Below are 42,732 nucleotides of genomic sequence, written 5' to 3'. Positions count from 1 at the left end.
GGCCAGGAAGATGCAGCCCGCGATGAACAGCACGATCGCGATCAGCACCGCATCCTTGGTCGTCTCGATCTCCGTGTTCACCGCTTCCGCGATGCCCACCTGGCCGCCCGCCACCAGGAGCTTCGCCCCGTTCGGCAGCGCCGGCATCGAGGCGATGAAGTCGCGCGCCAGGGAGGTCACGGATTTCACCGTCGACCCGGTCTTGTCGTCCAGCGAGACGATGATGTTGCCGATCTTCCAGGTCTCGTCCGTATAGGCCTTGAAGTCGCCCGGCTCGCCCTTCGACGAGAACAGGTAGACGTTGAACGCCACCTCGTCGACCGTCTCCGGCACGATGGCATAGGACGGATCGCCCTCGTAGAGCACCTGGTTCACCGCCTGCACCATCGGCACCATCGACAGCGCATGGCGCGCCTTCGGCTCGTGCTGCCAGATATAACGCGACAGTTCCTCGATCGCGGCATAGGTCGCGGGCTGGATCATGGTCTCGTCCGGGCCCTCGACATAGACCATCATGGTGTCCGTGCCGACGCCGGCGAAGCGCTCGTTGATCAGCGCATTGTCCTGGTTGTAGCGCGCGTCCGGCCACAGGATCGGGCTGCCCACCGCATCGCCGATGACGACGAAGCGCGCCCCGAACACGCCCACCGCCAGGCAGGCCACGGTGACCGCGATCACCACCCGGGGGTAGCGGTCGAAGCGGGCGTATTTCCAGACCGTCTCCACCCAGGTGGTGCGGGCGCGGAAGCGCTTCGGCCGCGGCATCAGGCACAGCAGCGAGGCCGTGAAGATCAGCGCCGGCGCGATCGCCAGCAGCCAGGCACCGCAGATGATGCCCAGCGCCTGCAGCGAGGGCACGCCGATCATGACGAGGACGAAGAAGCCGCCCGCCGCCGCCACGATCGCCGTCAGGCTGGGCACGAAGACCTGGGCCAGGCCGCCGACCACCGCGTCGCCCATGGCGACACCGGGCTGGAGCCGCTCGAACACCCGCGACATGAACTGCACGCAGTGCGACAGCACGATGGCGAAGACGAAGACCGGCAGGATGATCAGCAGCGGATCGAGATTATAGCCGACCAGCGCCATGGCGCCGGTGCCCCACAGCGTCCCCACCCCCGCGGTCAGCATCGGGATCAGCACGCCCATCCACGAGCGGAAGTAGACGTAGAGGATGAGACCGGAGAAGACCAGGGAGATCGCGACCAGCAGCAAGGTGGCGCCCAGGTCGTTGTAGATGGTGCCGAGCAGGATCGGCCGCCCGACCATATGGACCTTGATGCCGTTGGCCGCTTCCTGCGCCCCCAGCCCCTCGATGAAGGTGACCAGGGTGGCGTAATCGGTCTCGTCCTTGAAGTCGGCGATGATCATCCCCGCCTTCTCGTCGTTCGAGACCAGCAGGCCGCGGTACTGCGCCTTCACCGCCGCCTGGAAGTTGGCCCATTCTGTTTCCGTGCGCGGCAGGTCCGGCCAGGCGATGGCATTGATGTCGATCCGCCCGGCCGAGCCCACGATCGCCTTGGTCTTCCGCAGGGTCAGCGCCTGCACCAGGTGGCGCTGCACCGAGGGGTGGAAGAAGATCTCGTCCGCCACCCGCTTGTAGGCGGTCATGAACTTCTCGTTGTAGACCGTGCCCTCGGTGTTCTCGACCATGATCAGGGTCGTGTTCGCCCCCCCGAACTGCGCCCCGAACTTCGCCATCAGCTCCACGTTCGGGTGATGCACCGGCAGCATCGCCTCCAGCACCACCTTCAGCGACAGCTGCGAAAACGACATGTAGCCCAGAAACGCCGTCACCAGCACCATCGAGCCCGCGATCAACGCCGAACGACGGCGCACAAAACCGGCTATCCTCGTCGCAATCATTGCGGCACCCGATCGGTTTCAGTGAGGGATTGGATGGCGAACGGCCCGGTGGCCGCCGGCAGGAACGGCCCTTCCGGCCGGTCGGCGCGCAGCACGACCCCGCCCTGGCCGACGGCGACCGCCTGCCCGCCCCGGCCGATGGCGACGCCGCCGATCCAGGCATAGCCGAGCGGAAATTCGGGCGCGACCGCCGCCGGGGCCAGCTTGGCGCCCGTCACCGTGAACAGCACGCCGTTGCCGCCGACCAGGCCGGTCCCCCCGTCCGCCGAGAGGGCGACGGCAAGGAGATGCTGCACGCCCCCGGTCTCGACCGGCGAGACTTGCCAGGTTCCGGCACCGTCGAGGCCGAGGGACAGCAGGGTGCCGTTGAGGCCGACCGCATAGCCCCGGTCCTTGACGATGGCGAGATCGAGCAGGGTGGGATAGACCTGTTCGGTGATCACCCGCCAGGTCGCGCCCGCATCCTCGGTCGCGGCGATCACGCCGAATTCGCCGGCCGCGACCGCGCGCCGCGCGTCCAGCGCCACCACGGCACCGAGACGGGGCAGGTCGCGGCCCTTGTAATCCGACAGGGCCTGGGTGGCCCAGCTGCGGCCGCCGTCGGCGGTGTGCAGGATCACGCCGTTGTGGCCGACGGCCCAGCCGCTGGCGTCGTCGGCGAAATCGATGGCGCGGAGATAGAGCCCCTCTTCCCGGTGGACCGTCTGCCAGCGCCGGCCGCCGTCGTCGGACGCCAGGATCCGGCCGCGGTGGCTGACCGCGAAAGCCCGGCCGCCGTCGAGCCATGTCACCCGGCGCAGCAGATCGGCGGTGCCGCTCTCCCCGGCGGTCCAGGCCTGGCCGCCGTCGGCCGAGAGCTTGACCGCACCGTGATAGCCGGTGGCGATGGCCGCACCATCCGCCGCCAGCGCGATGCCGAACAGATTGTCGGGATAGTCCCGCACCGGCGCCGGCCCGGCATGGGCCGGCACGGCCAGGGCGCAGGCCAGAACCGCCGGCCCCCACCATCGGGGGGCTCGTCGCGAGGCCTTGGACAAAAATAGGCTGATGCGGGCAAGCCCAAGGCTTTCCGCCAACGTTATGCCGGGTCGCATACCGCTTGTACCCCCCTTTATACGTGACGCCTTTGGGCGCCTGTGTTCTTGAACCGATCGGCCGGTTAATCCATTATGGATTGTAGGGACCATCGGTTGGGTATCATCAGTCTGTACCGGCCGACGACCGGTCCGCCGGTTTCGACTGATCTTCCCCGTGTCTTTGTGGGAATTAGTTTATCGGCCGACCGTTCATTCAGAAGCCGCCAGAATTAGAAAAGACATATTCCAACGGAGAATGAATGAAGCGGGGAGACTTCCCCCAACGTCTCGCCATCACCCCGCCCCCTGCGCAGTAGCCGATCCCCCGATCGCTGCTGCCCCGATCGTTGCTACCCCGATCGCACTACAATGAGAAAAGAGAAAAATGGCTCGCCCGCGCTCAGAAAATTACGACGAGAAAAGACAGAGCATACTCGAAGAGTCTGCGCACCTGATCGCATCGGTCGGGTTTGACAAGACGTCGATTGCCATGATCGCAAAGCAATGCGGTATCAGCAAGGCGTTGATCTATCACTATTACAGCGAGAAGGCCGAGATCCTTTACGACCTTTTGCATCAGCACGTCGATGGATTGAAAGTATTGGTCAAGGGTATCATGGACAGCGGCGACAGCGACGAGGGCAAATTCCTCCGGCTCGTCGACTCCCTGATGAAGACCTATGTCCGCAATCGGGAGAAGCACATCATCCTGATGCGGGAAACCAATGCGCTGAACGGGGAGCAGCAGCAATCGCTGCGCAAGGCCCAGAGCGACATGGTCCACGACATGGCGACCCTGGTCTCGCGACTGCACCGTACCGAAGCGCTGCATCACCCGAAGCTCAGCACCGCCGTCGGCCTGATCCTGCTGGGCAGCTTGAACTGGACCTATACCTGGTTCGGCGAAGACGGCCCCATGACCTCGGGCCAGTTCGCCGCCCTGGTGAGCGAGATCTTCCTGAACGGCGTGCGCAGCCCCGGCCTTGACCGGCTCGCGGATCTTCCGCCGTCCGCCTGACCGGTGCCGTTGAATTCATTGACCGATCGGACATATAATTAACCCCGAGGCATCAACCGGGGGAAATCAATGTCCGAACACCATGTCGTCACTGAGATGCCGCAACCGGGTGTCAGGCTGATTCGCCTGAACCGGCCCGAGCGGCGCAACGCCCTGTCGACTGCTGTGCTCGCCGCCGTCGCGGCGGCGCTGACGGCGGCGGACCAGGACGGCGACATCCGCTGCCTCGTGCTGACCGGCGGCCCCGAGGTCTTCGCCGCCGGCGCCGATATCGACGAACTGGCGGAGAAGGATGCCCGCGGCGGGCTCGATGATGCGCGGGTCCGCCACTGGACCGCCATCCGCGGCATCCGCAAGCCGATCGTCGCCGCGGTCAACGGCTGGTGCCTGGGCGCGGGCAATGAATTGCTGATGTGCTGCGATTTGGCGGTGGCGGGGCGCGACGCCCGCTTCGGGCAGCCCGAACTGAACCTCGGCATCATCCCGGGCGCCGGCGGCACTTCCCTTCTGCCGCGCTTGATCGGCCGGGCGCGGGCCATGCGCCTCGTCCTTCTCGGCGATGCGCTCGATGCCGAGGAGGCGAAGGCCGCGGGCCTGATCACCGATGTGGTCGAGCCGGACGAGGTCCTGCCCGCGGCCCTGGCCCTGGCCCGGCGGCTGGCCGATCGCGCACCCCTGGCCATCGCCGAGGCCAAGCTCAGCATCAATGCCGCCCTGGAGACGCCCCTGACCCTGCACCATGTCCTGGAACGCCAGGCCTTTTCCATCACCCTCGGCAGCGCGGACAAGCGGGAGGGCGTCGCCGCCTTCCGCGAGAAGCGCGCGGCCCAATGGCAGGGGCGATAGGCCGGCGCTCCTCAGGCCGGCAGGCTTTCATAGACGCCGAGGGTCGCCAGCGTGCCGCCGTCGACCGGGATGTCGATGCCGGTGACGGCCGAGGCGGCGTCGGAGGCGAGGAAGGCCACGGCGGCCGCCACCTCGCCGATCTCGACCAGCCGGCGCATGGGCACGCGGGCGAAGCGATGCAGCATGTAGTCCAGCTGTTCGGGGCTGAGGAAGTCCTCGACCATCCTGGTGCGCACCCAGCCGGGGCTGACCGTGTTCACCCGGATGCCGAAGGGGGCGAGCGCGGTCGCCGCATCCCGGGTCAGGCCGACGATCCCGGCCTTGGAGGCGACATAGGACGCCTGGGGCCCGTCGTAGCCTTGAGCGTCGATCGAGGCGATGTTGACGATGGCACCGCCGCCATGCGCCTTCATCCGCCGGGCGGCGCGCTGCATGACCAGGAAGGTGCCGGTCAGGTTGGTGCCGATCACCCGGTCCCAGCTTTCCATCGTGATGTCGAGGAAATGCGCGTCCTCGACGATCCCGGCATTGTTCACCGCGATGTCGAGCCGGCCGTGGGCGCCATAGGCGGCATCGAGCACCGCTTCCACCGAGGCGGGATCGGACACGGTGCCCGCCACAGCGAGGGCGCTGCCGCCGGCCTGCACGATCTCTTCCGCCAGGGTGTTCACCTCGCCCGGCGTGCGGCTGACCAGCACCAGGCGGGCACCGAGGTTCGCCAGGTGGCTGGCGATGCCCCGGCCGATCCCCCGGCCGGCCCCGGTGACCAGCGCGACCTTGCCGTTCAGCATGTCACGCGCCCTTGCCTTTGCCGGAGAGGCGTTGGCGAAGGGCACTGAGCGCCTCCTCGATCTCGTGCCCGCCCATGAAGCCGTCGGGCCGGAAGCACATGACGCCGACGATGACGACCCCGAGCATCAGCCCCGACAGACCCAGCATTTCCGGCAATTGCACGCCGAAGATCACCAGCCCGCCCTCGACCACGCGGATGAGTTCGAGCAGCACGGTCAGGAGCGCCACCCCGACCATGGCCCCGGTCACCGAGCGCATGCCGCCGACGATGGCCATGGCCAGGGTCAGGAAGGCGGTGTGGAAATAGAAGGCGCGGGCGTTGATCGTGCCGGCATAAAGCGCATAGAGCGCGCCTGCGCAGCCGACCACCGCCGAGCCCAGCACCCAGGCGACAAGGCGCAGCCGCTTCACGTCGACGCCCATGGCTTCCGCCGCCAGGGGATCGGTGGCGCTGGCGCGCAGCTGCACCCCGGCGCGCGAGCCCTTGAACATCCTGGCGACCACCAGCACCGCCATGGTGGCGACGATGATGAGACCGAGGCCGACCACCTTCGGAATGCCGAAGAACGCCTGGGCACCGCGGAAGAGATCGGTCCAGGTGACCAGGATGCCCTGCACGATCACCAGGATCGAGATGGTGAGGATGGTTGCGGCGATGCCGGCCAGGCGCACCAGGACGAGGCCGGTGACGAGGCCGACCAGCGTGGTCAGGCCGATCGAGAAGACGAAGGCGTAAAGCGCCCCGACCTCGACCCCGGCAAGGCCGAAGGGCGCGTTCGGGATCATGCTGGCCTTGATCATGACCGGCGTCGCGAAGATCGCGGTGAAATAGGCGCCCAGGGCCATGAAGCCGGCATGGCCGATGTTCACCACATTGGCGTTGCCCATGAAGATCTGGAGGCCGACCACCGCGATCAGGTTGATGAAGGCGGTCGCGGTCAGGCGCACGATGAAGGGACTGCCGAAGGCCATGACCACGAGGCCGATGGCCGCCGCCAGCACCGCGAGATAGAAGGAACCGCGCAGGTTCGCCAGAAACCGCGGGTCGAGACCGGCGCCCTCGCGCCGGCCGGTGGCAAAGGCGATGGTATTCATGCGGTCTTGTCTCCCAGTTCGACCCGGCGGCCGAGAATGCCCTGCGGCCGGAACACGAGGATGGCGCCGACGATCAGGAACACCGAGGCATCGCGCAGACCCGCCAGCCGGTCCGGCAGGGCGACGATGAGCGCGACCTCGACGAAGCCGAGCAGCAGGCCCCCGACCACCGCCCCCGGCAGGCTGCCGAAACCGCCGAGCACGCAGGCGACGAAGGCCTTGAGCACCGGCAACAGCCCCATGAAGGGATCGATGGCGCCGCGGCGCGCGATGAAGAAGATCGCCGCGATCGAGGCGAGCAGGCCCGAAATGGCGAAGGCGGTGGCGATCACCCGGTTGGCCCGCATGCCCATCAGCCGCACCGTGGTGAAATCCAGCGCCGCCGCCCGCATGGCGAGGCCGATCCGCGTCCCCCTCAGGAACCAGACGAGACCGACGATGGCGACGCTGGTCACCCCGACCTCGAGGAATTGCAGGATGGTGAAATTGAAATCGCCGATCGGCACCGGCTCGTTCAGCACCGACAGTGCCGGCACCGCCTTCGGCCGCGGCGAGACCATCAGCAGGAACAGGTTCTGCAGGATGATGCCGACGCCGAAGGCGGTCAGCAGCCCGGTGGTGGGTGGCGCGTTCCGCACCGAGCGGAAAGCCACCCGTTCCAGAACCAGCGCCACCAGCACCACGGTGGCGACGGCGAAGAGCACCAGGAGCCAGGGGTTGTCCATCCCCATGGCGGCCATGGCGAACATGGCATAGCCGGCGACGCCGATGAATTCGCCATGGGCGAAATTGACCAGGCCCATGACGCTGAAGACGATGGCGAGGCCGAGCGCCAGCAGCGAATATTGCGCCCCGATGCTGAAGCCGTTCAGGGCCTGTTCGATCAGATAGTCCATCGCGGTCTCCCCGGGATCAGGCGACGAGTTCGCCGATATAGGCCTGCATCAGCGCGCCCTTGTCCTGCAGGCGCGCGGCCGGCCCGGCATAGCGCAACTCGCCGGTGCTGAGGACATAGGCGCGGTCGGCGAAGCGCAGCACCTCATGGGCGTTCTGCTCGACCAGGAGGATGGTGAGGTCGCGGTCGCGCAGGCTGCGGATCAGCCGGAAGATCTGGCCGACGATGCGCGGCGCAAGCCCGAGCGAGGGTTCGTCCAGCATCAGGAGCGCCGGCCGGGACATCAGCGCGCGGGCGATCGCCAGCATCTGCTGCTCGCCGCCGGACAGGCTGCCGCCGTTCTGGTCCCGCCGTTCGGCCAGGATCGGGAACAGGTCGAAGCACATCTCGATGTCGGCCTGCATCGCCGGGCCCTTCCGCCGGGTCGCGGCGCCGAGTTCGAGGTTTTCGAGCACGGTGAGATTGGAGAAGACCTTGCGCCCCTCGGGCGTCAGGGTCAGGCCCCGGCGCACGCGGTTCTCGGTGTCGAGCTTGCGCAGGTCCTCGCCCTTGAAACGGATGCTGCCGGCGGCCAGGGGCCGGAGCCCCATGGCGGCGGACAGCAGCGAAGTCTTGCCCGCCCCGTTCGGCCCGAGCAGGGCGACGATCTCGCCCCGCGCCACGGTCAGCGAGACGCCGCGCACGGCGCTGACCGGGCCGTAGTTGATGGCGACGCCGTCGAATTCCAGCATCGGCGTCACTTCTTGAAGTGCGGCACGTCGGCCGGCACAGTGGCCGAGACGAGATAGGTCTTGCCGTCCTTGAAGCCCATGACCGGCACTTCCTTCACCGGGTAATGCCAGGGGTTGTCGAAGGAGATGGTCGGCGCGGTGATGATCTCGAACGGGCCCTTGGTATAGATCGCGTCCAGCATGGCTTTCGGATCGGTCGAGCCCGCGGCCTTGGCCGCCCCGACCAGCAGCTTGATCACATCGCCGCCGAGGCCGAAGAAGGCGCCGTTGATCTCGTAACCGCGCTTGGCGCATTCGGCCTGGAAGCCGGCCAGGGCGCCGCCCGGCGTGGCGAAGCCGTGGGCGGCGAAGAAGACCTTGCCGTCGACATTGGCGGCGCCGCCCGCGACGCTGGCCAGGGTCACGTCGTCGAAACCGTCGGAGCCGAGCACCATGGTGTCGAGCCCCGCCGCGCGCAGCTGGCGGATGAGCACGCCGACATCCGGGTTGATCGACGAGATGTGGACCGCGTCCGGCACCGGGTTCATGGTCTTCAGCTTCGAGATGAAGGGCGACCAGTCGGTGATGCCGAAGCCGGGATATTCGATGGTGCCGGTGACCTTGCCGCCCAGCTTCTCGAACACGTCGCCGAACCAGCCGGGCAGGGCCCGGGTCCAGGTCCCCGCCGCATCGGAGACGAAGAGCACCGCGGTGCGCGCCCCCTGGTCGTAGGCGACCTTGGCCGTGGCCGCGGCATTGAAGGGATCGGGAACCGCCGTCGTCACGAAATTCCCGAGCCCGGTCGCGAACATCTCGACCTGGGTGTTCATGGCCGAGAAGGTGATCGCATTGTAACCTTCGGCGAGCTGGGCGATGGGGATCAGGCTGTCGGAGGCGGGCGTGCCGGACACCGCGACGGCGCCGTCGTCCAGCATCTGCTGGGCCAGCGCGATCGCCAGCTGCGGCTCGCTCTTGCTGTCCTTCACGGTCAGCTCGATCTTGAACTCGCCCGCCTCGTTGACCAGTTCCGCCATGCAGCGCAGGCCGTGGGCGGCGGTATAGGGCGCCCAATCGCCCGAGATCGATTCCGGCGCCCCGATCTTGATCGTTTCCGCCGCCGACGCCGGCAGGGCGAGACCGGCGAGGCAAAGGCCGAGCCACATCGTGCAGTCATTACGCTTCATCGCTACGCTCCTGTTGGTCCGGGGGGTGGGCTCAGGCCGTTTCGTCATCGCCGCCGCCGCCGATGTAGACTTCGATCACGCGGGGGTCTTCCAGCACCGCCTCGGGCGTGCCGATGGTCAGGATCTCGCCCATGTGCAGCACGGCGACCCGCTCGCACACCCGGCGGATGAAGCGCAGGTCGTGCTCGATCACCAGCACGCCGCAGCCGAAGTCCTCGCGGATCTGCTGGATGAGGTCGACCAATTGTTCGGATTCGACGTCGTTCATGCCCGCCGCCGGCTCGTCGAGCAGCAGGTAGTCGGGCGCCAGCGCCAGCGCGCGGGCGATCTCCAGGCGCCGCTGCAAGCCGTAGGGCAGCGTCGTCGCCAGGCGCCCGGCCAGCGCCGACAGGCCCATGCGCGACAGCAGGGCGTCGATTTCGTGCAGTTCGTTCGTCTCGCGGTGGCGGGCGGCCGTGGTCTCTGCCACTTCCACATTCTGGCGCACGGTCAGATGGGCGAACAGGCGGATGTTCTGGAAGGTGCGGCCGACGCCGGCCCGGGCGCATTGCGGCACCCCGAGGCCGGCAAGCGAACGGCCGTTCATGGTAACCGATCCCGTGTCGGGGCGCAGCGTGCCGGTGATCAGGTTGATCAGCGTGCTCTTGCCGGCGCCGTTCGGGCCGATGAGGCCGAGGATCTCGCCGGCGGCGCAGCGCAGCGTAACCCCGCGCACGGCATAGACGCCGCCGAAGCGCTTCGACAGGCCGACGATGTCGAGGCAGCGGGCGGGCGCCGCCTCGGCCCCGGGCGCATTCCGCACCGGTATCGGGCCCGGCACCGGGTCGGCGGCGATCGGCATGGCATTCATCGGACGGCTTCCCCTTCCCTCGCTGGTCGACGCCTGAAGCGTGAAGCCCGGGGGAGGGAGGCCGCAATCCACCTTCCGGTGGAAGCGGCGCCGGGAGCGCCGGCCCGGCCTGTAATTCACTTAATTACAAACGGAAACGCGCCCCTGCCTGATTTTTCGGCAGGCCCGACCGCTCAGGCCAATTTCATCTGGGCGAGAAAGGCGATGATCGCCGCCCGATTCTCAACGCCCAGCTTGTTCAGGATATTGATGACATAGGTTTTCACGGTGGCGACGCCGATGCCCATGATCTGGGCAACAGCCAGATTCGATGCCCCGTTCTTGAGCAGATCCACCACCTGGATCTCGCGCGGGGTGAGGCCGAAGCGGCTGGCCAGCATCATGTCCTGGCGGGCGCGCCGCACCCGCGGGTGCAGTTTCAAGGTGAACTCCAGATAGTCCCGCATCGCGCCCCAGTTGAAGAAACGGTCGGCGAAACTGTCCTCCGCCGGGCCGTTCAGGACCGCGAGCAGGGCGAAGGCGTCACCGTCGAGGCGGAAGATGAAATCCACTTCGTCGTGGATGCCGTAGCGTTGCAGGAACTGGTCGTGCATCCGGTTGCTGGCCTCCGGCCGGCAGGTCCGCTCGGTGGCCAGGAAGGCAACGTCGCGCGTGCCGCCCACGATCTCGTAAACGTTAAGCGGATCATGAACATAACGGCCGTCGAGATAATCGTCCATCATGCAGGGCGGAATGCCGGTGGTCTGGTATTGGGCGATGCGCTGGTTGGGGTCGAGCCAGCAGAAGATCGTCGCCGGGGCATGCAGGGACGAGGCGGCGAAGCGCAGGGTCTCGTCGATCATCGCGGTAGACAGGCAATCCTCGACCATCTGCATGGGACAAGTTCCTTCACCAATACGCCGGCACCGAAATCCTTGCGCCCGGCCCTGGGGCCCGGCCCGCGTCTCCCCCTGTCTTTCCCCCCCTGTCTTTCACCGTGCTTGTTGCAAACTGGACCAGTTGGAAAATGCAATCCATGTGCCAAATCATCGTCACATCCGATCACCGGCCATAAAAAACCCGGCCTCGGAGACCGAGGCCGGGCAGGCCGAAGGGCGGCGGGGCGGATCCTTCAGGTCAGGCTTGCACTGTCGTCGAGGGCCATCTCGAATTCGGGCAGGGTCATGCCGCCGTCGACCGCGAGCGCGTGTCCGGTGACATAGGACGCCTCGTCGCTGGCCAGGAAGAGGACGCCGTTGGCGACCTCGTCCACCGTGCCGAAGCGTTTGGGCGGCAGGGCGGCGGTGATGCGGTCGAGAAAGGCTTCGGGCAGTTCCGCCAGGCCCTCGGTCATGATCGCGCCCGGGATCACCGCATTCACCGTGATGCCGTAGCGGGCGCATTCGATCGCCGCCGTGCGCATGAAGCCCAATTGCCCCGCCTTGGAGGCACCGTAATGGGCCCAGCCGGGATAGCCGGTACTGGGCCCCGTGGTCGACGAGGTGATGATGATCCGCCCCCGGCCCCGCCCCTTCATGGCGCCGATGGCGGCGGCGGTGGAGAGAAAGGTGCTGCGCAGGTTGGTGGCGATGACATGGTCGAAATCCTCGACCGTCATCTCCTCGATCCGGGCTGCCGGATAGATCCCGGCATTGGCGCAGAGCACGTCGAGGCCGTCGTAAAGCTCCACCGCCGCCTCCACCATCGCCTTGTTGCCCTCTGGTGTCGAGACGTCGGCGGCGAAGCCCGCCGCGGTGCCGCCGGCGGCGGCGACCTCGGCCGCCACCGCCCCGGCCTCCGCCCCGTTGCGCGACACCACCAGCACCCGGGCCCCGGCGGCGCCGAAGCCCCGCACGATGCCCCGGCCGATCCCCTTGGTGCCGCCGGTGACGATCACGCTCTTGCCGCGGAGAGACGCCAGCATCGCCGCCTCCCGCTCAGGCCGCGACCGCGGTCGCGGTGATTTCCAGCAATTGGTCCGGGTGCACGAAGGCGCGCACCTCGACCGTGGTCGAGGACGGCCGGTGCTCGCCGACCCAGGGCCCCAGGATGCCCGGCATCACTTCCATGAAGGCCTTGATGTCGGTCGTGTAGAAGGTCCAGGTCGCGAGCTTGCTGCGGTCGAGCCCGTCCGCCTTCAGGCAGGCGTCGATCACGTCGAGGATATAGTTGAACTGGGCGGTCATGTCGTCCTTGCCCACCAGTTCGAGGCTGTCCAGCGTGCCCTTCAGGGGGGCGACGCCGGCATAATAATAAGTGTCGCCGGCCTTCACCGACTGGCGGAAGGCGAAGGCGTCGAAGATATCGGCGCCGAGATAGCCGACATCGGGATTGGTGCGGATGATCATGGCGTTTCCCCGGGCTCAGGCGGCGGTGCTATCGCGGAAGAGCTTGTCCGCGTCCATCGCCTCGGACGCCTTCCTCTTGATGATGTCGGTATTCAGCACCCGGCGCTCCTGCGGCGGGTGCAGCACGGTCATCGGGTCCTCGAAATCGCCGACGTAACCCATGGCGAAACAGCCCATCTGGTAGCCCATGACCTTCAGCAGGTCCTCGGGCAGGGTGCGGGCGATCTCGAGCGGCGTCGTTAGATACTGGTTCTCCTCCTGGCGCACCCAGCCGACGGCATAGGTGATGTTGATCGCCTGGCGGAGGCGGTCGGACTTGTTCTCGCCCGCGCCGTGATAGACCTTGCCGGTATAGAACAGGGCGGAGCCCCGGGTCATTTCCGCCGGGATACTGTCCTCGATCGCATATTCCCGGTCGTCGAGCAGGTGGCTGCCCGGCACCACGCGGGTGGCGCCCATGTCCTCGGTGTAATCGGTCATGGCCCAGAGCAGGTTGCACTGGACCTCGTAGTCCCTGGGGAAGGGGAAGAAGTCCCAGGCCACCTGGTCGCGGTGGATCGGCTGCGCCTTGGAACCGGGGAAGACACTGATGATCTGGGTCAGGTGCAATTGGAAGGTGGTCGCCTTTTCCAGGAACTTGCCGGCGGTGCCGATCGCGGTCGGGTTCATGATCAGTTCGCGGGCGGCGGGCGAGCGGGCGATCATGGCGCCGGTGCGCTTGGTCAGCTTGCCGACGAAACCGTCGTCGCCGTAGAGCGAATGATCGACATAGGGGCCCATTTCCGCATCGATCCGGTCCATCAATTCGGCCGGCACCAGATCGTCGACGATGCAGTAGCCGTGCTCGCGCAGTGCGGCGGAGATTTCCTCGGGCGTTGCCGTGTTCGGCAGGTGGACAGCTTTCGGCGTCATGTTCCCTCTTCCTTCAGGCTGGGGCGATGGCGAAAGCCTCGGCCAGGGAGGGCGGCGGCGACAATCCACCTTCCGGTGGACCGGCGGCGTCACGGCTCGCGCAGGCCCTCGTCCAGGCCCTTCAGGATGGGGTCGAGGATGTAATCGATCAGGCGGCGGTCACCGACCAGGATCTCGGCGGTACCGGTCATGCCGGGGCGGAGCGGGTCGGCCCCGGGCAGGCCGCGCATCGTCTCGGTATCGACATCGATCAGGGCGCGGTAATAGGTCCCGGCGCCGGCCGGGGCATCGGGCCGGGTGACCGCATCGCTGGAGACCATGCGCAAGGTCCCGCGGGCGACGCCGTGGCGCTGGAACGGATAGGCGTCGAGCTTGATCCGCGCGCCGTCGCCGAGACGCAGACGGCCGACGTCGGCGGGATCGATCCAGACCTCGGCCTCGAGGGGGACCCCGGTCGGGACCAGGGTGAACAGCGGCTCCGCCGCCTGGATCACCGAGCCGACGGAACGATGGGCGATTTCAAGCACCACCGCATCCGCCGGCGCGGTCAGGGAGACCAGGGCGTTCCGCCGCTCGGCCTTGCTCAATTCCTCGACCACCGCGTCGAGTTCGCGGCGCGCGGCGGCCAGCGCCTCGCCCAATTGCTGGCGCTGGCCGGCCATATAGGCGTCGCGCTCGGCGGCGAGGCCCTCCTGCCGGAACAGCAGTTCCGCCACTTCGTTGACCGAGAGCGTCAACTGCCGCTCGATGGTCAGGCGCTCGGACTGGGCCTGAAGGCGGAGCAGCCGCGAGCCGTGCTGGTTTTCCGCCAGCTTCGCATACATGCGCTCGATTTCCTGCTGCACCGACAGGTGTTCGCGCAGCACCGTCTCGTCGCGGCGGCGGGTTTCGATCGCCGCCTTCAGCTGCGCTTCCTGGCCGTCGAAGGCGGCGATGCGGGCCAGCCGTTCCGCCTGCCAGCGGTCGTGGATCGCCTGTTCGATGGCGACGGCGCCGGTCGGATCGCCGCCCTCGGGCACGAAGGGGGTTTCCTGGAATTCCGCCGTCAGCCGGGCGAGACGCGCCTCGAGCGCCGCCTTCTGCCGGCTCAGGCGCTGGACGTCGGCGGCGGTGAAAGTGGCGTCCAAGGTCGCCAGCACCTGCCCGCGGCGGACCCGTTCCCCCGCCTCGACCGCGATATCGTGGACGATGGCGGTCTCCAGCGGCTGGACGACGATCAGCGGCGTCGTGGTCACGATGCGCCCCGTCGCCCCGACGACGACGTCGAGCCGGGCGACGAAACTCCACAGCAAAGTGACGAAGAGCAGGCCGATCAGCCCCCACCAGACGGCGATGAGCAGGCCGTGCGGCCCCTGGTGTTCGAGCCGCGCCGCCGGCGTGCCATAGGCGAGCGCGGGCGGCGGTTCGGGCGCCAGGGTCTCGAACGCCTGCACCAGGCGGTCGCGCAGCCGGACGGCGGCGGCGGCAAGGCGCGCGATCATGCCGATTGCCCCTGCCAGAGCTGGCGATAGATATCGCAGCGTTCAAGCAGGACGGCATGGCGGGCGACATCGACGATCCGCCCGTCGTCGATGACGACGATGAGGTCGGCATCCGCCAGGGTCGACAGCCGGTGCGAGACGATGAGCACGCTGCGCCCCTCCGCCATCCGGCGCATGTTGGCGCGCACGCTCGCCTCGCTTTCGGGATCGAGGGCGCTGGTCGCCTCGTCGAACAGCAGGATCGGCGGGGCGCGCAGCAGGGCGCGGGCGATGGCGATGCGCTGGCGCTGGCCGCCGGAAAGATTGCTGCCGCCCTCTTCCAGCACCGTGTCCAGCCCCTGGGGCAGGCGCTGGATGAAATCGGCGGCGCCGGCCAATTCGGCCGCGGCGATCACGTCCTCGACCGGGGCCTCGGGCCGGGTCATGGCGATATTGTCGCGGACCGTGCCCCGGAACAGGAAATTCTCCTGCAGCACGGTGCCGATGTTCTGGCGCAGATGCGCGAGGTCGATGGCGCGGACATCGACGCCGTCGATCCGCAGCACGCCTTCCTCGGCGGCATGAAAGCCCTGGATCAGCCGGGTCAGCGTGGTCTTGCCCGAGCCGGAGCGGCCGACGATGCCGACCACCGCCCCCGCCGGCAGGCTGAGGCTGACCCGGTCCAGGGCCGGCCGCAGCACGCCCGGATAGCGGAAGGTGACGGCATCGAATTCGATATGGCCGCGCATCGGCGGCCGCGCCCCGGACTGCCCCGCGCGCCGTTCGGGCGGGGCATTCATCACCTCGCCCAGCATGCGGACGGACAGCAGGGTCTCCTGGAATTCGCTGATCAGCCCCGTCAGCTGCGACAGCGGGCCGAGAACCCGGCCCGCCAGCATCTGGAAGGCGACCAGGGCGCCGACCGACATGCCCCCGTCGAAGACCAGCAGGGCGCCGATGGCGATGATCGCCACCTGCATCAGTTTCTCGATCAGCCCGGTGCCGACCCCGACCGAGGCCGAAAGACTGGCCACGCCGCGGCGCAAGGCCGCAGTCTCGGCCGAGAGATCGGACCAGTCGCGGGCAAGGCGCGGCTCCAGCGCCAAAGCCTTGGCCGTGGCCATGCCGCCGATGGTTTCGACCAGCAGGGCCTGGCGGCGCCCGTCCGCGGCATAAAGGCGGGACAGCCGCGCCCGGAACACCGGCATGACCAGGAACAGCACGAGGCCGATCGCCGCCGCGAAGCCGAGCACCACCAGCGTCAGCCAGAAGCTGTAGAGGAACAGCAAGGGCAGCAGCACCACGAGCACGGTGACGTCGATCAGCGTGGCGAACAGGCGGCCGGTCAGGAATTCGCGGATCTTCTCGGCCTGGGCGAGATGCTTGACCAGGATCCCGGTCGGCAGGCGGTCGAAGAAGGTCAGGGGCAGGCCGACCAGGTGGCCGAACAGTTTCAGGCTCAGCCGAAGGTCGATCCGGGTCGTCGCATGGATCAGCAATTGCCGGCGGATGAAGGTGAAGAAGGCTTCGAACAGCAGGGCGCCGACGACGCCGATGGTCAGCACCGCCAGGGTCGAGGACACGGCGTGGACCAGGACTTTGTCGATGATGAGCTGGAAATAGACCGGCACCGCCAGCCCCAGAAGGTGCAGCAGCAGGGCCGCCATCGCCACCTGGGTCAGCAGGGCGCGCTCGCGCAGGATCGCCGGCAGGAACCAGGACAGGCCGAAGCCCGCCTCCGCCTCGTCCGTCGCCGCCCCGGGGCGCAGCAGCAGCAGGGTGCCGCCGTAATGATCGGCGAAGGACGCGCCCTCGATCACCAGGGGCGCGCCGGTGGTGGCCAGGGGATCGATGATGGTGACGCGGCCGTCCGCCCGGCAGCGCAACAGGACCACCGCCTGCCCGTTCGCCAGGAAGGCGAGGCAGGGAAAGCCCGCCGCCCAGGCGCCGAGGTCGGCGGCGGCGACCGCGCGGATTTCCGCCTCGAAGCCGACGCCGGCGGCCGCCGCCGCCATGGCCTCGGGCGTGCCCGCGGTGCGGTCGCCGGTGACAGCATGAAGGATGCCCTCGGCATCGAGGTCGCGCCGGTGATGGCGCGCGACGACGGCCAGCGCCCGCCAGGCGCTGTGCGGCGGTTCAATGCGCATGCCTGGCGCCCCCGGCCGGCGGCGCCTTTTTACGTGCCGTCATCCCGTTCAGGCCATCAGGGCGCCGCGCGTGGTCCAATCGGCGAACTGGGTGCCCAATTGCGTGGTCAGCTGGCGCTCGGTGCCGGCCATGGTCCAGGTGTCGACCTGGGCGTTGATGGCATTGTGCCAGAGCAGGTCGTCGCGGCCGTCGCCCGAATAGTCATCGACGCCGACGATGCGCCACTTCGCCCCCCGGCTGGCGTAATCGGCGCTGGCCACCGCCGTGCCCCGGTCCAGCAGCACCACCGAGAAACTGCCATCCGCCTTGCCGGCGACGATGTCGGCCATGCCGTCGCCGTTGAAATCGCCGGTCGCCAGCACCGTCTGGCCCGCGCCCAGCGCCTCGACGGCGGTGTCCGAGACCACGGTGCGGCCGTTCATCCGCCACAGGTGATGGCTGCTGTTCGCCTTGTCCTGCCACAGCAGGTCGTCGGTGCCATCGCCGTCGAAATCGCCGACGCCGACGATCTGCCAGCCGGCCGGGGCCTGTTTCGACAGGCTGGCCGAAGCGGCATCGCCGCTGCCCTTGTCCTGCCAGGCGTGGACCGTGCCGTCGGCGCCGCGCCACAGGATGTTCTCGGTGCCGTCGCCGTCGATATCGGCCAGGGCCAGGGCCTGAAGGCCGCTGGCATTGCCCAGATTGCGGGCGGCGGCGAAACTGCCGCCGGTTTCGCCGGTGCGCACGCTGACCTTGCCCGTGCCGTCGCGGAACAGCAGGTCGGCGAGGCCGTCGCCGTCGATGTCGCCGAAGGCGAGCGGGGTGGGCGTGCCCTTGCCGCCGTCGCTGACCGCGGTCTTGGCGACCTTGCCGTCCGCCTCGGACCAGAGCTGGATCTTGTTGCCGGAACCGGTCCAGACGATTTCCGCCTTGCCGTCGCCGGTCAGATCGGTGGCCGGCACCGCGATCTCGGGCTCGGTGTCGCCGCCGACGTAATCGATCAGCAGCCGGGGCGCGCCATCGCCGGTGGCGGCGAAGCCCCAGGCATCCTCGCCGTCGAGGTGATAGCGCTCCATCCCCCATTGGCCGGAGGATTGCGGCGCGGTCAGGACCCAGCCGTTGTTGCCTTCCCCGCCCTCGACCCAGGCCCGCACGCTTTGGGTCACGTCGACATAGACCTTGTTGCCGACGGTGCGGCCCGGCGCCGCCGTGCCGTCCCAGTCGACCAGGAAGCCGTAAGGATAGTCGCCGACATAGGGGCTGTCGTCGGTGACCGGGATCACCCCCTGGTCGACCGCCGCCTGGCCGTCGAAATAGCGCCAGTCGGGGGCCACGGCGACGGCCTCGTCGCCGGGCTGCACGCCGTCGCCGCCGAAGCCGGCCCAGGTGGCGCCGGCGCCCCAGCCCTGCGCCATGCGGTAGAGATGGGCGCCGTCGCCGCCGTCCGTGGTCTCGAAGACGAGGACGGCGGACAGAATGCGGGCGTCCGCCGGCAGGCGGTCGATCTCGCCGAAGCGCAGCAGGACCTGGGATTCGCTGTTGGCCGCGGGATCGCGGAAGACGGTGGCGCCGTCGGTCAGGGTGGCGGCGCCGTTGCTGGACAGTTCCACCACCTCGGCATCGCCGAGCACGAGCGTCCGGCTGTCCGGGCGGGCGAAGCTGGTGAAGCGGGTCGGATCGTCGAAATCGATGTTCTCGAAGGCGAAGCGGCTGTTCTCGTCCATCTCTTCCGGATTGCCGGGAACGGCGGAGAGGGTGCGATAGGCGATGATGTCGTTGCCGTCGCGGAATTCGAACTCGATCTGCCGGAAATAGCCGTCACCGCCATAGGGGCGGAACTGATAGTCGGACAGGACTTCGATCACGGGCTGGCCGGCGCTGTTGATGCCGGTGCGGGTGATCTCGCCGGCATTGTCCTGGCCGGCGCCGATGCGGGAATAATGCCCGTTGTTGATCATGAAGACCTGGGGATTGTCCTTCACCAGGTAATCGAACAGGAACTGGCCGTTCTCCAGGTCGCGGCCGCCGATGTCGGGGCCGTAGTCCGTGATCGAGATGCCGTCGCCCTCGTCGGTGATGTTGGCGTGGGTCGAGATGATCGTGGGCATGCCCTTGTAGGTATCGATCACCTGCTGCGCCCACGGCAGCGACATCTTCAGGTTCTTCTTCTCGAGGGCGATGTGCAGGAACGTCTTGTCGCCCATCTGGATGAACTGATAGCTCGACATGCCGTTCGGCGAGGTGCCGCCGTACCATTCGGCGTCCTGCGCGCGGAAGCGGTCCTGGCCGAAGAATTCCAGGTAGTTCGGGCTGAACGCCTGAAGCGGGTCGGTATCGGTGACGGAGACCTGGGACTGGGCATAGAAGTCGTGGTTGCCCGGCAGCACGCTGTAGGCGACCTTGCCGTCGAGGATCGACATCGCCTCGTCCGCGATCTGATACTGCTTGACCGAGCGGGCGCTGTCGGCGACGTCACCGAGCTGGCTGACGAAAACGATGTTCTCGCTGTCGATATGATCGGCGATCCACTGGGTCTGGAGCTTGACCATGTCCGGGCTGCCCAGGGGCATCACCGCCAGCGGGCCGTTGGTGTAATATTGCGTGTCCGGCAGCAGGATGACGGAATATTTCCGCGCCGGATCGGTCAGCGGCTTTTCCGCCGGCGCCGGGACATAGGGCGTCCCCGCCAGATTGTCGGGAATGAAGTCGAGCACCGAGCCGAGATAGCCGGCATCGCCGCCGCCGAGCGGGCGGCCCAGGTAATAAATGTCGCCGAGCGGCGCCAGCAGGTTGCTCAGCTGGTGATTGAGGCTGTCGTGGCGCCCGCTGAGCCGCAGCACGTCGGAGGTGATGAAGCCGAGCACCGGCACCGCCGCCAGATAGTCGAGGCTGCTGAGCAGGTCGTCGAGCAGGCCGCCGGCGCCGAGCAGCCCGCTCGGCCGCAGGATCAGTTCGGGCGAGGGAAGCGGGATGATCTCGCTGCCGCGGGTGCCGACATCCTCGACGAAGGCAACGAAAGCATCGACGCCGGTCGGCGCCGGCACCGGCTGGGGCACGCGCGCCGAAGTCGCGGCGACCGCCTCCGTCGCCCGGGTGGCCGAGAGCGACGAGATCAGGTTCGAGGGCGAGAACAGCGAGCCGAGAGCAGAGATAAGCGACATGACGCACCAGACAGCAGCGGGTACAATGGCGGGACCATAGCCGCCGCCCGTGACAGTGCCTTGACACTGCTTTGACAGACGACCAGAAACCGTCGCCCGTCCGCGCAATTCGCAATTTGTTTACCGAACCGTCAACGAATTGAAACCGCCTCTGGGCAGGGTCCCCCGCAGGACATTTCTGCACCGGAGAGCCTTCATGCTCAGGACGTCCCTTCTTGCGGCCGCCGTCGTCGCGCTTGGTACCACCACCGCCTTCGCCCAGACCGACATCACCTGGTGGCACGGCATGGGCGGCCGGAACGGCGAGGTGATCAACGAACTGTCTCAGAAGTTCAACGATCAGCAGCAGGCCTGCCGCCTGACCCCGATCTCGAAAGGCACCTACGAGGAGGCGCTGGCCTCCGGCATCGCCGCCTTCCGCTCGGGCGAGCAGCCGGACATCCTGCAGGTGTTCGACGCCGGCGCCGCCACCATCATCGCCGCCAAGGGTGCCACCGTCGCCGCCGAAGACTTGCTGACGGCCGCGGGCAAGCCCTTCAACCGCGAGGATTTCATCCCCGGCGTCCGCAATTTCTTTGCCGATAGCAGCGGCAAGTTCATCGGCATGCCGTTCAATTCCTCGGCGCCGATCATGTATATCAACGTCGAGGCCTTCGAGAAGGCCAAGGTCGAGCCGCCGAAGACCTGGGAAGACTTCGAGGCGATCGCGCCGGCGCTGAAGGCGGCGGGTTACATCCCGCTGACCGCCTCGCAGTTGACCTGGCAGTTCGTCGAGAACTTCAAGTCGCGCAACAACCGGCAGTTCGCCACCAACAACAACGGCTACGACGCCGTCGCCGGCACCGAGATCATCCTGACCGACGACGCCACGGTGATGATGTTCGACAAGCTGAAGGCCTGGGCCGACCAGGGGCTCTATGCCTTCTACGGCGCCGGCTGGGCCGACAACCAGAAGCCGTTCGAAGAGGGCAAGGTGGCCATGTGGGTCGGCTCCTCGGGCAGCTTCGGCGGCCTGAAGAAGACCGCGGCCATGCCCTTCTCCGCCGTCTTCCTGCCCTATTGGGCCGGGCTCGGCCAGGGCACGCAGAGCTTCATCGGCGGCGCCGCGCTCTTCGCCATGGCGGGCAAGTCCAAGGAACAGAATGCCTGCACGGCCGAATTCTTCAGCTTCCTGACCTCGCCCGTGATCCAGAAGTTCTACCACCAGGCGACCGGCTATGTGCCGATCACCACCGCCGCCTACGAACTGGCCAAGGCCGAGGGCTATTACACCCAGACCCCGGTCGCCGAAGTGGGCGTGAAGCAGCTGATGCTGGCGGGCGGCGACTGGTCCAAGGGCTACCGCATGGGGTTCTATCCCCAGATCCGCTCGGTGATGGAACGCGAATTCAACCGCATCTTCTCCGGCCAGGTCTCGCCCAAGGATGCGCTCGCGATCATCCAGAAGGAAGCCAACGACCTGCTGGCGAAATTCGCCAGGACCGCGGGCTGACGCGCGACGAAACCCTGCGGGTCCCGGGGGCGGCCGTCCCCGGGACCCGTTCTCTCGAGGCCATCCGATGACGGCATCCCGATCCCGATCCCGCGCGCGCGCGGCCCCCGCCAAGGCGGTGCAGTTCGATCGCCCGCTGACACCCTGGCTGTTCCTCGCGCCGCAGCTGGCGATCGTGGCGATCTTCTTCTACTGGCCGTCGCTCCAGGCGGTGACCTCGTCCTTCTATCTCGAAGATCCCTTCGGCTTCGGCGCGAGCTTCGTCGGCCTCGACAATTACCGCGACGCGCTCGGCTCGGCGGAATATCTGCGGATCGCCGGCTTCACCGCGGTTTTCGCCCTGGTCGTCACCGCCCTGTCGCTCGGCCTCGGCCTGCTGCTCGCGGTGAAGGCGGACAGGGTGATCCGCGGCAGCGCCGCCTATAAGACCGTGCTGATCGCCGTCTATGCCATCGCGCCACCGGTCGTCGGCCTCATCGGCATGATGCTGTTCGACATGCACATCGGCCCCTTCACCGCGCTCGCCGCCCTGTTCGGCCACGAGATGAAGGTCGGCATCGATTACGGCGATACGGTGATCGCCCTCGTTACCGTCGCGGTCTGGAAGCAGATCCCCTATAATTTCATCTTCTTCCTGTCGGGCCTGCAATCGGTGCCGACCGCGGTGCGCGAGGCCGCCCTGATCGACGCCGCCTCGGGCTGGCGCCGCTTCCGCGACATCACCCTGCCCCTGCTGGCGCCGACCGCCTTCTTCCTTCTCGTCATCAACATCACCTACGCCCTGTTCGACACTTTCGGCATCATCGACGTGATGGTGAAGGACAAGCCGGCGAACAACCCGATCACCCTGGTCTACAAAGTCTATCTCGACGGCTTCAAGGGCAACGACATCGGCGGTTCCTCGGCCCAGTCGGTCATCCTGATGCTGGTGGTGGCGGCCCTGACCGTGGCCCAGTTCCGCCTGATCGAACGCCGCGTGCATTACGGGTGAGGCGATGCAGAAGCTCAAGCCCTTCGACCACCTGATCCTGATCCTGGGCGCCCTGTTCCTGGTAACGCCCGTGGTCATGGCCTTCATGTCCTCGACCCATTCGGCAGCCGAGATCCACATGCACGGCCTCTTCCTCAGCCCGGGCGCCGAGGGGCTCGCCACCTACGGCAAGGTGCTGACCCAGAAGGGCGGCTTCACCGGCGAGGTGACGGGGGCGCGGATGGTGATGAATTCGCTGATCCTCGGCCTCGGCTTCGCTGTCGGCAAGGTGGTGCTGTCGATGATGGCGGCCTATGCCCTGGTCTATTTCCGCAGCCGCTTCGCGACGCCGGTGTTCTGGCTGATCTTCACCACCCTGCTGCTGCCGCTCGAAGTGCGCATCATGCCGTCCTATCAGGTGATGAGTTCGCTGTCGGCGCTCAATACCTACTGGGGGCTGATCGTGCCCCTGCTGGCCTCGGCCACGGGGACCTTCTATTTCCGCCAGTTCTTCAAATCCGTGCCCGACGAATTGCTGGAAGCGGCGCGGATCGACGGCGCGGGGCCGGTGAAATTCTTCCTCGACATCCTGGTGCCCCTGTCGCGGCCGATGATGGCGGCGATCTTCGTCATCATGTTCGTCTATGGCTGGAACCAGTACCTCTGGCCGATGCTGATGACCACCGACGAGCATTTCTTCACCCTGATGCGCGGGATCAAGAGCATCCTCCAGGTCTGGGTCGGCAGCCAGATTCCCGATTACAACGAAGCCTTCGCCCTGGCGGTGCTGGCGATGGTGCCGCCGCTGCTGGTGGTCGTCGTCCTGCAAAGCCTGTTCATCAAGGGCCTGACCGAAAGCGACAAGTAATGGCCGAGATCTCCCTCCGGAACCTGGGCAAGACCTATGCCGGCGGCATTCAGGCCGTCGCGGACGTGAACCTGGCGGTGGCGGACGGCGAATTCGTCGTCCTGGTCGGGCCGTCGGGCTGCGGCAAGTCGACCTTGCTGCGCATGGTCGCGGGGCTGGAGGAGATCAGCGCCGGCGAGATCGCCATCGGCGGGCGCGTCGTGAACCGGCTGGAGCCGGCGGCCCGCGACATCGCCATGGTGTTCCAGAACTACGCGCTCTATCCCCATATGACGGTGCGCGAGAACATGGCCTACGGCCTGAAGAACCGGGGCTTTCCGCGCGACGAGATCGCCCGCCGGGTCGAGGCGGCGGCGCATCTGCTGGAACTCCAGCCCTATCTCGACCGCAAGCCCCGGGCACTGTCCGGCGGCCAGCGCCAGCGCGTCGCCATGGGCCGCGCCATCGTGCGCCAGCCCGCGGCCTTCCTGTTCGACGAGCCACTGTCCAACCTCGATGCCAAGCTCCGCGTCACCATGCGGGGCGAGATCCGGAAATTGCAGCGGCGCCTGGGCACGACCTCGCTCTACGTCACCCACGACCAGCTCGAGGCGATGACCCTGGCCGACCGGCTGGTGGTCCTGAAGGGCGGCCGGATCGAACAGGTCGGCAGCCCGCTCGACGTCTATCACCGCCCGGCCTCGACCTTCGTCGCCGGCTTCATCGGCGCCCCGGCCATGAACCTGCTCGCCGCCCGCATCGAGGCCGGCCGCCTGATCCTCGCCGGGGTCGAGATCGGCCGGGCCGACCGGCCGGACGGTGCCGTAACCCTGGGCGTCCGGGCCGAGGATATCGGCCTCGTCCCGCCGGGGCAGGGGGTGGCGATGACCTTGGACTATATCGAGGAACTGGGGGCGGGGCGCATCGTCCACGGCCTCGTCGACGGGCAGCCGCTCTGCCTCAGCCTGCCGGCGGACCGTGCCCTGCCCGCCGACCTGGCCGTCCGCGCCCGCGCCCGGGCCCTGCATCTGTTCGACGCCGCCGGCGGGGCGCGCCTGGCCGAAAGCGTGGCCGAGCCGGAACAGGTGCCGGCGTGATCTTCGCCGTCACCCCCGAACTGCCGGTCCCCGGGCAGGAAGCCCGCGCCCGCCTGCGCGACCTGCCGCGGACCGCCGCTGCCCATGACGCGGTGCTGCCGCATTATCCGGCGCTGGCCCTGGTCGAGACCGGCGGCACGGCCGGCGCGGCCGCCCTCGCCCTGCCGCTTCGGGTCGCGGCCTGGAACCTGGAACGCTGCCTGTTCCCGGCGGAGACGGCCGGCGCGCTGGCGGGCATCGACGTCGCGCTGCTGTCCGAGATGGACGACGGCATGGCGCGCAGCGGCCAGCGGCACCCGACGGCCGAGATCGCCCAGGCCCTCGGCATGGCCTATGCCTATGGCGTCGAATTCCTCGAGCTCGGCCTCGGCTCGCCGATCGAACAGGGCTTCTGCCGCGACGGCTTCAACAGCCGGGGCTTCCACGGCAATGCGCTTGCGGCGCGCAGCCCGCTGGTCCGGCCCTTCATGCTGCGCCTGCCGGGCCGGCGGCAATGGTTCATGGACGAGGAACAGCCGCGGCTGGGCGAGCGCATGGCGATCGGCGCCACCGTCGCCACTGCCGCCGGCCCCGTCGTCTTCGTCTCGACCCATCTCGAAAGCGCCTGCCCCGAGAGCCATCGGGCGGCCCAGATACAGGCCCTGATCGCGGCCCTGGACCTGCATTTCCCGGCCCTGCCGGTCCTGATCGGCGGCGATCTCAACACCGGCAACCACGCGGGCGGCAACTGGCGGGCGGAAAGCCTGTTCGGAATCGCGCGGGCGGCCGGCTTCTCGATCCACGGCGGCCCGGCCGAAGCGCCCACCACGCGGCCGAGCCTGATCACCCGCTTTCCCGAACGGGCCATGAAGCTGGACTGGTTCCTGGCCCGGCGCCTGCGCCTGGGCGCGACCACGATCCATCCCGCCCTCGACGCCCAAGGCCGGCCGCTGTCCGACCACGAACGCCTCGAAACCACCGTCGAAGCCCTGGAGATCCCCCCGCCGCCGGCCGGGTGAACCGCCGGGACGGTGCATGCTACATCGGAACTGTACTTTTAGCCAGGTCTGGCCCCCGCGGTCCGGCCGACTATAAGATCATGCCGGCCCGGCCTTGCTGGCGCCGGTGACCTGAGCCCCTGACCTTCCTCCAGATTTGGGCAGAGTCCGTCAATCATGGAGAGACGGACAATGCGCCCCTCGCGGTTCACTTGAGGACAGATCATCGGGATGCTGTAGGAGCAGGAGGCTGGTACAAGGACGGCGGACGTGTGCCGCAAGCACGGCATCTCGGCAGCGACCTTCTACAAGTTCAAGGCGAAGTTCGGTGGCATGAACGTGTCCGATGCCCGTCGCCTAAAGGCTCTGAAGGACGAGATAACCGCGCCAGAGCGACCATGACCAGGCGTCCGACGGGCCAGGGACAACGCCGTTGCGCGTGTAGTCGCCGGTCAGCGACGCCCGGGTCATGATCATCCGGCGGCCGGGATCCGCAGCCGGACGCGCGGCACCGATACCATTCGCGACCATGCGGGTAACGAAGGCTTCGCGGCCCGTGTTCCGATACAGACGGGCGAAGGCGCTGGTGACGACCCCCTTGAGGTTTCGCCACCCTGGTCGTGGCAGGCGGCCGAATTCGGCCAATGCGTCCATGACCTCTGCCGTATAGAGATCGACCACCAGCGTGCGACCGGCCTTGAGGCAGGCACGGTAGAGGGTGACGGCGCGATCGATGTTCTGCGCCAACCCCGCCGCCGCGCGGGCCCCAGAACGCCTTGTCGGCGGACATGATGTAGCCTCCCTTCCCGGGCTCGATATGCGCGGCAACCTGCCCCTTGCAGTAGATGTCGGCCTTGTCGCTGCGGATCTCCAGGGTCAGGCCGCGATCCCGCTGGACCACATCCAGAAGCGGGGCCAATGTGCCGGATTTCAGGGCATCCATGAACTGACGGCTCAGCAGACGGACCATCGGAGACTCCTGACAAGACCGTGACGAGCCTCACGCCGTCAAAGCCACTTGCCGGTGCGAGGCGTTTTTCACTGCTTTAGGTAGCAATTATTGCGACGGGTATGCCAGTCAATGACGAATGTCACTGATCGTCAGTATACCGTTCGTCGACAGGCGGATGACCTCTGCGGGTATGGATATCAAGGCCCGCCTCGCCCGAAACTTCCGACGCCTGCGCCAAACCAAGTGCTGGTCCCAGGAGCACTGTGCCTTCGAGGCTGGCCTCCACCGGACCTATGTCAGCGACCTCGAACGCGAAACCCCAGAATCGCAATCATCGACAAGTTCGCCCGGGCCCTCCAGGTGACGGCAGAGGCATTGCTGGACTGACGCTCAGGCGGCTCCGCGCGCCCAGATTGTTAATGATTGATAGATAAAACCCCTGCTATTATCGCGCGCATTGAAATGAGCGCTGTCACGTCTTGACGGGAAGCGGAGGGAGGGAAAAGCCGTGGCCTTTCGGTTCGTGCACACAGCGGACATTCACCTCGACTCGCCTCTCCGGTCGCTGGCGCTGCGGGATCCCACCGTTGCAGAACGGGTCGGTGTCGCCACCCGGGAGGCGTTTTCCCGAACCATCGATCTCTGCCTCGACGAAAGAGTCGACGCTTTTCTAATCGTCGGCGACCTCTATGATGGCAGTCAGGTCTCGATGAAGACCGCGCAATTCCTGGCGCAGCAACTGCGGCGGCTCGACGCCGCAGGGATCAGGACCTTTATCGTCCGGGGTAACCACGACGCTATCTCACGCATTACGCGGGAACTCGAACTGCCGAAGACGGTCACTGTCTTCGAGGGGCGGGCTTCCAGCCATGTGATCGAGACGGGCGGCTTGCCCGTCGTGATCCACGGCCTCAGCTTTTCCAAACCCCATGCGCCGGACAGCCTGCTCAGCCGCTTTCCCGCGGCGCAGCCGGGCGCCGTCAACATCGGCATGTTGCATACCAGCCTGAATGGCAGTCCCGTGCATGACGTCTATTCGCCCTGCTCCGTCGCCGACCTTCAGGCGACAGGTTACGACTATTGGGCGCTCGGCCATATCCACATCCGTGCCGTGCATCTCGGCCGCGGCGTGGTTGTCATGCCCGGTATGCCACAGGGCCGCAATATCGGCGAGGCCGGGCCGAAATCTATCACGCTGGCGCAAATCACCGACGACGGTGCCATCACCCTGGAGGAGCGGTCGGTCCGGACGGTCCGTTTCGAGCGGCTCGACATCGATGTAGACGGCGTCAGCGAGTGGTCGGACCTCATCGCGGTGCTGGATGCCGGCATCCGCGCCGCCGAGAGGGAGGATCCGACAGAACATCTCGTCCTTCGCCCCCGCCTGGTCGGAAAGACCCCCCTCGGCTGGCGCATACCGCGCGATCTCGACCGGATCCGAGCTGAAGCCGAATTGACCGCCGAAGCCCTGGGGACAACCTGGATCGACAAAGTCGAGAATGACACGGTGGTCGGCGATCGTTCGGCGTCTGACGACCTGCCGGCCGAACTGGCGGCGCTGATCCAGGACGAATTGACCGACGCCCCGGCGACACTGGCGGAGGCGGATGAGGTTATCGGCGGGCTTCTGAAGAGCCTGCCCCCGGAATTGCGCGACATGCTAGGTGACAGTCAGGCGGCATTGGCTGAACAGCGCAACAGTCTGATGCGAGCCGGTGTCGCCACGGTCCTCGCCCTTCTGTCCGGCCGGGAGAATGGCTGATGCGCCTCAACCGGCTAGACCTGATACGTTACGGCAAGTTCACCGACGCCAGCCTCGCCTTCCATCGCCCGGCGCCAGGCAGTCCGGACCTTCACCTGATATACGGCCCCAACGAGGCCGGCAAATCGACGGCCCTCTCGGCCTGGCTGGACCTGCTGTTCGGCATCCCCCAGCGCACCCGTCATGATTTCCTCCATGACGGGCCAACCATGCGGATCGGCGCCAGTATCGAGATCGACGGTCACTCGCTGGAGTTGGCGCGGGTAAAGAAACAATCCGGTTCGCTGCAGGATGCGCATGGCGGCCTGTTGCCTGAAGCCGTGCTGCAATCCGGCCTCGGCGGCATCGGGCGCGACGCCTATGAAGCCATGTTCTCACTGGATGACGATACACTCGAGCGCGGCGGTGACAGTATCCTGGCCAGCAAAGGCGACCTCGGCGAAATGCTGTTCGCCGCCAGTGCCGGCTTGACCGGCCTCAGCGGCAAGCTGGATGCGCTTCGCGAGCAGGCCAGCAGCTTTCACCGCCCCGGCGGGCGCAAAGGCCCGATCACTGACGCCAAGGCCCGCCTGGCCGAACTGGACGCCAGGCGCAAGGTAGTAGACACCCAGGCCGCCGCCTATGGCCGTCTGCTGTCCGACCTGCAGGAAGCGGAGGATGCCTGGCGCCAAGCCTCCGCCACACACGACGATTACTCGCGCGAACTGGCGCGAGTGGGAAGGCTGCTGGCGATCCTTCCGCTGCGGACGAGGCTTCAGCGTCTCCAAGAGGAACTGGCGCCCCTAGCCACGGTCGCCGACGCACCAGCCTCCTGGGATGCAGAGCTGAACCGATTGCTTGAAGGCCAGACCGTTGCCCGAACCCGCGAAGAAGGGCTGACGACGACCATCGCCCGCTTTACCGAGGCGCTCGACGCCCTGGCCCCCGATCCCGCAATCCTGGCTGCCGAAGAACGGATCGCGGCGGCCGACCTGCTGCGTTCCGCTTACGACGAAGCGGTTAGGGACTTGCCCAACCGGGAACTCCAGGCGACGGAGGAAGAACACAAGATCCGCGCCCTGCTGGAAACGCTCTGCCGCCCGGGCAGCGATCCCCGCGGCTTGCTCCTGGATGCCGCGACGATCGAGAAATTCCGCGACTTGATTGCCCGACGCTCCGGCATAGAGGCGCAGCTCAACGCCACCCAGACTGAGGCCCGGAAGGCAACACTCGTCGTCAAGCAGTGCGAGGCGAGATTGGCCGGCACAGTGCCGATCGGCGATACCGCGGTCCTGGCCAGTCTGCTGTTCCGCATCAAGCAACGCGATCCCGGCGACGCCTTGCGTCGCGCCGAACGCGATATGCAAGCGGCGGAAGGTACACTGACCGAAAAAATGGCCGCGCTGGTGCCGTGGGCCGGAACGCCAGAGGAACTCGAAAGAATGCCAGTTCCCGCCGGCTGGCAGATCGAAGGCTGGGTTAGCCGGGCGGAGACTGCCCGCAGCGATCGGGTCGACGCCCGGCGCCAGGAGCAGGCGCTGCGGGAAGCTGTGGAACATCAGGCCGTTATGCTGGCCGAAACGCCCCGCTCCACGGCCATCAGCCTGGACGATGCGGCAACGGCGCGGGCGGCACGCGAAAAGCTGTGGGCAGTGCATCGCCGAGACCTCGGCGCAGAGACAGCCGATGCCTTCGAGGTCGCACTCAGGCGTGATGACCAAGTGTTGGCGCTGATCGCCGAGGCCCAGGCTGAGGCCAAAGTCGATGCTGTGGCACGCGCCAATCTGGCGGCCCAGCGTCAGGAACTGGCGACGGCCGAAGCAACCCTCGCCCGGGCCGAGGCCACGGCCGCAGCGATCGATCATGAAATCCGGGCCGCCACCGACGTGCTCGGCCTGCCCGGCCACACGCTGCCGGAACTGCGGGGCTGGCTCGAAGCGCGGCTCGGTGCGATGGCCGCCCTTTCGGCTTGGCGTCAGGCAACGAGGGGCCGCGATGTCGCCCTGCGCGATATCGACGAAGACAGCACCACGCTGCGCCAGGCCCTTGCCGCACCGGAAACTCCCCTTCACGAGCTGAGTTTCGACCGGTTGGTGGCGGAGGCCCAGGCCCGCATCGACCAGAGTACCCTGGTCGCCAACCTGCGGGAGGCACTGCGCGAGGCGCGCGAGGCGGCGGACGAACGGAACGAGGCGCTGGCCGAAGCCCACAAGATTGATACCGGCTGGCAGGCAGCCTGGACGGAATGCTACGCGCCCACCTGGCTGGCCTCCACCGGCGCCGATGCCGCTGCCATGACCGGCATTCTCGCCTGCATCGATAAGCTGGCTATTACGGTGGCCAATTTCGACAGCCTAACCCACCGCGTCACAGCAATGAGGGAAAACCGCGACGCCTTTCTCGGCGCCTTGTCGGCGATCGCCACTGAACTCGGGTCGGGTGGCGACGCGCCGTCTTGGCGCGACATCTCGGGACGCCTACGCCAAGCCGAAAAAATCAGGGATGAGCGAGCAAAGGCGGACACGGAACTGGAGGCAGCCCGCCGGGACCTCGCCGTTGTCGCGGATGAGATAGAAAACCTGGACCGCAGGCTGGCGGCGATGGCCGGTCATTTCGGGCTCGACGATACTGCCGTATTGGCGAAGGCTCTTGCCGATAGCCGTAAGGCAGCAAGCCTGCGGCATGAGATCGCTGCCTGCGAAAAGGACATCGCCGAAGCCTCGTCGGACGGCGAGACGACGGAGGCGATCGAAGCCGCCGAAGCAGGCGGGCGTGAAGAGCTGGAGATTAGGAAGGTGAAACTCGGACTGGAGGTCGGCCAATTGCAGCAGGACCTCCAGCAACGCTACGCCACCGTCTCTGCGCTGCGCAGCCAGATCGAGGCCGTTGGCGGCGACGACAAGGTCGCCACGATCGAAGCAGAGCGAAGCAATCTCCTGCTGTCGCTCGAAGAGGATGCGCGGCAACACCTCGCCCTGCGCCTTGGCATCCTGCTGGTCGACAAGGGGCTGCATCGATACCGCGACCAGCATCGCAGCGGCATGCTGGAGCGCGCCTCTCAAGCCTTCAGCACCCTGAGCCGAGGCGCCTATGCACGCCTCGCCGCCCAGCCCGATGGCACGCGTGAAGTCCTGGTCGCCGTGACCGAGAGCCACGGTGCCAAAATGGCGCAAGAATTGTCCAAGGGCACCCGCTTCCAGCTCTATCTCGCATTGCGCATTGCCGGCTATCACGAGCTGGCGCGCAGCCGTCCGCCGGTGCCGTTCATCGCCGACGACATCATGGAAACCTTCGACGATGACCGCTCGGCTGAAGCCTTCACGCTGCTCGGCGAGATGGCCCGGACCGGTCAAGTCATCTACCTGACCCATCACCGCCATTTGTGCGACATCGCTCGAAAAATCTGCCCCGAAGCCCAGATCCACGTGCTCGATGCCTGATCGAGGGAACAATGGAAAGTCAATCCACTGATAGTCCCACGAGTGCCGACACCGCCGAGACTGCGACGGGGCCGCAACTCGTCCTGACCGCCATGGTGGTGCAGCGGGTTAATTTCGCATCGGCTCAGAACGGCGTCGGCGTCCTGAAGACGATCAGCCTGCGAAATGGAGGCGACACGCCGATCGAAGGGATTTCGGTCGTCCTGTCCTGCCAGCCGCCGGTGCTGCGGCCGAGGGAATGGCGGGTCGACCGGATCGCGCCAAGCACCGAGGTGCCGCTCCGCGACTTGGCGACGCCGCTCGACATGGCGCTGCTGTACGGCCTGAACGAAGCCGAGATCGGCACGCTCGATCTGACTGTCAGACAGGGAAACGAGACGATCCTGCATGAAGAACGGCGGATCGAGTTACTGGCGCGGGACGAATGGGGTGGCCTGCCGGAGATGGACGAAATCCTGGCCGCCTTCGTTTCCCCCAATGACCCGGTTGTCGCTGGCGTTCTGAAGGAGGCGTCCCGCCTGCTGGAACGGGGCGGGTTCAGCGGGTCGCTGGACGGCTATCAATCGGGTGATCCTGGCCGGGTCTGGATGTTGGCCGGGGCGATCTGGTCGGCGGTCACCGGCATGGGTCTCGCTTATGCCGTCCCGCCCGCCTCCTTCGAGACAGTCGGCCAGAAAGTCCGCGATCCAGGGCGGATTGCGGCCGAGGGGTTAGCGACCTGCCTCGACACCGCCTTGCTGATGGCCGGCGCCCTGGAGGCCGCCGGCCTCAATGCCGCAGTGCTGTTCTCGCAGGGGCACGCCTGGGCAGGGGTGTGGCTGGTCAAGCGCGACTTCGGGCGCATGGTCGAACCCGATGTCATCGCCCTTCGCAAAGCCGTCGTCGCCCGGGAATTCGTTCCCTTCGAGACAACCCTGCTGACCCGCCGGCCGGCAATCGGTTTCGACGAGGCGGTAGATGCTGGGAAGGCCCACCTCGCCGAGGAACGAGAAGCTGATTTCCTCAAAGCGATCGATATCAGCCGGGCGCGCGCCGCCCGTATCCGCCCGCTCGCCAGCCACCGCGGCCGGCAAGTAGCCGATGCGGTGCTCGCCGAAGATGCCAGGGCGCCGGCCGCGCTGCCCCGCCCGATCGATTTCGACCTCCTTCCCGGGGATCGGATTGAGGAGGAGCCGACCACGCCGCTCGGCCGGATCGAACGCTGGCAGCGCAAGCTGCTCGACCTCTCGCTCGGCAACCGGCTGCTCAATTTTCGCGAGACGCGCCAGACCGTTCCGCTGATCTGCCCCGAAGTGGCGGGGCTCGAAGACGCATTGGCCGACGGGCAGTCGTTCCGTCTGCTGGCGCTGGCTGACGAAGGCCATTTTGCCGGACGGGACCTGTTGACCGCGGACGCGCGCCGGCAGGAGGACATCCTGGCGCGCGATGCGATGGAGCGGCGCCAGATCGCATGCCCGTTGACGGGCAATGAAATGAACAACCGCCTGATCGAGCTCTACCGGAAGGCTAGGAGCGACGCACAGGAGGGCGGCACCAATACGCTGTTCCTGGCAGCCGGTTTCCTGCGCTGGAAGCGCAATGCCTCCGACCTGCGGGACTATCGAGCCCCCCTGTTGCTGATCCCGGTCAAGCTCGAGCGAAGCTCCGCCCGATCGGACTTCCGGCTCACCCATCACGAGGACGACATTCGGGTGAATTCCACCTTGCTGGAATTCTTGAAGCGCCACTTCGAGCTGAAGCTTCCCGAGCTCGAGGGCGAGCTGCCGCGTGACCAATCTGGCATCGACATCCCGCGCATCTTCGAGACCGTCAGGCACCGGGTCAGGGACGCCGCCGGTTTCGAAGTGGTCGACAATGCCGCCTTGTCGACCTTCTCCTTCGCCAAATATCTAATGTGGAAAGACCTGGTCGACCGGACCGACAGCCTGCGCCATAGCCGCCTGGTTCGCCACCTTGTCGACTGCCCGACCGAAGTATTTCCGGGGTCCAGCACGCCGATGCCGGTCCCAGAGGACATCGACCGCCGGCTGTCACCGGGCGACCTGTTGACGCCGCTTCCCGCCGACAGCTCCCAACTCGCCGCGGTCGTCGCCGCCGGCGATGGGCGGGATTTCGTGCTGATCGGCCCGCCCGGCACCGGCAAGAGCCAGACCATCGCCAATATCATTGCCGATCAGCTCGGACGCGGCAAAACCGTGCTCTTTGTGGCGGAAAAGATGGCGGCGCTCGATGTCGTTCATCGCCGGCTGGAAGCACATGGATTGGGCGACGCCTGCCTCGAACTTCATTCAAGCAAGGCCGATCGCAAGAATGTGCTGGCCCAACTCGGCCGCTCATGGGATCGCGTCGCCGAAAGCAAGGCTTCGGACTGGGTGCGGGTTTCTGACGACCTCCGCCTGACCCGTGACCAGCTCAATGCCTACGTCGCAGCACTGCATCACCCCGGGACCCAGGGCTTCAGCGTCTTCGACGCGATCGGGCGGACCGCCGCTGTCGGGCTAACGCCCTTCGCCTTGAGTTTCCGGACCAAGGACTGCCACAACGCTGCGGGTTACCAGCGACTGCGAGACCTGTCGGCCGAAGTCGGACGACGCCACCGGATCGTCGGGGCCAAGATCGAAGATGCAGCTCTTGCACTTGTCGGCTCGGAGGAATGGTCCTTCGCCTGGGAGGACGAATTCCTTCGAGCCGCTGCCGTACTGCATAGGGATATCCTGGCGGCAAAGGCGACTGCAGCGCCGGTCGGCGACGCCTTCGGCCTGAACACGGCAACGCTAGAGGCGCCGGAACTTCAGACGGTTCTCGACCGGTTGGCGAAGCAGCTTCGAGAACAAGACAACCTGCAACCCATGGCGGGGCACGACCTGACCGTCTTGGGCGCCGCGATCGCGCCGTTCCGAACAGCGCTGGCTGAATATGGCACATCCCTGCGCAGCATCACCGCCGTCTATCCGGCCGGCGAAATCGCTACCATGCCGCTGGAGCGCCTGGAACTTGAATGGCGGGAGGCTCAGACAAAGGCTTGGCCCTTTGCGGCGCTGGGCCGCCGCCGGATCACCAAACTGCTCCAGACCTATGCCGTCGAGGGTCAGGCCGATCCCTCGACCGACATCGTTGGCTTGCGGCGAATGGTGCAGGCGGAAAGGGACATGGCTGCCTCGCCGCTTGCAGTACTCCCCCAATTTGCCGGCAAGGACACGAATCTCGCGACCATCGCCCGCTTGGTACTCCAGGCGGTTCAGTTCACCGAGGTTGAGGCGGCCATCATCGGTTGCGGCATTGCCGAAGACGCCTGGCGCAGGCTACGCCCGCGGCTGACGATGGCGGGTGGCGGCCCGATCGCAGACGTCCTCGCCCGCTATCTCGAGGCCGAGAAGACGGTGGCGGCGAGTTCGTCTGCCTTCGTTGCCGTCGGTGGCTGTCTTCCCGCCGATATGACGCGGGATGCGCTCTGCGACGCGCTGGCAGGCTTGCCGGGTGCGCGAGGCGCGTTTTCTGATTGGACAAAATGGCAGGCGAGCCGGAACGCCGCTCTCGCCGCCGGTATCGAACCACTGGTCAGGGCATTGGAGTCGGGCGCTATCGTTCCAGATGCCGCCGCGGCCTTCGAGGCTGCCTACATGGCCTGGTGGCTTCGCCTGGCCATGGACGCCAGCAAGGAATTACGGAGCTTCGCCTATTGGGAGCACGAGGCCCTGGTCGAGCGTTTCCGGAAGCTCGACGAAGCGGCGGCTGAAATCGCCTCGCGGGAAGTAATGCGGTGCATCGTGCCGAGCCTGCCGGCCCGGGACACCGCGCCCCGGAATTCGGAACTGGGGGCCTTGCGGCACCAGCTCGGCCTGCAGCGACCATCCATGCCGATCCGCGCGCTGATCGGTCAGATGCCGAACAGTTTCAGCGTGCTGGCGCCCTGCGTGCTGATGTCGCCTTTGTCGGTCGCACAATATCTGCCGCCAGGCCAGTCCCAGTTCGATCTCGTGATCTTCGACGAAGCGTCGCAGATCACCACCTGGGATGCCATCGGTGCCATCGCGCGAGGACGGCAGGCAATCGTCGTGGGGGATCCGAGGCAGCTCCCGCCGACCAATTTCTTCGGTCGCACCGATGAAGACGGCGACGACCTTCCCGAATACGAGAAGGACATGCCGTCGATCCTGGACGAGGTTGTCGCCGCTGGCGTTCCGACCCGCCAGCTCAACTGGCACTACCGGAGCCGCGACGAGACCCTGATCGCCTTCTCCAACCATTTCTATTATGGCAATCATCTGGTGACGTTTCCGGCTTCGGACGGAACGGGAAGCGCCGTCGCCTTCCACCAGATCGACGGCACCTACGCCCGTGGCAAGGGCCGGGTGAACGAGGCCGAGGCGAAAGCCGTCGTCGCCATGATCGCCGGACGGCTGAACAGTTGGTTGGCCCTGCCGGAAGCGAAGCGGCCAACCCTGGGCGTGATTACGTTCAATGCTCCCCAGCAGAGTCTCATCCTCGACCTGCTGGATGAGGAACGCCGCAAACAGCCGGCCTTCGAATGGTTCTTCGCCGACGATCGCGAAGAGCCCCTGATCGTGAAGAATCTCGAGAACATCCAGGGTGACGAGCGGGACGTCATGCTCTTCTCGATCACCTTCGGCCCCGATCTCGCCGGCAAGCTGCCGATGAATTTCGGTGCGATCAACGGCGACGGCGGCGAAAAACGGCTGAATGTCGCCGTCACCCGGGCGCGGAGCGAGCTTCATGTCTTTGCCTCCGTCCGCGCGGACCAGATCGACCTGTCGCGAACGGCTGCGCGCGGAGTCGCCGACCTCAAGGCCTTCCTCGATTTTGCCGAACGCGGCCCCATCGCCTTGCCGGCGCGGGATCGCGGCTCGCTCGGCCCGGTCGAGAGTCCATTCGAAGAGGCGGTCGCAGCGGCACTGAGTACTCGCGGCTGGGATGTGCGTACCCAGATCGGTGTCTCGGATTTCCGGATCGATCTCGGTATCGTTCATCCCGATTTCGCCGGCCGCTGGCTGGCAGGCGTTGAATGCGATGGTGCGCGTTACCACCGCTCGGCGACGGCCCGGGACCGCGACAAGCTCCGGCAGGCCGTGCTGGAGCGCCTCGGCTGGACCATCCTGCGTCTCTGGTCGACTGACTGGTTCCGCAACGGCGCCGCAGTCGCCGATCGGCTCGACCAGTCACTTCGCGACATTCTGTCCCGCGATCGAGACGCCCGGGCGCGGGAAGAGGCAGAGCTTGCGAAAGTGGCTTCGGCCCCGGCGCCCGAGAAGCCGCCCGCCCAAGTACCGGACCCTCCACCTGATGTCGCCGAGACCACAGATGATACGACGGACGACCCGCAGTCAGCGATCGATGACGGTCCAGAGACTCCCAGTGCCGCGGTCGGCACGCCTTCAAACGCTATTGCCGGCGAGGCATCCACGCGATCCGACGCATTACTGGACCCCGCGCGCTTTTTCGATCCGGACTATGATTCCGCTCTGCGCACATTGATTGCAACGACGATCGCACAATCTGGTCCCATGCCCCTCTCTGTCCTGGCACGCCGTGTCGCCCAGGCGCATGGCTGGCAGCGAACCGGCCATCGGATCCAAGCAAGGGTGCTCGACAATCTATCTGGCGTCGAGCAACACGACGAATTCGGCACGACATTCGTTTGGGCTATCGGTAGTTACACATTCAGGCGTCCCTTTGGCACCACCGCCGACCGGCCCATCCGCGAGATTTCACGCAGCGAAATCGCCGCCCTCCACGACCAACACGCCCCCCATATAGACGCCGCCCCGGACCCGACCCTCGAACTTGCCCGACTGGCCGGCGTCGCCCGATTGAGCGCCGATGCGCGCGCATATCTGGAACAATGCATCGGATGGCGAATCGAAAGTGAAGGCCGGTAGTATTTTCTGAGTAACCGAGAGCTTTCCGCTCTCAACAGAATGGCAGCGCTGCGCCCATACCGGTAATCGACGGTATTTTTGAAATCTTCAAAGCTGTTGCCTTTTCACCGCTCATGCCCGGCCTCATCAAATACCTCCGTCACGGGAGACAGCAAATAGTCGATGACCCGGCGCGTTTCGGTCTTGATTTCGGCGCGAACCGTCATGCCCGGCTCAAGGTGAAGCGGACGGCCGTTCACGTACAGTTCGGGTTTTGTCAGCATTATCCGTGCAATGAAAAAGAGGCCTGAGACTGAGGGAATGCCGGAAGGCGTCTGGGTCGCTTGCCCTGAGGCCGCCGTGGCCGGATCCTGGAGGCTCTGTGCATCTCGGATGGTAACGGCTTCACTGGAAAGGGAGGTGACTGTGCCGGAGAAGGTGCCATAGCGGGTAAAGGGGAATGCATCTGCCTTGATGACGACAGGGTCGCCCTCTTTCACGAAGCCTATATCCGAGGAGGGAATCAGTGCCTCGACGACGAGTTCGGACCCGTCTGGCACGATCACCATCACGGCCTGCGCCGGCGATATTACCTGGCGGACTGATGTCGCAGCGAGCTGCTGTATCGTGCCGGAGACTGGCGCGCGAAGTGTCAGGTGGTTCAGCCGGTCCCGTTGCTTGACGATTTCCGGATCGAGTTGCTCCACCTGTCGTTCGGCCGCTTCGATACCCTTCGATTGATCGGCAAGATAGGACGCGATTGCCTGGGCTTCCTGCTGTCTCAGGTTCTTGAGCGTCGCCTCGATCTCGGCAATTTGGGGAGCCGTGTCGGCCAGTTCCACCTCGGCCCGCACGCGAGCCTCGGTCGCTGTCAGGACCTGCGCCTTCGATCCCGCTGCGGACGTGGCGAGCGCCTCCGCCATATCGACCCGCTCGGCAAGGATTTCGACCAGCTTTGCCCTTTCTATCCTGACTGCGACGAAGCGCGCGCGCTTAGCTTCCGCCTCCTCGCTGGCGGCAGCGTTGGCGGCAAGTGTCGTCATCAAGGCCCGATGCTCGGTTGCAAGGGCGTTTGTTTCCCGGCTCACCACGTCACCCCGAATCTCGGTCGTAAAGGCGACGGCCGGCAAGGCTCGATCGCCGGCGATGAGCGCGGCATAGGCCGCTTTGCGGCGCTGGATTTCGGCGAGCCACGAAGCGCGTCCGGCAAGCGCCGCATCAAGCGCCGAACGGACGGCCACATCGTCCAGCGTCACCAATATTTCGCCGGCCACGACCCTTTGCCCGTTGGCAACCCGGATGGTGGCAATGCGCCCGCCCTCCAACGGCTGGACGACGGCAGGTGGTACAGTGGCACGCACCCGGCCCGCCGCATTGGTGAAGGCGTCAAGTGAGGAGATCCAGGCCCAGCCGAGCGCAGTCGCAACCGCCGCGACGATGATCCCGATCAGTATCGGCACCACATGATGTACCGGGCGAACCGCGATTTCGATCGCCGCCGGCAGGAATTCGGCATATTCGCGGTTGCTGCGCACCGCCCGCAATGCCGGATTTTCCCGTGGCGATTCGCGCCTCGGCGGCTCACCCTTATGGGGCATTATCGGGCTCATGTCACTCATGGCTGGGCCCCGAGGTCGCAGACCTGCTCGTTCTGGTGTTTCAGCATGCGGGCGAAGAAGCCAGCGCCGCTTGCCCTCAGTTCTGCCGGCCGGCCGTCCTCGGCGACACGGCCTTTTTCCAGCGTTATGATCCGGTCGCAACGCGTTACTGCGGCGAGCCGGTGGGCGATGACGATGACGGTGCGCCCGCGTGCAATCTCTCGCATGTTTCGTTGGATCGCCTCTTCACTCTCGTAATCGAGCGCGGAGGTTGCCTCATCGAGAATGAGGATGCGCGGGTTGCCGGCAAGTGCGCGGGCAATGGCAATGCGCTGGCGCTGGCCACCGGAAAGATTGGCGCCGCGTTCTTCGAGCACGGTGTCATAACCTTGCGGGAGTTGCCCGATGAACTCATGGGCGCCGGCAAGTTGCGCCGCCCGCATCACCTGTGCCCGACTCATGGCCGGATGGGCCAAGGCGATGTTGTCGTGTATCGAGCGGTTGAACAGGAAGTTCTCCTGCAGGACGACCCCGATCTGACGCCTGAGCCATGTGGGATCGACCTGCGAAATATCGAGGCCGTCGATCAGCACCTGTCCCCGCTCGGGTATATAGAGCCGCTGAACCAGCTTGGAGAGAGTGGACTTGCCCGAGCCCGACGGGCCGATGATGCCGATCGACTGTCCAGCCGCGACGGTAAGGTTCAGATTTTCCAGAACTGGCGCAGCATCGGGACGATAGCGGAACGTGACGCCTGAAAGGACGATGCGGCCGCGCGCCGGCGGAAGGGCGCCGAGCGCGCCGTTCCGCGGCTCCTGCGGATGGCCCAAGATATCGCCGAGCCGGTCGGCGGAGACGCGAACTTGCTGGAAATCCTGCCACAGTTGGGAGAGGCGCAAGACCGGTGTCGTGACCTGGTTCATGATCATGTTGAAGGCGATGAGGCCGCCGACCGTCAGTTCGCCCTCCATCACCTGCTTCGCACCGACGAAGAGAACGAGCCCTTGCGTGACACGGGTGAGCCATTGGATGAGGTTCTGCCCGATGGAGGCAAGCACGACACCCTTGAAGGATGTGTGGATGAAGGCTGCCAGCCGTTCTTCCCAGTCGCCTTGAACCTGTGGTTCGGCAGCAGCCGTCTTCACCGTCTGAGCCCCGAGCACCGTTTCCACCAGCAACTGCTGGCTGAGCGCCCCCTTGTTGAAGCGATCCTCGGTGCGGCGTTTCAGGACCGGCTGGAGGACGAGGGCGATGACGATATAGATCGGAATCGTCAGGGTGACGATGATCGCCAGTACCGTCGAATAGGCATAGAGCATGACTACCAGGAGGGCCGCGAAGACGAAATCGAGTCCGGCCGTCAGTGCCTGCCCCGTGAGGAACTGGCGCATTTGGTCCAGTTCTCGCACCCGCGTCACGGTCTGTCCTGCGGGGCGGGTCTCGAAATAGGCGACCGGCAGCTTCAGAAGATGATTGAAGACCCCGGCTCCCAGTTCGACGTCGATGCGACTGGCAGTATGGGTGAGGAGGAATGTTCTGAGAAACTCGACCAATCCCTGAAAGGTGACGACGGCTGCCATGGCGACTACAACGGCGGTAAGTGTCGCGGAGGAATTGTGGACCAGTACCTTGTCGATGACGATCTGGAACAGGAGCGGCGTCAGCAAGGCCAGGATCTGGATGGCGAACGAAGCGATCAGAACCAGTGCCAACTCGCGCTTGTACTTGCCGATTCTCTCGACGATCCAGCCGAGTCCCATCCGTTCGCCAACGGTGCCGAAGCGGCGTGCGACGAGAATGAAGGCGCCGGTCCACCGGCTGAAGAAAACTTCGGGCGCAAGCTGCTCGACACGGCCGGTCGCCGGGTCGAAGAGGCGGACAGTTGCCTCGTCCACTGAAAGAAGAACGGCGAAGTGCCGCAAATCAGTTGGAGCCTCTCCCCGTCCGGCGAGCGGGGGACTGGCCGGGTCGCGATCGAGAGACGGCGACGTCCGGGTCTCAACTATGCAGGGGCGCGGCGCCGCCATGAGGTCCTTGCGCGACCGGCCTTCAAAGCCCCTGGCTTTCAGTTTTAACAGTCGGGCGGCGCGTATCACCTCATGCATGCCCGCACATCGGTCGCCCAGTACCAGTTCGTGACGGACATGGGCTAGGTCGAATGGGACTCGTTGATGCGAAGCCAGGGCCCCAAGGCTGAGAAGCCCGGTGTCCAGGACGGAAGATGGCGAGCCCGGCTCTGCGGGCTGGCCAACGCCGCTATGCAGCCGTGAGCGCATCAATCACCTATGAAGCATCGGTTGATATATAGCTGTCGCCCGGACGGGGCCGCGGGGCAGGCCGCCCGGCAGCCCCGTCCCAGATCAGACGAGGGTGAAACTGCTCGCCGTCGTACCGGTCACGGGTGATTGGAACTTGGCAATCTGCACCGCCGCGGCCGAACCGGATCCGTCGGCGTCCCAGGACACGCCGGTCGACGTGGCGAGGAAATAGCCGTGAGCCGCATCCGGCGCCGACGAGCCGAGCACGAGATAGTTCGATGCGGACGCTCCGGCAGCCAGCCCAAAGGATGCCGCATCGAACCGGATAGTTTCGCCCAGCGTCGGCGAGAAATCCGTCAGCGTGTCTAGGCTGCCGTCCAAGGCTATGACAAAGCTGTCGACGCCGTTGCCGCCAGTCAGTACGTCGTTACCCGTGCCGCCGATCAGCAGATCATTGCCATTTCCTCCGAAGAGGGTGTCATTACCCTGATCGCCGAACAGCGTATCGTTCCAGTCGGATCCGCTGACAGTGTCGTTGCCGTTCGTGCCGCGATACCAGGCTTTGGCGTCGATCGCCGCCAAGGACAGATTGCTGCCGTCTGCGAACTCGACTCGCTCGATGCCATTGTTTGCCGATTGCGACGTGAACTGACCAGTCACGGTGACCGTCTGGCCCGTGGGGCTGAGCACCAGAATCAAATTGTTCCCCGAACGGGTGAACACAACATCGGGAGCGTTGAGATCGGCCAGTTTCAGGACGTCGACATCGACCGTTGAGCTGGAACCATCGCTGATGACATCGTTGCCATCTCCCGCGCGATAGATGTAGGTGTCACTCCCGGCCAGGCCGACGAGGGTGTCATTGCCCGGGCCGGCAAGGATGGCCGTATCCGATGCGCTGGTTCCAGTGATTGTCTCGCCGCCTGCGGTACCACCGATATATGCCACATGCGACGCTAGACTTGCTTTCGTCCACGAGGTTCCATCGGCGAAGATGATGGTTTCGATGCCCGTGTCGGCGCTGGTCGACAGGCCAGCCTTGAGCAGGATGGAACCGCCGTCGCCGGCACCGGCCACACTCGCAGCGATCACCAGCGTCACGTCATTGCCGTTGCGCACCAGCGAGACGTCGGCCGGGTTGACGCCGGCGAGGATCAATCTGTCA

The 42,732-nt window shown here is 66.3% G+C and carries 29 protein-coding genes and 1 pseudogene; 11 read left to right on the top strand and 19 right to left on the bottom strand.

The genetic code is table 11. The features are described from left to right. Together DKG75_RS22390 and DKG75_RS22385 are read right to left on the bottom strand one after the other, a co-directional pair. On the bottom strand, positions 1-1,839 hold a 1,839-nt coding region (locus DKG75_RS22390), incomplete at its 3' end, for an efflux RND transporter permease subunit (RefSeq protein ID WP_170131908.1). Between the two features lie 23 nt (positions 1,840-1,862). Then, entirely contained in the window at positions 1,863-2,903 is a 1,041-nt protein-coding gene (locus DKG75_RS22385) for a WD40/YVTN/BNR-like repeat-containing protein (protein WP_166646550.1), read from the bottom strand. Positions 2,904-3,327: 424 nt separating this feature from the next. Between DKG75_RS22385 and DKG75_RS22380 the strand changes: the two genes are divergently transcribed. Next, positions 3,328-3,960 carry a TetR/AcrR family transcriptional regulator gene (locus DKG75_RS22380; RefSeq protein ID WP_109923425.1) on the top strand — a complete coding sequence of 211 codons (633 nt, stop codon included), beginning with the start codon at positions 3,328-3,330 and terminating at the stop codon, positions 3,958-3,960. Between the two features lie 69 nt (positions 3,961-4,029). Further along, positions 4,030-4,806, top strand: coding sequence for an enoyl-CoA hydratase-related protein (locus DKG75_RS22375; RefSeq protein WP_109923424.1), 777 nt, complete (start codon positions 4,030-4,032; stop codon positions 4,804-4,806). Between the two features lie 11 nt (positions 4,807-4,817). Here DKG75_RS22375 and DKG75_RS22370 read toward each other — a convergent pair whose 3' ends face one another. From DKG75_RS22370 to DKG75_RS22310, 13 genes are all read right to left on the bottom strand, one after another. Continuing rightward, entirely contained in the window at positions 4,818-5,597 is a 780-nt protein-coding gene (locus tag DKG75_RS22370; RefSeq protein ID WP_109923423.1) for an SDR family NAD(P)-dependent oxidoreductase, read from the bottom strand. 1 nt (position 5,598) lies between these two features. Continuing rightward, on the bottom strand, positions 5,599-6,693 hold the full coding sequence (locus DKG75_RS22365) for a branched-chain amino acid ABC transporter permease (RefSeq protein WP_109923422.1): 1,095 nt from the start codon (positions 6,691-6,693) through the stop codon (positions 5,599-5,601). Next, positions 6,690-7,589, bottom strand: a complete 900-nt coding sequence (locus tag DKG75_RS22360) for a branched-chain amino acid ABC transporter permease (protein WP_109923421.1) — start codon at positions 7,587-7,589, stop codon at positions 6,690-6,692. The genes DKG75_RS22365 and DKG75_RS22360 overlap by 4 nt, the downstream gene beginning before the upstream one ends. A 16-nt stretch (positions 7,590-7,605) precedes the next feature. Then, complete coding sequence (locus DKG75_RS22355; protein ID WP_109923420.1) at positions 7,606-8,319, bottom strand: ABC transporter ATP-binding protein; 714 nt, start codon at positions 8,317-8,319, stop codon at positions 7,606-7,608. A gap of 5 nt (positions 8,320-8,324) precedes the next feature. Continuing rightward, positions 8,325-9,482: an ABC transporter substrate-binding protein gene (locus DKG75_RS22350; RefSeq protein ID WP_166646549.1), complete on the bottom strand. Its 1,158-nt coding sequence runs from the start codon at positions 9,480-9,482 to the stop codon at positions 8,325-8,327. A gap of 31 nt (positions 9,483-9,513) precedes the next feature. Continuing rightward, entirely contained in the window at positions 9,514-10,332 is an 819-nt protein-coding gene (locus DKG75_RS22345; RefSeq protein WP_243746571.1) for an ABC transporter ATP-binding protein, read from the bottom strand. A 173-nt stretch (positions 10,333-10,505) separates the two neighbouring features. Then, positions 10,506-11,207, bottom strand: coding sequence for a helix-turn-helix transcriptional regulator (locus DKG75_RS22340; protein WP_109923418.1), 702 nt, complete (start codon positions 11,205-11,207; stop codon positions 10,506-10,508). A 236-nt stretch (positions 11,208-11,443) separates the two neighbouring features. Next, positions 11,444-12,235 carry a 3-oxoacyl-ACP reductase FabG gene (fabG, locus tag DKG75_RS22335; RefSeq protein ID WP_109923417.1) on the bottom strand — a complete coding sequence of 264 codons (792 nt, stop codon included), beginning with the start codon at positions 12,233-12,235 and terminating at the stop codon, positions 11,444-11,446. A 13-nt stretch (positions 12,236-12,248) separates the two neighbouring features. Beyond that, the gene (locus DKG75_RS22330; protein ID WP_109923416.1) at positions 12,249-12,659 is read right to left on the bottom strand and encodes a RidA family protein; all 411 of its coding nucleotides are present in this window, start codon (positions 12,657-12,659) and stop codon (positions 12,249-12,251) included. Positions 12,660-12,674: 15 nt separating this feature from the next. Then, positions 12,675-13,571: a phytanoyl-CoA dioxygenase family protein gene (locus tag DKG75_RS22325; protein ID WP_109923415.1), complete on the bottom strand. Its 897-nt coding sequence runs from the start codon at positions 13,569-13,571 to the stop codon at positions 12,675-12,677. Positions 13,572-13,660: 89 nt separating this feature from the next. Continuing rightward, positions 13,661-15,052 carry an HlyD family type I secretion periplasmic adaptor subunit gene (locus tag DKG75_RS22320; protein ID WP_109923414.1) on the bottom strand — a complete coding sequence of 464 codons (1,392 nt, stop codon included), beginning with the start codon at positions 15,050-15,052 and terminating at the stop codon, positions 13,661-13,663. Then, the gene (locus DKG75_RS22315; protein ID WP_109923413.1) at positions 15,049-17,178 is read right to left on the bottom strand and encodes a peptidase domain-containing ABC transporter; all 2,130 of its coding nucleotides are present in this window, start codon (positions 17,176-17,178) and stop codon (positions 15,049-15,051) included. Before DKG75_RS22315 ends, DKG75_RS22320 begins: the two co-directional genes overlap by 4 nt. Positions 17,179-17,226: 48 nt before the next feature. After that, on the bottom strand, positions 17,227-20,319 hold the full coding sequence (locus tag DKG75_RS22310; protein ID WP_109923412.1) for an FG-GAP-like repeat-containing protein: 3,093 nt from the start codon (positions 20,317-20,319) through the stop codon (positions 17,227-17,229). Between the two features lie 196 nt (positions 20,320-20,515). Here DKG75_RS22310 and DKG75_RS22305 point away from each other — a divergent pair, with 196 nt between their 5' ends. The 6 genes and pseudogenes from DKG75_RS22305 to DKG75_RS22280 form a co-directional block, all read left to right on the top strand. After that, positions 20,516-21,811 (top strand): extracellular solute-binding protein, encoded by a 1,296-nt coding sequence (locus DKG75_RS22305; RefSeq protein WP_109923411.1) that lies wholly within the window; start codon positions 20,516-20,518, stop codon positions 21,809-21,811. Positions 21,812-21,878: 67 nt separating this feature from the next. Beyond that, complete coding sequence (locus DKG75_RS22300) at positions 21,879-22,802, top strand: ABC transporter permease subunit (protein ID WP_109923410.1); 924 nt, start codon at positions 21,879-21,881, stop codon at positions 22,800-22,802. 4 nt (positions 22,803-22,806) lie between these two features. After that, positions 22,807-23,649 (top strand): ABC transporter permease subunit, encoded by an 843-nt coding sequence (locus DKG75_RS22295; protein ID WP_109923409.1) that lies wholly within the window; start codon positions 22,807-22,809, stop codon positions 23,647-23,649. Next, positions 23,649-24,725 carry a sn-glycerol-3-phosphate import ATP-binding protein UgpC gene (locus DKG75_RS22290; protein WP_109923408.1) on the top strand — a complete coding sequence of 359 codons (1,077 nt, stop codon included), beginning with the start codon at positions 23,649-23,651 and terminating at the stop codon, positions 24,723-24,725. The genes DKG75_RS22295 and DKG75_RS22290 overlap by 1 nt, the downstream gene beginning before the upstream one ends. Then, on the top strand, positions 24,722-25,723 hold the full coding sequence (locus DKG75_RS22285; protein ID WP_208112132.1) for an endonuclease/exonuclease/phosphatase family protein: 1,002 nt from the start codon (positions 24,722-24,724) through the stop codon (positions 25,721-25,723). Before DKG75_RS22290 ends, DKG75_RS22285 begins: the two co-directional genes overlap by 4 nt. 210 nt (positions 25,724-25,933) lie before the next feature. Next, positions 25,934-26,080 (top strand): annotated as a pseudogene (locus DKG75_RS22280) (transposase); the annotation flags it as partial. On the opposite strand, the gene DKG75_RS22275 reads toward DKG75_RS22280, so the two are convergent. Continuing rightward, the gene (locus DKG75_RS22275; protein ID WP_109923407.1) at positions 26,060-26,449 is read right to left on the bottom strand and encodes a hypothetical protein; all 390 of its coding nucleotides are present in this window, start codon (positions 26,447-26,449) and stop codon (positions 26,060-26,062) included. The pseudogene DKG75_RS22280 and the gene DKG75_RS22275 sit on opposite strands and share 21 nt — an antisense overlap. Before the next feature lie 713 nt (positions 26,450-27,162). On the opposite strand from DKG75_RS22275, the gene DKG75_RS22265 reads away from it, so the two are divergent. The 3 genes from DKG75_RS22265 to DKG75_RS22255 are packed head-to-tail and all read left to right on the top strand — an operon-like array spanning position 27,163 to position 37,732. Then, complete coding sequence (locus tag DKG75_RS22265; protein ID WP_166646548.1) at positions 27,163-28,416, top strand: metallophosphoesterase family protein; 1,254 nt, start codon at positions 27,163-27,165, stop codon at positions 28,414-28,416. After that, the gene (locus tag DKG75_RS22260) at positions 28,416-31,835 is read left to right on the top strand and encodes an ATP-binding protein (protein ID WP_109923405.1); all 3,420 of its coding nucleotides are present in this window, start codon (positions 28,416-28,418) and stop codon (positions 31,833-31,835) included. Before DKG75_RS22265 ends, DKG75_RS22260 begins: the two co-directional genes overlap by 1 nt. Before the next feature lie 11 nt (positions 31,836-31,846). After that, entirely contained in the window at positions 31,847-37,732 is a 5,886-nt protein-coding gene (locus DKG75_RS22255) for a DUF3320 domain-containing protein (protein WP_109923404.1), read from the top strand. A 104-nt stretch (positions 37,733-37,836) separates the two neighbouring features. Here the strand turns inward: DKG75_RS22255 and DKG75_RS22250 are convergent, their stop codons facing one another. The 3 genes from DKG75_RS22250 to DKG75_RS23830 form a co-directional block, all read right to left on the bottom strand. After that, the gene (locus tag DKG75_RS22250) at positions 37,837-39,330 is read right to left on the bottom strand and encodes an HlyD family type I secretion periplasmic adaptor subunit (protein ID WP_109923403.1); all 1,494 of its coding nucleotides are present in this window, start codon (positions 39,328-39,330) and stop codon (positions 37,837-37,839) included. Continuing rightward, positions 39,327-41,414, bottom strand: coding sequence for a peptidase domain-containing ABC transporter (locus tag DKG75_RS22245; protein ID WP_208112130.1), 2,088 nt, complete (start codon positions 41,412-41,414; stop codon positions 39,327-39,329). The genes DKG75_RS22250 and DKG75_RS22245 overlap by 4 nt, the downstream gene beginning before the upstream one ends. Positions 41,415-41,669: 255 nt before the next feature. Continuing rightward, the coding region (locus tag DKG75_RS23830) for a calcium-binding protein (RefSeq protein ID WP_146210383.1) at positions 41,670-42,732 on the bottom strand (1,063 nt) is incomplete at its 5' end.

Origin of the sequence: Zavarzinia compransoris (assembly GCF_003173055.1) — a bacterium.
In the GTDB taxonomy this organism is placed as follows: Bacteria; Pseudomonadota; Alphaproteobacteria; order Zavarziniales; family Zavarziniaceae; genus Zavarzinia; species Zavarzinia compransoris.
This window is presented reverse-complemented; position numbering and strand designations above follow the sequence as displayed.

Bases quoted from the DNA above. Each gene is read 5' to 3' on its own strand.
- DKG75_RS22350 (WP_166646549.1), bottom strand. From the start codon at position 9,482: ATGAAGCGTAATGACTGCACGATGTGGCTCGGCCTTTGCCTCGCCGGT.
- DKG75_RS22330 (WP_109923416.1), bottom strand. From the start codon at position 12,659: ATGATCATCCGCACCAATCCCGATGTCGGCTATCTCGGCGCCGATATC.
- DKG75_RS22345 (WP_243746571.1), bottom strand. From the start codon at position 10,332: ATGAATGCCATGCCGATCGCCGCCGACCCGGTGCCGGGCCCGATACCG.
- DKG75_RS22300 (WP_109923410.1), top strand. From the start codon at position 21,879: ATGACGGCATCCCGATCCCGATCCCGCGCGCGCGCGGCCCCCGCCAAG.
- DKG75_RS22340 (WP_109923418.1), bottom strand. From the start codon at position 11,207: ATGCAGATGGTCGAGGATTGCCTGTCTACCGCGATGATCGACGAGACC.
- DKG75_RS22260 (WP_109923405.1), top strand. From the start codon at position 28,416: ATGCGCCTCAACCGGCTAGACCTGATACGTTACGGCAAGTTCACCGAC.
- DKG75_RS22310 (WP_109923412.1), bottom strand. From the start codon at position 20,319: ATGTCGCTTATCTCTGCTCTCGGCTCGCTGTTCTCGCCCTCGAACCTG.
- DKG75_RS22305 (WP_109923411.1), top strand. From the start codon at position 20,516: ATGCTCAGGACGTCCCTTCTTGCGGCCGCCGTCGTCGCGCTTGGTACC.
- DKG75_RS22375 (WP_109923424.1), top strand. From the start codon at position 4,030: ATGTCCGAACACCATGTCGTCACTGAGATGCCGCAACCGGGTGTCAGG.
- DKG75_RS22290 (WP_109923408.1), top strand. From the start codon at position 23,649: ATGGCCGAGATCTCCCTCCGGAACCTGGGCAAGACCTATGCCGGCGGC.
- DKG75_RS22325 (WP_109923415.1), bottom strand. From the start codon at position 13,571: ATGACGCCGAAAGCTGTCCACCTGCCGAACACGGCAACGCCCGAGGAA.
- DKG75_RS22355 (WP_109923420.1), bottom strand. From the start codon at position 8,319: ATGCTGGAATTCGACGGCGTCGCCATCAACTACGGCCCGGTCAGCGCC.
- DKG75_RS22320 (WP_109923414.1), bottom strand. From the start codon at position 15,052: ATGATCGCGCGCCTTGCCGCCGCCGCCGTCCGGCTGCGCGACCGCCTG.
- DKG75_RS22360 (WP_109923421.1), bottom strand. From the start codon at position 7,589: ATGGACTATCTGATCGAACAGGCCCTGAACGGCTTCAGCATCGGGGCG.
- DKG75_RS22370 (WP_109923423.1), bottom strand. From the start codon at position 5,597: ATGCTGAACGGCAAGGTCGCGCTGGTCACCGGGGCCGGCCGGGGGATC.
- DKG75_RS22245 (WP_208112130.1), bottom strand. From the start codon at position 41,414: ATGCATGAGGTGATACGCGCCGCCCGACTGTTAAAACTGAAAGCCAGG.
- fabG (WP_109923417.1), bottom strand. From the start codon at position 12,235: ATGCTGGCGTCTCTCCGCGGCAAGAGCGTGATCGTCACCGGCGGCACC.
- DKG75_RS22295 (WP_109923409.1), top strand. From the start codon at position 22,807: ATGCAGAAGCTCAAGCCCTTCGACCACCTGATCCTGATCCTGGGCGCC.
- DKG75_RS22250 (WP_109923403.1), bottom strand. From the start codon at position 39,330: ATGAGTGACATGAGCCCGATAATGCCCCATAAGGGTGAGCCGCCGAGG.
- DKG75_RS22315 (WP_109923413.1), bottom strand. From the start codon at position 17,178: ATGCGCATTGAACCGCCGCACAGCGCCTGGCGGGCGCTGGCCGTCGTC.
- DKG75_RS22380 (WP_109923425.1), top strand. From the start codon at position 3,328: ATGGCTCGCCCGCGCTCAGAAAATTACGACGAGAAAAGACAGAGCATA.
- DKG75_RS22255 (WP_109923404.1), top strand. From the start codon at position 31,847: ATGGAAAGTCAATCCACTGATAGTCCCACGAGTGCCGACACCGCCGAG.
- DKG75_RS22365 (WP_109923422.1), bottom strand. From the start codon at position 6,693: ATGAATACCATCGCCTTTGCCACCGGCCGGCGCGAGGGCGCCGGTCTC.